Annotated in this window: 55 protein-coding genes (2 of these 55 cut by a window edge); 28 read left to right on the plus strand and 27 right to left on the minus strand. The window is 62.1% G+C overall.

Annotated elements, in window-relative coordinates:
• From flhA to AC07VS_RS20375, 9 genes are all read right to left on the minus strand, one after another.
• Positions 1–357: the 5' portion of a flagellar biosynthesis protein FlhA gene (flhA, locus tag AC07VS_RS20335; protein WP_492349217.1), read on the minus strand. 1,728 nt of this gene lie to the left of the window's left edge; only the first 357 of its 2,085 coding nucleotides appear in the window; the start codon lies at positions 355–357; its stop codon lies beyond the left edge, outside the window.
• A complete protein-coding gene (locus AC07VS_RS20340; RefSeq protein ID WP_492349216.1) occupies positions 354–1,502 on the minus strand; it encodes an EscU/YscU/HrcU family type III secretion system export apparatus switch protein in 1,149 nt (382 codons plus the stop codon). The genes flhA and AC07VS_RS20340 overlap by 4 nt, the downstream gene beginning before the upstream one ends.
• A 213-nt stretch (positions 1,503–1,715) precedes the next feature.
• Complete coding sequence (locus tag AC07VS_RS20345; RefSeq protein WP_492349215.1) at positions 1,716–2,351, minus strand: protein phosphatase CheZ; 636 nt, start codon at positions 2,349–2,351, stop codon at positions 1,716–1,718.
• Between the two features lie 7 nt (positions 2,352–2,358).
• Positions 2,359–2,745 carry a chemotaxis response regulator CheY gene (cheY, locus tag AC07VS_RS20350; protein ID WP_492349214.1) on the minus strand — a complete coding sequence of 129 codons (387 nt, stop codon included), beginning with the start codon at positions 2,743–2,745 and terminating at the stop codon, positions 2,359–2,361.
• A gap of 60 nt (positions 2,746–2,805) precedes the next feature.
• Entirely contained in the window at positions 2,806–3,753 is a 948-nt protein-coding gene (gene motB, locus AC07VS_RS20355; RefSeq protein ID WP_492349213.1) for a flagellar motor protein MotB, read from the minus strand.
• Positions 3,754–3,778: 25 nt separating this feature from the next.
• Positions 3,779–4,639: a flagellar motor stator protein MotA gene (gene motA / locus AC07VS_RS20360; protein ID WP_027476382.1), complete on the minus strand. Its 861-nt coding sequence runs from the start codon at positions 4,637–4,639 to the stop codon at positions 3,779–3,781.
• Between the two features lie 167 nt (positions 4,640–4,806).
• Positions 4,807–5,886: an FkbM family methyltransferase gene (locus tag AC07VS_RS20365; RefSeq protein WP_492349212.1), complete on the minus strand. Its 1,080-nt coding sequence runs from the start codon at positions 5,884–5,886 to the stop codon at positions 4,807–4,809.
• Positions 5,887–6,038: 152 nt separating this feature from the next.
• On the minus strand, positions 6,039–6,707 hold the full coding sequence (locus tag AC07VS_RS20370) for an acetyltransferase (RefSeq protein WP_494657764.1): 669 nt from the start codon (positions 6,705–6,707) through the stop codon (positions 6,039–6,041).
• 10 nt (positions 6,708–6,717) lie between these two features.
• Positions 6,718–8,391, minus strand: a complete 1,674-nt coding sequence (locus AC07VS_RS20375) for a B12-binding domain-containing radical SAM protein (RefSeq protein WP_492349210.1) — start codon at positions 8,389–8,391, stop codon at positions 6,718–6,720.
• Positions 8,392–9,091: 700 nt separating this feature from the next.
• Here AC07VS_RS20375 and AC07VS_RS20380 point away from each other — a divergent pair.
• Genes AC07VS_RS20380 through AC07VS_RS20425 form a run of 10 tightly spaced genes read left to right on the plus strand, consistent with a single transcriptional unit; the run spans position 9,092 to position 18,079 of the window.
• Complete coding sequence (locus AC07VS_RS20380) at positions 9,092–9,337, plus strand: acyl carrier protein (RefSeq protein ID WP_492349209.1); 246 nt, start codon at positions 9,092–9,094, stop codon at positions 9,335–9,337.
• The gene (locus tag AC07VS_RS20385) at positions 9,334–10,752 is read left to right on the plus strand and encodes an AMP-binding protein (RefSeq protein WP_494751817.1); all 1,419 of its coding nucleotides are present in this window, start codon (positions 9,334–9,336) and stop codon (positions 10,750–10,752) included. The genes AC07VS_RS20380 and AC07VS_RS20385 overlap by 4 nt, the downstream gene beginning before the upstream one ends.
• Entirely contained in the window at positions 10,752–11,813 is a 1,062-nt protein-coding gene (locus AC07VS_RS20390) for a LuxE/PaaK family acyltransferase (protein ID WP_494751818.1), read from the plus strand. Before AC07VS_RS20385 ends, AC07VS_RS20390 begins: the two co-directional genes overlap by 1 nt.
• Complete coding sequence (locus AC07VS_RS20395) at positions 11,794–13,008, plus strand: acyl-CoA reductase (protein ID WP_494657767.1); 1,215 nt, start codon at positions 11,794–11,796, stop codon at positions 13,006–13,008. Before AC07VS_RS20390 ends, AC07VS_RS20395 begins: the two co-directional genes overlap by 20 nt.
• A gap of 13 nt (positions 13,009–13,021) precedes the next feature.
• Positions 13,022–13,489, plus strand: a complete 468-nt coding sequence (gene fabZ, locus AC07VS_RS20400; protein ID WP_492349205.1) for a 3-hydroxyacyl-ACP dehydratase FabZ — start codon at positions 13,022–13,024, stop codon at positions 13,487–13,489.
• A 9-nt stretch (positions 13,490–13,498) separates the two neighbouring features.
• The gene (locus AC07VS_RS20405; RefSeq protein WP_492349204.1) at positions 13,499–15,109 is read left to right on the plus strand and encodes a GMC family oxidoreductase; all 1,611 of its coding nucleotides are present in this window, start codon (positions 13,499–13,501) and stop codon (positions 15,107–15,109) included.
• Positions 15,103–15,531: a gluconate 2-dehydrogenase subunit 3 family protein gene (locus tag AC07VS_RS20410; RefSeq protein ID WP_494657769.1), complete on the plus strand. Its 429-nt coding sequence runs from the start codon at positions 15,103–15,105 to the stop codon at positions 15,529–15,531. Before AC07VS_RS20405 ends, AC07VS_RS20410 begins: the two co-directional genes overlap by 7 nt.
• Positions 15,528–16,280 carry an SDR family NAD(P)-dependent oxidoreductase gene (locus tag AC07VS_RS20415; RefSeq protein ID WP_494751819.1) on the plus strand — a complete coding sequence of 251 codons (753 nt, stop codon included), beginning with the start codon at positions 15,528–15,530 and terminating at the stop codon, positions 16,278–16,280. Before AC07VS_RS20410 ends, AC07VS_RS20415 begins: the two co-directional genes overlap by 4 nt.
• Positions 16,281–16,293: 13 nt before the next feature.
• Positions 16,294–17,118 carry a transketolase gene (locus tag AC07VS_RS20420; protein WP_492349201.1) on the plus strand — a complete coding sequence of 275 codons (825 nt, stop codon included), beginning with the start codon at positions 16,294–16,296 and terminating at the stop codon, positions 17,116–17,118.
• Entirely contained in the window at positions 17,111–18,079 is a 969-nt protein-coding gene (locus AC07VS_RS20425) for a transketolase family protein (protein WP_494657771.1), read from the plus strand. Before AC07VS_RS20420 ends, AC07VS_RS20425 begins: the two co-directional genes overlap by 8 nt.
• Before the next feature lie 26 nt (positions 18,080–18,105).
• On the opposite strand, the gene AC07VS_RS20430 is transcribed toward AC07VS_RS20425, so the two are convergent.
• The 15 genes from AC07VS_RS20430 to AC07VS_RS20500 all read right to left on the minus strand — a co-directional run bounded on the left by AC07VS_RS20430 (position 18,106) and on the right by AC07VS_RS20500 (position 40,490).
• Entirely contained in the window at positions 18,106–19,215 is a 1,110-nt protein-coding gene (locus AC07VS_RS20430) for a DegT/DnrJ/EryC1/StrS family aminotransferase (RefSeq protein WP_494657772.1), read from the minus strand.
• A 60-nt stretch (positions 19,216–19,275) separates the two neighbouring features.
• The gene (locus AC07VS_RS20435; protein ID WP_492349198.1) at positions 19,276–20,292 is read right to left on the minus strand and encodes a glycosyltransferase family 2 protein; all 1,017 of its coding nucleotides are present in this window, start codon (positions 20,290–20,292) and stop codon (positions 19,276–19,278) included.
• A 37-nt stretch (positions 20,293–20,329) separates the two neighbouring features.
• Positions 20,330–23,392 carry a glycosyltransferase family 2 protein gene (locus AC07VS_RS20440; RefSeq protein WP_494751820.1) on the minus strand — a complete coding sequence of 1,021 codons (3,063 nt, stop codon included), beginning with the start codon at positions 23,390–23,392 and terminating at the stop codon, positions 20,330–20,332.
• 2 nt (positions 23,393–23,394) lie between these two features.
• Positions 23,395–24,447: an NAD-dependent epimerase/dehydratase family protein gene (locus tag AC07VS_RS20445; RefSeq protein WP_494751821.1), complete on the minus strand. Its 1,053-nt coding sequence runs from the start codon at positions 24,445–24,447 to the stop codon at positions 23,395–23,397.
• A gap of 20 nt (positions 24,448–24,467) precedes the next feature.
• Entirely contained in the window at positions 24,468–25,574 is a 1,107-nt protein-coding gene (locus AC07VS_RS20450; protein ID WP_494751822.1) for an N-acetylneuraminate synthase family protein, read from the minus strand.
• A complete protein-coding gene (locus AC07VS_RS20455) occupies positions 25,564–26,670 on the minus strand; it encodes an FkbM family methyltransferase (protein ID WP_494751823.1) in 1,107 nt (368 codons plus the stop codon). The genes AC07VS_RS20450 and AC07VS_RS20455 overlap by 11 nt, the downstream gene beginning before the upstream one ends.
• Positions 26,671–26,682: 12 nt before the next feature.
• The gene (locus AC07VS_RS20460; protein ID WP_494751824.1) at positions 26,683–28,464 is read right to left on the minus strand and encodes a thiamine pyrophosphate-binding protein; all 1,782 of its coding nucleotides are present in this window, start codon (positions 28,462–28,464) and stop codon (positions 26,683–26,685) included.
• Positions 28,461–29,720 (minus strand): methyltransferase domain-containing protein, encoded by a 1,260-nt coding sequence (locus tag AC07VS_RS20465; protein WP_494751825.1) that lies wholly within the window; start codon positions 29,718–29,720, stop codon positions 28,461–28,463. Before AC07VS_RS20465 ends, AC07VS_RS20460 begins: the two co-directional genes overlap by 4 nt.
• A 10-nt stretch (positions 29,721–29,730) precedes the next feature.
• Complete coding sequence (rfbH, locus tag AC07VS_RS20470; RefSeq protein WP_494751826.1) at positions 29,731–31,095, minus strand: lipopolysaccharide biosynthesis protein RfbH; 1,365 nt, start codon at positions 31,093–31,095, stop codon at positions 29,731–29,733.
• The gene (gene rfbG / locus AC07VS_RS20475) at positions 31,092–32,159 is read right to left on the minus strand and encodes a CDP-glucose 4,6-dehydratase (RefSeq protein ID WP_494751827.1); all 1,068 of its coding nucleotides are present in this window, start codon (positions 32,157–32,159) and stop codon (positions 31,092–31,094) included. The genes rfbH and rfbG overlap by 4 nt, the downstream gene beginning before the upstream one ends.
• Positions 32,144–32,914, minus strand: coding sequence for a glucose-1-phosphate cytidylyltransferase (gene rfbF / locus AC07VS_RS20480; protein ID WP_492349189.1), 771 nt, complete (start codon positions 32,912–32,914; stop codon positions 32,144–32,146). The genes rfbG and rfbF overlap by 16 nt, the downstream gene beginning before the upstream one ends.
• A 119-nt stretch (positions 32,915–33,033) precedes the next feature.
• A complete protein-coding gene (locus AC07VS_RS20485) occupies positions 33,034–36,669 on the minus strand; it encodes a glycosyltransferase (RefSeq protein ID WP_494751828.1) in 3,636 nt (1,211 codons plus the stop codon).
• A 249-nt stretch (positions 36,670–36,918) separates the two neighbouring features.
• Positions 36,919–37,770: a flagellin N-terminal helical domain-containing protein gene (locus AC07VS_RS20490; RefSeq protein WP_494657784.1), complete on the minus strand. Its 852-nt coding sequence runs from the start codon at positions 37,768–37,770 to the stop codon at positions 36,919–36,921.
• A gap of 292 nt (positions 37,771–38,062) precedes the next feature.
• A complete protein-coding gene (gene fliD, locus AC07VS_RS20495) occupies positions 38,063–39,502 on the minus strand; it encodes a flagellar filament capping protein FliD (RefSeq protein ID WP_494657785.1) in 1,440 nt (479 codons plus the stop codon).
• 139 nt (positions 39,503–39,641) lie between these two features.
• Complete coding sequence (locus AC07VS_RS20500; RefSeq protein ID WP_494657786.1) at positions 39,642–40,490, minus strand: flagellin N-terminal helical domain-containing protein; 849 nt, start codon at positions 40,488–40,490, stop codon at positions 39,642–39,644.
• A 375-nt stretch (positions 40,491–40,865) separates the two neighbouring features.
• Here AC07VS_RS20500 and fliS point away from each other — a divergent pair, with 375 nt between their 5' ends.
• Together fliS and AC07VS_RS20510 are read left to right on the plus strand one after the other, a co-directional pair.
• On the plus strand, positions 40,866–41,255 hold the full coding sequence (gene fliS / locus AC07VS_RS20505; protein WP_492349184.1) for a flagellar export chaperone FliS: 390 nt from the start codon (positions 40,866–40,868) through the stop codon (positions 41,253–41,255).
• An 18-nt stretch (positions 41,256–41,273) separates the two neighbouring features.
• The gene (locus AC07VS_RS20510) at positions 41,274–41,576 is read left to right on the plus strand and encodes a flagellar protein FliT (protein ID WP_492349183.1); all 303 of its coding nucleotides are present in this window, start codon (positions 41,274–41,276) and stop codon (positions 41,574–41,576) included.
• Between the two features lie 129 nt (positions 41,577–41,705).
• Here the strand turns inward: AC07VS_RS20510 and fliE are convergent, their stop codons facing one another.
• The gene (fliE, locus tag AC07VS_RS20515) at positions 41,706–42,038 is read right to left on the minus strand and encodes a flagellar hook-basal body complex protein FliE (protein WP_492349182.1); all 333 of its coding nucleotides are present in this window, start codon (positions 42,036–42,038) and stop codon (positions 41,706–41,708) included.
• 169 nt (positions 42,039–42,207) lie between these two features.
• On the opposite strand from fliE, the gene fliF reads away from it, so the two are divergent.
• From fliF to fliR, 13 genes are all read left to right on the plus strand, one after another.
• Positions 42,208–43,902, plus strand: coding sequence for a flagellar basal-body MS-ring/collar protein FliF (gene fliF / locus AC07VS_RS20520; protein ID WP_494657787.1), 1,695 nt, complete (start codon positions 42,208–42,210; stop codon positions 43,900–43,902).
• A 24-nt stretch (positions 43,903–43,926) separates the two neighbouring features.
• On the plus strand, positions 43,927–44,922 hold the full coding sequence (fliG, locus tag AC07VS_RS20525; RefSeq protein ID WP_492349180.1) for a flagellar motor switch protein FliG: 996 nt from the start codon (positions 43,927–43,929) through the stop codon (positions 44,920–44,922).
• On the plus strand, positions 44,903–45,625 hold the full coding sequence (locus tag AC07VS_RS20530) for a FliH/SctL family protein (RefSeq protein WP_494657788.1): 723 nt from the start codon (positions 44,903–44,905) through the stop codon (positions 45,623–45,625). Before fliG ends, AC07VS_RS20530 begins: the two co-directional genes overlap by 20 nt.
• Positions 45,626–45,656: 31 nt before the next feature.
• Entirely contained in the window at positions 45,657–47,033 is a 1,377-nt protein-coding gene (gene fliI / locus AC07VS_RS20535) for a flagellar protein export ATPase FliI (protein ID WP_494657797.1), read from the plus strand.
• Positions 47,034–47,048: 15 nt separating this feature from the next.
• Complete coding sequence (fliJ, locus tag AC07VS_RS20540) at positions 47,049–47,501, plus strand: flagellar export protein FliJ (RefSeq protein ID WP_492349178.1); 453 nt, start codon at positions 47,049–47,051, stop codon at positions 47,499–47,501.
• Between the two features lie 11 nt (positions 47,502–47,512).
• The gene (locus tag AC07VS_RS20545) at positions 47,513–48,928 is read left to right on the plus strand and encodes a flagellar hook-length control protein FliK (protein WP_494657789.1); all 1,416 of its coding nucleotides are present in this window, start codon (positions 47,513–47,515) and stop codon (positions 48,926–48,928) included.
• Positions 48,929–49,117: 189 nt separating this feature from the next.
• Positions 49,118–49,675, plus strand: coding sequence for a flagellar basal body-associated FliL family protein (locus tag AC07VS_RS20550; protein ID WP_494657790.1), 558 nt, complete (start codon positions 49,118–49,120; stop codon positions 49,673–49,675).
• 9 nt (positions 49,676–49,684) lie between these two features.
• Positions 49,685–50,689: a flagellar motor switch protein FliM gene (gene fliM, locus AC07VS_RS20555; RefSeq protein WP_027476357.1), complete on the plus strand. Its 1,005-nt coding sequence runs from the start codon at positions 49,685–49,687 to the stop codon at positions 50,687–50,689.
• Complete coding sequence (fliN, locus tag AC07VS_RS20560) at positions 50,679–51,119, plus strand: flagellar motor switch protein FliN (protein ID WP_492349175.1); 441 nt, start codon at positions 50,679–50,681, stop codon at positions 51,117–51,119. The genes fliM and fliN overlap by 11 nt, the downstream gene beginning before the upstream one ends.
• 4 nt (positions 51,120–51,123) lie before the next feature.
• On the plus strand, positions 51,124–51,474 hold the full coding sequence (locus tag AC07VS_RS20565) for a FliO/MopB family protein (RefSeq protein ID WP_494657791.1): 351 nt from the start codon (positions 51,124–51,126) through the stop codon (positions 51,472–51,474).
• A gap of 85 nt (positions 51,475–51,559) precedes the next feature.
• The gene (gene fliP, locus AC07VS_RS20570) at positions 51,560–52,270 is read left to right on the plus strand and encodes a flagellar type III secretion system pore protein FliP (protein WP_492349319.1); all 711 of its coding nucleotides are present in this window, start codon (positions 51,560–51,562) and stop codon (positions 52,268–52,270) included.
• Between the two features lie 23 nt (positions 52,271–52,293).
• On the plus strand, positions 52,294–52,563 hold the full coding sequence (fliQ, locus tag AC07VS_RS20575; RefSeq protein ID WP_492349173.1) for a flagellar biosynthesis protein FliQ: 270 nt from the start codon (positions 52,294–52,296) through the stop codon (positions 52,561–52,563).
• Positions 52,564–52,565: 2 nt separating this feature from the next.
• Entirely contained in the window at positions 52,566–53,333 is a 768-nt protein-coding gene (fliR, locus tag AC07VS_RS20580) for a flagellar biosynthetic protein FliR (protein ID WP_492349172.1), read from the plus strand.
• 37 nt (positions 53,334–53,370) lie between these two features.
• On the opposite strand, the gene AC07VS_RS20585 is transcribed toward fliR, so the two are convergent.
• On the minus strand, positions 53,371–54,000 hold the full coding sequence (locus AC07VS_RS20585) for a response regulator (RefSeq protein ID WP_492349171.1): 630 nt from the start codon (positions 53,998–54,000) through the stop codon (positions 53,371–53,373).
• A complete protein-coding gene (locus AC07VS_RS20590) occupies positions 53,997–55,124 on the minus strand; it encodes a hybrid sensor histidine kinase/response regulator (protein ID WP_492349170.1) in 1,128 nt (375 codons plus the stop codon). The genes AC07VS_RS20585 and AC07VS_RS20590 overlap by 4 nt, the downstream gene beginning before the upstream one ends.
• A gap of 204 nt (positions 55,125–55,328) precedes the next feature.
• Here AC07VS_RS20590 and AC07VS_RS20595 point away from each other — a divergent pair, with 204 nt between their 5' ends.
• The 3 genes in view from AC07VS_RS20595 to AC07VS_RS20605 are tightly spaced (at most 55 nt apart) and all read left to right on the plus strand, a layout consistent with a single transcriptional unit that may run on beyond the window.
• Positions 55,329–55,775 (plus strand): hypothetical protein, encoded by a 447-nt coding sequence (locus AC07VS_RS20595; protein ID WP_492349169.1) that lies wholly within the window; start codon positions 55,329–55,331, stop codon positions 55,773–55,775.
• Positions 55,776–55,830: 55 nt separating this feature from the next.
• A complete protein-coding gene (locus AC07VS_RS20600) occupies positions 55,831–56,193 on the plus strand; it encodes a response regulator (RefSeq protein WP_027476349.1) in 363 nt (120 codons plus the stop codon).
• A gap of 39 nt (positions 56,194–56,232) precedes the next feature.
• Positions 56,233–56,535, plus strand: the 5' portion of a protein-coding gene (locus AC07VS_RS20605; RefSeq protein WP_494657792.1) for a chemotaxis protein CheW. Its footprint extends 1,866 nt past the window's final position; 303 of the gene's 2,169 nt are visible here — the first part of the coding sequence; the start codon lies at positions 56,233–56,235; its stop codon lies off the right edge, out of view.

A 56,535-nucleotide genomic window follows, 5' to 3' on the forward strand; every position in this document is an offset into this window, starting at 1 on the left:
GATCAGGAAGTGGCCAAAGGCCTCGATCACGGCGCCCGCTGCGCCGGCGCCGGTGTGGCCTTCGAGCAGCACCACCCGGGTGGAGGCCACGTTGAGCGACAGGCGCATCAGCGTGGTGAGCAGCAGCACCGAGGGGAAGGCCATGAAGTCGAGTGGGCGCACCATGTAGGCCGCCACCATCATCACCATCAGCGCCACTGCGATGTTCAGGGTGAAGAAGGTGTCCAGCAGCCAGGCCGGCATGGGCAGCACCATCATGGACAGGATCATCACCACCAGCAGCGGCGCGGAGAGGCCCTGGATCAGGTGGGCGTGCGGGCCCAGGCGTTGTTGCAGTGTTTTGAGCAGATCGTTCATGCGTCAGCTCCGGCCCGGGTGGGCTTGTTGAGCGGATCGAGTTCAGGCGGCACGTGCGGATCGGGCTGCTGGGGCATCGGGCCCTGACCCCGCATGGCCGCCTTGAGGCGGTACACATAGGCCAGCACCTGGGCCACGGCGGCATACAGGCTGGAGGGGATGGTCTGGTCCAGCTCGGCGTGGGCATACAGGGCGCGGGCCAGCATGGGCGATTGCAGCACCGGCACCGAGTGGCTGTTGGCCACTTCGCGGATCTTGAAGGCCAGCAGGTCGGCGCCCTTGGCGATCACCTGTGGCGCGGCCATGGTGGCTTCGTCGTACTTCAGGGCGACGGCAAAGTGGGTTGGGTTCATCACCACAAAGTCGGCCTTGGGCACGTTGGCGATGCTTCGGCGCTGGGCCAGTTCGCGCTGCTTGGCGCGCAGCTTGCTCTTGACTTGCGGGTTGCCCTCGGCATCCTTGTTCTCACGCTTGACTTCGTCGTGCGACATCTTCAGCTTGTCCATGAAGAAGTGCTTTTGCAGCGGGACATCGATCACCGCAGCGGCAAACACGGTCAGCAGCAACAAGGACAGACCCTTGACGATCCAGTTGACCAGGTGCATCACGGCGGACGCGGAGGGTTGCATCAGCAAGGAAGCGATTTCTTGAAAGCTGCTCGACAGGTAGTGCCAGCCCGTCCAGCCCATGATGGTGGACAGCAGCATCAGCTTGAGGACGTTGACGGCCTGCTGCTTGGAGAAAAGATTGCCGATGCCCGAGATGGGGTTGAGCCGGTTCAGGTCGGGCATCATGGGCTTGAAGCTCATGACCCAGCCGCCCGAGGCCACCTCACTGGCGATGGCTGCGCAGGCGATGACGGCGGCGAACAGCAGCGACGCCCCGACAGCGATTGCTGTCATGTGCTGCAACTGGTTGATCATGTTGGCCGGCCGCAGCAGGGTCTCGGCATTGAAAGTCAGTTGTTGGACGAGCGCCTGCTTGAGGTGCTGCACCAGCGGTGGGGTCATGACCCACAGGGCAGCGGCACCGGCTCCCAGCACCACCATGTGAGACAAGTCCTTGGAGCGCGAGGCCTGGCCATCGCCGCGCGCTTGGCTGAGCTTGCGCTGTGAGGCTGGTAGGGGGCGGTCTTGGTTGTCCATGGTGACGGTACGAGGCTGTAACCGTCATTCTGAAAGGCCGGCGGGAAATCTAAAGTCTGAAAAGAGGGGCCATTCAGGCCTGTTCCCAGTGTGGCGAACGGATGTTCGCCCCGAGGCTTTTGAATGGCAGAAATGGTATTGCTGCCGTTTGGGCGTGCCATGGTGCTGGGCTGACCCGCCGCGGCCAGCCGTACCCCACCGGCCCAGAAGGGCTCAGAAGCCCAGGCTGGCCAGCAGATCGTCCACCTGCGATTGATCGGTGACGATGTCGGGTGTGTGTTCGGGGTCCACCACCGGCCCTGCCAGGTGTTCGCGTGGCGCCACGGCCGGTGTTTGCAGGGCCACCGGGTTGGGGGCGGTCTGAATCACCAGCTGAACCAGCTGTTCTTCGATGGTGGCGGCCAAGCTGACCACGCGGGCAATCACCTGACCGGTCAGATCGTGAAAGTCTTGCGCCATCATGATTTCGGTCAGGTGGCTGTCGGCTTCACGGGTGCGCTTTTCCACATCCGCCAGGTAGTTGAGCAGGCGCCCGCTGGCCACGGCGCGAACCGGGTCCTTGATCAGGGCGGCTTTCACGGCCTGGGTGTCGCTGGCGAGCTCGTCCTGTTCGCTCTTGGCCAGTTCCACGCGATTGAGCACCTTCTCGGCGGCTTCCCCGGTGAGCCTGGCGATGTAGGACAGGCGGCTTTTGGCATCCGGCAGCTCACCCATGGTGCCCCGCAGGCGCTCGGTGTAACCCAGCTCATTGAGTGCGTTGTGCAGCTGCCGGGTCAGGTGACCGATTTTTTGATGGACGTCGGTGGCGTCGCCATGGCTCGCAGACTGGGTGGAGTCGCTGGTATCCATGGTGATCTCACAGGCCCATTTTCTTGAGGATGTTGGCCACCTTCTCTTCGAGAGTGGCTTTCGTGAAAGGCTTCACGATGTATCCGGCCGCCCCGCCTTGGGCGGCTGCCACGATGTCTTCCTTGCGGGCTTCCGCCGTCACCATCAGCACTGGCAGGTGCTTGAGTTTTTCGTCCGACTTGATTTCGGTCAACAACTGGAAACCGTTCATGTTCGGCATGTTGATGTCCGTGACCACAAAGTCGAAGCGACTGTTGCGCAATTTATTCAATGCCGCGACGCCGTCTTCGGCCTCGTCAGCTTCGGTGTACCCGCTTTCTTTGAGCAGGTTCCGCACGATTCTTCGCATCGTCGAGAAGTCGTCGACGATGAGAAAGCGAAGGGTGTTTGCCACAGGTGACCCTTTCGATCTTGAAATTCTGTGTAAAAAGTCTTTAGGAGCGCTACCGGGATGTTAAGGTTTTTTTCCGCTCAAAACCTCAGTTTCTTTCCCGTTCTCGGTTTCTGTTGTGCTGGCAGGCATTTTTATTGAACTCAGCAGTCGTTCTTCAGCCTCCCGGGTCATCACCGTGATGCTGATGCGCCGGTTGACTGGGGCGCGGGGGTTGTTCCTGTCCATCAGATCGACCGCTGCCAGGCCCACCACCCGGGCCAGTTTGTCGTCAGGCATGCCTGCCGCCACCAATTCGCGGCGCGATGCGTTGGCCCGATCGGCTGAGAGTTCCCAGTTGCTGTAGCCCCGTTCGCCATTGCCATAGGGCGCGGCGTCCGTGTGGCCGGCCAGGCTGATGCGGTTCTCCACCCCGTTGAGGGCATTGCCGATCTCGCGCAGGATGTCGCGCATATAGGGTTTGACCAGTGCGCTGCCGCTGTCGAACATGGGGCGGTTTTGATCATCGACGATCTGGATCTGCAGACCGTCGGGTGTGATCTCCAGCTTGATCTGTGACTTGTACTCGTTGAGTTTGGTGCTGTCCGTGATCAAGGCCTCAATCTTGTTCTTGAGGTTGGCCATGCGCTTGGCATCTTGCTTGGCCAGTTCGGCGCGCACGGCCTCGGGGTGGTTTTTGGCGGCCGACTTGGCGTCGGCGGCCTGGTCGGCCTTCATCACCTGTCCCACTGACTTGCTCAGATCGGTGCCCCCGCCCGGGATGATGCTGGAACTGTTGCCGGCCCCTGAGCCGCCCGCCATGGCCACCTTCATGGGCGAGGCGAAGTACGAGGCAATGCCCTGCAGCTCGCCCTTGGCCGTGGAGCCCAGCAGCCACATCAGCAGGAAGAACGCCATCATGGCCGTCACGAAGTCGGCATAGGCGATCTTCCAGGCGCCCCCGTGCGCAGCGTGGCCGCCTTTCTTGACCCGCTTGATGATGATGGGCTGTAGCTTTTTGGCGTCTGCCATGGTGGTGCGCTTGTCTGCCTGCTATTTATTTCTTGCCGCGCACGTGCGATTCCAGTTCAGAGAAGCTGGGTCGGTCGGTCGAGAACAGCACCTTGCGCCCGAACTCGATCGCGGTGGTCGGGTTGTAGCCTTGCATGCTGGCCAGCAAGGTGGTCTTGATGCACTGCAGTTCCTTGGCGGCATCTTCCATCTTCTGCTCCAGCAGGCCACCCAGGGGCTCCATCACGCCGTAGGCCAGCAAGATGCCCAGGAAGGTCCCCACCAGCGCCGAGCCGATCATGCCCCCGAGCACCGCGGGCGGCTGGCCCACCGAACCCATGGTGTTCACCACCCCCAGCACGGCCGCCACAATCCCGAAGGCCGGCAGGGCGCCCGCCAGGCGGGCCAGTGCCGCCACCGGGGCGTGGGCTTCGGCATGGTGGGTGTCGATTTCGGAGTCCATCAGCGCTTCGATCTCGTGGGCATTGAGGTTGCCCGACACCATCATCCGCAAGTAGTCGGTGGTGAATTCGATCACATGGTGGTCATGGCCCACCACGGGGAATTTGCTGAAAATGGGCGAGTCGTGAGGCGACTCGACATCTTTTTCAATCGCCATCAAGCCCTCTTTGCGTGCCTTCTGAAGAATTTCATAGAGCATGGTCAGCAACTCCATGTAGCGCGCCTTGGTGTATTTCGAGCCCTTGAGGGCATCGGGCAGCGCCTTCATGGTGGCCTTGAGCACCTTGGGTTGGTTGTTCACCACAAAGGCGCCCAGAGCGCCTCCAAAGATGGTGATCATCTCGAAGGGCAGGGCATGCAAGATCACGCCGATATTGCCGCCGTGGGCAATGTAGACGCCGAAGATGCAGCCTAGACAGACGACGTAGCCGATGATGACGAACATGCGGGGTCAGGTGTTTGCGGCTAGACAGGGCCGGTTGATCGGGTTTTGCCCATCCACCGAACACAGCGGATGGGGCCATTGACAGCTCTAAATGTATCGGATTGCTGTGGCCATCAGGGTGGCAACAGAGGCCGAAACGGGGCCTTTCTCCCTTTCAGCCAGGCATTTCAGGCCTGCGACACGCGTTGCGGGGCCACGCAATACAGAACCGTTTCCTCTTGGTGGATGGTGTAGTGGTCCACGTAGAGTTGATAGAAGGGGTAGCTCTGCTGGAGGTAGAGAACGATCTCGAACAGATCGTTGGGCTTGTGATAGAGCGAAATCCCGAGCTTGGGCTGAAAGCGCATGATGCTTTCGTGGGCGCCACGCAAGGCATCCATTTCTGAGCCCTCGATGTCCATCTTGATGTAATCGACGCGAGCGATATCCCCCGACCTCACCAGGCTGTCGATGGTTCGCAGGGGCACTTTTTGCTGATCGATGCGAAAGCCCGGCGAGTACTTGTTCACCACAATGGGTGCGCAATCGACATCGATGTTGGACAAGCCGTAAGGCATCAATTCAACGTTGGCGAGCGGGAATTGCTGGCGATTGTGCGCCATCAGCTCCAGATGTTCGGCGACCGGGTCGAAGGCGAAAACCCGGCCGGTGGGGCCCACCGCATTCGAGAACACCAGGGCTGTGTCGCCCGTGCAGGCGCCACCGTCGATGACGTAGTCCCCGGTTTGGGGGGCAATCACAACGCCGTTTTTCTCGTAAAAATACTGGCGCCTGAACAAGTAATACTCGAGCCCCAGGCAGTCAATCTTGTATTGGTGCCCCTCAAACTGAAAGTCGAAATGCTTCAGTTTGCCAAACATGCCGGTCAAGGCGAGTTGGCTTTCCGTTCCTTGTTCAAGTGCTTGAAAGGCTGCATATTCCTGGGGCTTGAACAGAAAATCCACCGGTATTTTCACGCTGTGGTGACCCGCCAGGCGGTACCCGATCAAGAACAGATACAAGAGTTTGGAATCATCATTGCCCAAGGCTGAATAGGCTTGGTACAAGTCATTGTGGTGTCGGTAGAACCAATCAAAATAAAAGGTTCGCTGACCCACTTCAAAAACACCAGATCGATCAACGCCATCGGAGTTATAGCGTTGCTTGTCGAAATTATCGAAATAGGTGTTCATTTTCAAAGCCTGAATGGAGGCTGAGAGAATGGAAACGTAGAAATCCTGGCTGGTGGTCGGAAGAGCGTTGAACATGGGGGCGACTCCTGTAGTGGCCATTGCCATCGGAAAACGCCGAGGCTTGGCACTAATGTATCGGGAGCGCACGCCCCTTGATGTTCGCAACAGTGGGGCGAATCCCTGTCTTTACCGCCCTTGCTCAGATCGACGGTCAGGGCTTGACGACTTCACGCAACCGCGGGCGAGGGTTTGAAAACGCGGCCAGACTCATTTTTCCGCAGAACCCTGCATGGATTGCCCATGGCGATCACATCATCCGGTACATCATGGAACACGGCCGACTGCATTCCGATGACCACTCGGCTGCCAATCGACGTTCTCTCTTTGACAGCGCTGTTCAGCCCGATGAACGACTGTTCTCCAATCCTTGTGCCTCCGCCCAGAACTGAGCAACTCGACACCACCGAATGCATGCCGATCACAATATCGTGGCCCACGATGGTGTTGATTTCCAGCATCACATTTTCTTCGAGAACGGTGTTGCTGGAGACAAAGCAACCAGGGCCAACAAGGCACCCGGGTCCAATTTGGGCGGTGGGTGAAATGCGGGCGCTGGGATCGACGAGGGTTGCGAGCGAGAATTTTTTTTGCTTCAACCGTTGATGCATCTCCATGCGAAATTGTGGTTCGCCAATGGCAATGATGCATTCAAAGGGCGCAGGCCAAGTATCCAGATCCGCCATTTTTAGAATGCCCAGGCCATAATGTGCCTGGTCTTGGCGAAGGTCATCCAGAAAATGAATGGTGTCCCATCTGTTCTCTGCCCTGTTGATCAGTTGCGCGATGTCGGCAATCTCGCGCCCGGTACTGCCTGAACCATAAATCATCAAATGCATGTTGATGATTTTAATGGGTTTGCATCCAGGGAAATGCAATGCCTTTGACGTCCTTGAGTTCGCTTGCAGGTGGAAAGTGCTTGTCGCGCTCCAGCATCCGCTTGATCAGTTCAGCCAGGGTCAGTTCGCCTTCGCCAATGCAAACGGCCTGGATGTTGTTGTTCAGCAAGACGTCTTCCGCCGCGATGGTGGGGTGCGGGCCGCCAGCGATGATGGGAACTGCAGAGTCGAATTCGCGGACTGCCTTGACCACGGAAACGAAGAAATTCTTGTAGTACGACATGGTCCGGACGCAAATGAGGTCGGGCTTGAAGTCGGCAAGAATGGTCTTCAGGCCTTCATCGCTGTCAAAGTCGACATAGGATTTGATGATTTTGCCGTTGACTTTGTCGCCAAAATCCTTGTTGATGTATGACAAGAGCGCCAGCATGCCCAAAGGTGCTTCCACGATCTTCAGTTCGGCATTGTCGTCTTTTGAATAAAACTGCGTGGCATCGATGAACAGAACATTCAGTGCGTCGGGCTTTTTCTCGACGGGCTTGCCTTGCATCGTCTCGTAATCAATCCGAGAGGGATTCGGGCTGGGTTGAACTGAAAAATCAATTTCAGAACGATCGATTTTGGCCAGTCGCAGGATGTCGTCCATCGTATTGATCTGGCTTGGAAAATACGACTGGTACTTGAAGATCAGTTCGTCTTCGTTGAATGTCGACAATTGCTTCTGAATGATGTATTTCAGGCGATCCTTGTTGAGAACATAGTTTCTCACCAGATCCAAGCGCAATTTCATCGAGAATGCCGGGTCGAAATGCATCGTGGTCGGCATCAGATGGTAGGGGATGGTCAATGATTCATTGATCTGTTCCGGGGTCACGCCATTTTCAAGCGCAACTTTTTCCAGCAAAGAGCCAGGGAAGATTCTGACATTGTGGAAGCCGATGAAGTGCAGCCACTTGATGTCCTTGATGAAGTCGACGGTGGAGCGTGCTTCTTCCTCGGTTTCGGTCGGAAATCCGTGCATGGCGTTCAAACCCAGAACAACATGCGGGTACTGCGTGGCGATGTATTGAAGATTCTTGAGGAACTTGTCGATGTTCAGGAACTTCTTCATCATCTTCTGGAGACGCGGCGACGCACTTTCCAGGGAGATGTTCACGCTCTTGACGCCGCCTTCCACCATGGCGTCGGCCGCAGACGCATCCAGTGCATCGCCGCGCAATCCGCTTTGGAAGTAGAAGTTCATGTTCAAGCGGTTGTCTTTCACCATCTTGAAGAAATTGATGAATTCCTTCTTGTTGATGTTGAAGATGTCGTCAACAAATTCAATGTCGCGCACGCCAAGCGATGCCAGATGCTCTACTTCCGCATAGATGTTTTCGGAAGTTCGACGGTACAAATTGGGGGTCAGTTTCTGAACGTCGCAATAAAAGCAACGGTAGGGGCAACCACGCCCCCCTTGAATCGTCATGCAATTTCGAATGCCACTTTGCCCGATGTATTGATGGTACTTTTTGTAGTCAATCAGGGACCGATCGATCAATGGCAAGGTGTCCAGATCTTCAATCTGTTCGCGCAGATCCGTAAAGCATATTCCGCTGGCAGTCACCTTGTGCTTGACGTGCTGTTTGATGTGCTGCGTCGAAGGGTTGTGGAAGATGATCTGCGGGGAAATTTGTTGAAGCATGACGGGTCTCCGTGGCGGTGTGGTTGTTCGGGAGTGGGTTGGTTATTGTTTCAACGGCTGAGAAAACGAGGCCTGCCTTCAGATTCCAACGCCCTGGGGGCTGTCGGGCCCGTGCTGTCAGAGTCGCTGGATCGGGGGCCTCTGATCCGCCACCTCAGTGCAATTCGGGCCGCACGCCTCTTCCGGTCGTGAACGGCTGCCCCACCATCAGGGGCCTGGCCAGAGGGATGTGTCAGGTCAGGCATGTCAGCGTATCCAATCGGGCTCATTCGGCCAAGCCAGTATCGATGATGGATTTGATCTTAAAAGGGGCAAATTAGGGGGGGAACGGCAGGCTGTTCGCAGAAAAGGCCCTGTCAGTGGGCAAGATGCTACGCGCGGAAGCGCCGGTACAGGCATTCCAGGCGGAATGCCCCTGTGGCCAGAAGTCTTGACCGGGCTGCGTGGCTGACATGGCCTTTGGGCTGGCGTGCCCCGCGTCACTGCATGGGGTGACTTCCAGGCCGGTGACGGGTTCTCTTTCAAGGTCCCTGCGCCTCGATTTTGAAGCACGCCTTCTGGGTTCAAATTGCGAGGCAAATCGGTGTCATTACGTCTCTTACGGGCTGGGCCGCTCTGCTAGCATCCAGGCGATCAAGGCGGGATGAGCCCGGGCGCATGCGCATCGATCGCGTGGTTTTCAAATGAAATGAGGTGGACCATGTCCAACAAAGAACGGTACGACCAAGTGTTCGAGAAGTGTTTCTCCGTCCAGCCCAGTGTGCTGGATGAGAAATTTGTCTACAACTGCATTCCGGCCTGGGATTCGGTTGGGCACATGGGTTTGATCGCAGCCCTGGAAGAGGAATTCAACATCATGATGGACACGGAAGACATCATTGAGTTTGGCTCTTACACCGTGGGCATCGACAAGTTGAAGAAATACGGCGTCGACATCTCGGCATGAACCTGCTTTGCCCCCGCTTTCCGCAGCGGCCAGCGCTGGTGCTGGACGGGGGGGCGGTGCTGAGTTATTCGGAGTTGCAGGAGGCCGTGCAATCGTTCAAGTTGCACTGGCAAGCCCGTGAGTTGGTCTTTTTGTTGCTGGACAACGACCTGAGCTCCATGGTGGCTTATCTGGCTGCCTTGGACGCCGGTGCCGTCCCCTTGCTGCTGGGGGCAGGCCTGCCGGCGCATGCCTTGCGCAGCCTGCTCGATCGCTACCAGCCTGAGTGTGTCTGGTTACCCGCCTCGCGTCAGGCCGAGTTGCCAGACTTCGAGGCCGTGCAGTCGCTTGGCGCTTATGGTTTGTTGCGGCGTCGCCAGGCCATGGTGCCGACGCCGGTGCCGCTGCACCCTGATCTGGCGCTGCTGTTGGCCACGTCGGGGTCCACCGGGACGCCTAAATTGGTCCGCCTGTCCACCCGGAATCTGCTGTCGAACGCCGATGCGATTGCACAGTACCTTCAGCTCGATGAGCAGGACCGGGCGATCACCACGCTGCCGTTCAATTACTCCTACGGGCTGTCGGTGATCAACAGCCATCTCCGCGTGGGGGCCAGTGTGGTGTTGACGCGTCTGGGCCTGTTCGACGGGGCGTTCTGGCCCCTGCTGAAGCAGCAGCAGGTCACCCGCTTCCAAGGGGTGCCCTTCACGTATGAAATGCTGCTCAAGCTGAGGTTGGAACGGCTCGACTTGGGCGGCATGCGCTCCATGACCGTAGCCGGTGGCCGCCTGGCGCCCGAGCGTGTGTTGCAGGTTCATCAGCAATGTCTGGCCAAGGGGATCGACTTCTATGTGATGTATGGTCAGACCGAGGCCACGGCGCGCATGGCCTACCTGTCGCCGGCGCAGGTCGGGCTCAAGCCCGGCAGCATCGGACGGGCCATTCCCGGTGGTCACCTGGGTTTGATCGATGAGCAGGGACTGGCGGTTTTGGAGGCTGGCAAGACGGGCGAGTTGATTTACCAGGGCCCCAACGTCAGTCTGGGCTACGCCGAGTCCCGGGCCGATCTCCAATGCGGTGATCGCCACCACGGCGTTTTGCGAACGGGCGATCTGGCCCGCTTCGATGCCGACGGGTGCTTCTACATCGAAGGCCGTCTGCACCGCTTTCTGAAGATCCATGGCGTGCGTGTGTCGCTGGCCGCGGTGGAGCAGTTGCTGGAGCAGCGCGGCGTGGCCGCGGCTGCCTGGGGTGAGGATGATCGGCTCTGCATTTCGGTTCAAACCCAGGATGCCTCGGCCTTGCAGGCGCTGCGTGAGGAGTTGGCGGGGCTGCTGAATGTGAATCGTTCGACCTTGTCATTGCAGGCGCTTGCCGAGTTGCCTCGCCTGGACTCGGGGAAGATTGACTATCCACGCCTGATGGCGGTTGTTTGATGGACCTGTCGTCGATCCCCCCCTTTGGCCTGGCCTCGGCGGAAAAGCGCGAGTTCCTGGGCGAGCAACTGCAGCAGTTGCTTGATTGGCACCGTGCGCACTGTGAGCCTTATGCCAAAGTGCTCGATCGGTTGTGGTCCCCCATGGCGCCGGCTCCAGCGTTGGAGGATCTGCCTTTTCTGCCGGTTCGGCTGTTCAAGGACATGGAGCTTCTGAGCGTGCCCAGGAGTGACGTTGTCAAGACCATGACGTCGTCGGGCACGGGCGGGCGGGTGTCCCAGATCTTCCTGGACAAATCGACGGCGGCCTTGCAGATCAAGGTGCTGGCCAAGATCATGGCCGACTTCATCGGTCCCCAGCGTTTGCCCATGCTGGTGATTGACAGCCGTTCCACCGTGTCGGACCGGCTCAAGTTCTCGGCACGAACCGCGGGGATCTTGGGGTTTTCGATGTTTGGTCGCGAGGTCGAGTTTGCGCTGGACGACGACATGCAACTGAACCTGCCGCGGGTGACGCGCTTTCTCGACAAGTACCCGGAGGGTCCGATCCTGTTGTTCGGCTTCACTTTCATGATCTGGCAGCACCTGGTGCTGGCATTGGAGGGGGCAGCGCAGTGTCTGCCCCTGGAGCGTGGGGTGTTGATCCATGGCGGAGGGTGGAAGCAAATGCTTTCCCAGGCCGTTGATGCGTCGGTCTTCAAGTCCCGACTGGCCCGGGTGGCCGGGCTGAACCGGGTGCACAACTACTATGGCATGGTGGAGCAGACCGGCTCGATCTTCATGGAATGCGAGGCGGGCCACCTGCATGCTTCGTCGTTCTCCGAGGTCATCATCCGAGACCCTCATGATTTTTCGCCGCTCGGCCCGGGCCAACCGGGGTTGATTGAGTTGCTGTCGGTGATCCCCCGCAGCTATCCCGGGCATGCCTTGTTGAGCGAAGACCTGGGCGAGTGGTGCGGGGAGGACGACTGTCCCTGCGGTCGCATGGGGCGCTATTTCAAGGTACATGGCCGCATTCAGCAGGCCGAAGTCAGGGGCTGCAGTGACACCTATACCCGCTGAGTTGCGTGCCAGGATCGACTTCCTGATCGGGGAGCCTGACAGGCTGAGTGACCTGCCTGTGCCCGTGTTCGATCCAGCGCGCATGGCGTTTCTGGCCGATCTGTCGAGCCAATTGATGCAGGACGTGCGCCACCTGGATCTGCCGGACCTGGTCACATTTGCCTTCTGGTGTCGCAAGGCCAACCTGGCCCGCCTTGCCTTGGCCGCTCAGGATGAGCGTTTGCGCGTTGGCCTGGGCCTTGTTTTTCACATCTGCCCGTCCAATGTGCCGGTGAACGCGGCGTTTTCGCTGGCCTTCGGCCTGCTCAGCGGCAACAGTTGCGTGTTGCGCCTTCCGTCTTCCCCGACGCTGACGCAGGATATTTTGTTGGCGGCGATGGCGGCCACGCTGGCTCGCCCCGAGCACGAGGCGATGCGTTCGGCCGTGGCGCTGTTGCGCTATCCCCATGACGATGAAGTCAACGCCTGGTGGATGTCTCAGGCAGATGGTCGTGTGATCTGGGGCGGCGATGCCACGGTGGCCCACATGCGTGGCTTCGCCACCCCGGCGCGCTCACGCGAGGTGGCCTTTGCCGACCGATATTCATTCGGCGCTTTGGGGGCCTCAGCCTTGAACGCCTTGCCCGAGGCCGACCTGAAGGGGCTGTGCACCCGCTTGTTCAATGACCTGTACCTCATGGATCAAAATGCCTGCTCGTCACCGCATCTGCTGGTCTGGGTGGGGGCGGCCACCGAGATCGAGTCGGCCCAGGCACGTTTGTGGGCGGCTTTCGAGGTCGAGGTGCTGGCGCGCTACACCCTGGCGCCGATTGCCGCGATGGACAAGTTTGTCGAAGCATGCACCCGAAGCGTTAACGATGAGGCCGTGCAGCGCATCCATCGGCACGGCAATGGCCTGTATCGGTTGGCACTCAGCGGCCTGGACTCCTCGCCCACCACGCGCCGTGGACACCACGGCATGGTGTACGAGCTCGCAGTGGATTCGATCGATGCGGTGGCCCCGTGGGTGGATCCGCGCTTTCAGACACTCACCTACTTTGGTCTGGACGTGGCCCTGTTGAGGTCGTTCCTCGTGCGCCATCGGCTGCGAGGGATCGACCGGGTGGTTCCCGTCGGGCGCGCCTTGGACATGGGGATGCAATGGGATGGCTACGACCTGTTGTCATCCTTGTCCCGCTGGGTCGATATTCAATGAAATGAGGTTTTGCGTGGAAAAATTCAGTCTTGATTGCGTGCAGTTGCAGGCCTATCAGCCCAATCGTTATCCGTTCCTGATGATCGACCATGTCGACGAGGTGGTTCCAGGCCAATACGCCCGTGGCTACAAGAATCTGAGCCTCAACGAGTGGTATTTCCCGGTGCATTTCCCGGGCGCGCCCAACATGCCGGGGGCCCTGCAACTGGAGGCCTTGGCCCAGATGTTGACGGTGGCGATCACCACCTTGCCCGGCTTGCAGGGCAAGGTGACCCATGCCCTGTCCCACACGGTGCGCTATCGCAAAGAGGTTCTGCCCGGCAAGAAATTTGAGATCCACACGGAGGTCCTGTCCTGGAAGCGTGGCATCTGCAAGGGCAAGGGGGTGGCCTATGTTGATCAGGAGGTGGCCTGTGAAGCCGAGATGATGATCACCATCCCGGACATCCTGAAGCAATACCTGCCGGGTCGACCGGCCTGAGGCGGCGTGGTGCAAGAGGCTGACGTCCTGATCATCGGCTCTGGTGCCTGCGGAGCGGCGGCAGCGTGGCGCCTGAGTCAGGGGACGGCCTTGCGCATCGTCTGCCTGGAGCAGGGATCGGCGTCGGCCCCTGAAGACTACCCTTCGCACACGGCGAGCTGGGAGTTGAGCCGGCAAGGCGATTTCAGCCCCAATCCCAACGTGCGGCAGCGGCCAGGCGACTACCCTGTCGACGATTCGCAGTCGCCCATTTCGCTGGCCAATTTCAATGGCTTCGGCGGAAGCACGATCTTGTACTCCGGCCATTTTCCGCGCTTTCACCCCTCTGATTTCAAGGTGCGATCCCTCGATGGCGTCGCTGACGATTGGCCGCTGAGCTACGAGCAACTGCAGCCGTATTTTGCTGAGAACGAAAAGCAGATGGGGGTTGCCGGCCTGGTGGGCGATCCGGCCTATCCCGACTATGAGTCCCTGCTTCCGCCGGTGCCGCTGGGCGAGATGGGCAGGGCGCTGGCCCGGGGCTTCAACCAACTGGGTTGGCATTGGTGGCCGGCCTACAGCGCGATCAATACCCACCGGCATCTGAATCGGGCCTCTTGTGTCAATCTGGGACCTTGCAACACCGGCTGTGCCCAGGGCGCCAAATCCAGTGTGGATGTCACCTACTGGCCACAGGCCCTGCGTCAAGGGGTTGAGGTCCGAACTGGTTGCCGTGTCGTGGAGATTTCCCTGGACGGCGCCGGCGCCGCCAATGGGGCCCTCTATCTGGATGACAAGGGGGCGATGCACCGTTGCCGGGCCCGCGTGGTGGTCGTGGCAGCCAGCGGTCTGGGCACACCCCGCTTGCTGCTGAATTCGGTGTCCACAGCGTTCCCGGATGGCCTGCTCAACGAGCAAGGGCTGGTGGGCACGCATCTGATGCTGCACCCGCTGGCCTATGTCGAGGGGGTGTTCGAGCAGGATCTGCGCTCCAGCATCGGCCCGCACGGTTGCTGTTTGCTGAGTCAGCAGTTTTATGAAACCGATCCTCAGCGTGGCTTTGTGCGGGGTTACACCTTGCAGGCCCTGCGCGGCGCCCCGCCCGTGGAGACGGCCGTCAATGGGTACTTCATGCGCCGCATCCCGCTGGGACCGGACCATCACCGCGAATTCATGCGCACCTACAACCACACGGCCGGGCTGGCGGTGATCACCGAAGACCTGCCCGAGGTGCACAACCGCATCGTTCTGGACCCCGAGCACCGCGACAGCAGCGGCATGCCGGGGGTCAAGGTGCACTACGCTCTCAGCGACAACACCCGCAGCATGCTCAAGCACGGCGTGGAGGCCAGCAAGCAACTGCTGACAGCCGCAGGCGCCAGGATCAGTGCTTCTTTTGCACCCGTGCGACATGCCGGCTGGCACATCATGGGTACGGCCCGCATGGGGCAGGATCCCGCCACCTCGGTGGTCAACCCCTTTGGGCAGGCCCATGCGGTCAAGAACCTGTTCATCGTGGACAGCAGCATTTTCGTCACTGCTGCCGCGGTGAATCCGGTGGCCACTTCTCAGGCACTCACCTTGTACCTCTGCGACCACATCAAACAGCACCTCAATGGGTTGGGTGAAAAGCCATGTTGAATCTGGTGCTTGACACCCTGCTGCCTGGCGACGAGTCGCTTCAAGCCCCGCCTGGGTCCTCGATCGACTTCGAGGCCTATCAGACCCGCTTTGGCATCCAGCAGCAGGTTGCCGATTTTCTGCAGGCCTTGCGCGATCTGGCTGAACAGCGGCATGGGCAGGGTTTTGAGTCGTTGGACACCGAACAACGACTGAAACTGGTCGATGCACTGCGTCGGCAGGATCTGCGCCTGTTCACCGGCATGGTCACCCATTGTCTGCGCGCCTATTATTCGAGCGAGCGGGTGTTGCGCGGTCTTTCGTCTGGCGCTGTGCCACCGTTTCCGGCCGGCAATCCGATGCCGGCCGACGATTGGTCTTTGCTTGAACCCGTCTATGTACGAGGCCCCATCTACCGTTCTGTGGACCACTCTTTGAAATGAATACCCAGTTGCTGACAGGAAAGGTGGCCGTCGTGACAGGGGCCAATCGCGGCATTGGCCGAGCCATCGTGGCGTGTTTTCGCGCCCATGGATGCAGCGTCTATGCCTGCGCCCGAAAATTGGATGCGCGACCCGACTTGGCGGTCGATCCGTTGCCGGAGGCTGATGCCGGCTTCATTGAATGGGTGGAGCTTGACCTGTCCAATGAGACCTCCATTCGTGAGGCCTCCCGCCGCATCCTGGCTGACAAACGGAAAATCGATGTGCTGGTGAACAACGCCGGCACCGCCAGTGGTGCGCTGTTCCAGATGACCTCAATGGCCGACATGCGCCGCACTTTCGAGGTGAATCTGTTCGGTCCCTTGCAGTTCAGTCAGGGCCTGGCTCGCTGGATGATGCGCCAGGGCGGCGGCTCCATCATCAACCTGGCGTCGACGGCGGCCTTTGTGGCTGACGCGGGGACCCTGGCCTACGGCAGCAGCAAGGCCGCGCTGGCCCGGGCGACCCAGAGCATGGCCACCGAGTTGGGCGCTGCGGGCGTGCGTGTGAATGCCATCGCCCCAGGCCTCACAAAAACAGACATGTACGAGCAGATGGACCCCAACGCCCGCGAAGGGCTGCTGGCGGCCAGTGCCTTGAAGCGAGCTGCATCGCCCGACGAAATTGCCAATGTGGCCTTGTTTTTGGCCTCCGATCTGTCTTCGTACGTGACCGGTCAGGTCATCCGTGCAGACGGAGGCCTGGTTTGAACCTGGAAACCTTATGAGTACCGAGCACATCGAGCAGATGGCCCGCCTGATGCGGCGCAAGATCCTGGACATCAGCCACAGTTGCAACCTGAGCGCCCATCTGGGCGGTGGGCTGTCGATGGTGGACATCATGGCCACCCTGTATGGATCGGTGTTGCGTGTCGACCCGGCCCGTCCCAGATGGCCCGAGCGCGACCGTTTCATCCTGAGCAAGGGGCATGGGGTGCTGGGGTTCTTCAGCGCATTGCTGGCGGCTGGTTTCATCACCGAGACGCAGTTCCAGTCGTTTCAGACCAATGAGAGCGACCTCATTGCCCACCCTGTGATGAACCTGGACCTGGGGATCGAATCCTCCAACGGCAGCCTGGGACAGGGCCTGTCCATGGGCGTCGGCTTGGCTCTGGCGGGGCGCAAGAGGGGCTTGGCTTACAAGACCTACGTCATGCTGGGCGACGGCGAATGCAACGAAGGCTCGGTCTGGGAAGCGGTCATGTCGGCCGCCCAATTGCGTCTGGATTCGTTGGTGGCCATGGTCGACTACAACAAGCTGCAAAGCGATGGTGACAGCCGCGCCATCCTGGATCTGCAGGACCTGGCGGCCAAGTTCCGCAGTTTTGGCTGGCATGCCCTGGAGGTCGATGGCCATGATGTGCCTGCCTTGCAGGCAGCGTTTGCTGCACCTTCTCCGTCCGGGCTGCCCAAGGTCCTGGTTGCGCACACAGTGAAAGGCAAAGGGGTTTCCTTCATGGAAAACAACAATGAATGGCACCACAACCGCTTGACCAAGGCCAATTACGAGCGTGCATTGGCTGAACTGGGAGACGTTGGACATGCTTGAAATCACGCCCAGCAATGCACGGCAATGGTCTCGCCTCGGTTCCCGCGGCGTGTTTGGCCAAGCCATCCTGTCCTTGGGGGCAGATCACCCTGATTTGATGGTGATGTCGGCCGATCTCGGAAACTCCTCGGGTCTGGACCGGTTCAAGGCTTCTTTTCCGGATCAGTTTCTCAACATCGGGATTGCCGAGCAGAACCTGGTCGGGGTGGCCGGGGGGCTGGCCAAAGAGGGCTACAACGTTTTTGTGACCTCGTTTGCCCCCTTCATCTCGATGAGGGCCGCCGAGCAGGTGCGCATGAACCTGGGCTACATGGCACTCAATGTGAAGGCGGTCGCGATCGGCAGTGGTTTGGCCATGGCCTTTCTGGGCAACTCCCATTACGGCATTGAAGATGCGGCCGTCATGCGTGCCATTCCGAACCTGACGGTGGTGTGTCCCGCGGATTGCGCCGAGATCGTGAAAACGGTGCAGGCCGCCGCCCGCTTCCAGGGGCCGATGTACATCCGGCTCACGGGCGCGGTGAACAACCCGGTGGTCTACTCTGAAGACTATGAATTCACGATTGGCAAGGCCATCTGGTTGCGGGAGGGGAGCGATGTGACCTTGGTGGCCCACGGCACCATGGTCTACGAGTCGCTGGAGGCCGCCAAACTGTTGGAGGCCGAGGGGGTGTCGGCCGCGGTGCTCAATATGCACACCCTCAAGCCGCTGGACACCGACGCGCTGGACAAGGCCCTGGCAGGCTCGCGGGCCCTTGTCACGGTTGAAGAGCATTCGCTCATCGGGGGCCTGGGTGCCGCCGTGGCGCAGTACAAAGCCCCTCTGCGGCACAGCCCGCCGCAGCTTTCACTGGGGCTTCCGGATGAGTTCGTGGCCGCCGCCGACTATCGCTTCATGTTGGAAAGGCATGGCCTGGTCGCGGCCTCGATTGCGGCGCGGGTGCGCGATTTCCTGGCCTGAGCGCGTGTGGGAAGCAGGCCTGAGGTTCAGGCCTGTGTGATGAGCCCGGCGATGGTGTCCACCTCGTCATCGCTGAGATCCGGGTAGATCGGCAGGCACAGGATCTGGCTGGCCATTCTCCGGGCCACGGGCAGCAGATGGGGTTGTGCCGAGGCCAGACCTTTGTACATCGGGAAGTCGCTGATCAAGGGGTAGAAGTAACGCCTGGCGTGGATGCCATGGGCGGCCAGGCGCTCATACAGCGCATCGCGGCTGAGCGGGAATTCACTGCCAACCAGGATGGGGAAGTAGGCATAGTTGGCCGTCTCCAAGGCCACCCCGTCGACACACTGGATGCCCTGGCAGGGGCTCAGCAACTGACGGTATCGCTGATCAATGACCCGCCGGCGATCGATGGCCTGCTCGACATACTTCAGCTGCAAGAGACCCAGCGCGGCGTTGAACTCGCTCATCTTGCCGTTGATGCCCGTGGCCACCACGGTGGTTTCATTGGCAAAGCCAAAGTTTTTCAGGTGGTTGATGCGTTCTTTGGTTTTGGCATCCGGGCAGACGATGGCGCCGCCCTCAAAGGTATTGAAGACCTTGGTGGCATGAAAACTCAGGACAGACAGGTCGCCGTGGTTGAGCACGCTGCCCGTTCCGGTTTTCACGCCAAACGCATGGGCTGCGTCGTAAATGACCTTGAGGTTGTAGTCGTCAGCAATCTTCTGGATGCTTTCCACGTCGCAGGGGTGGCCGTAGCAGTGCACGGGCAAGATGGCCGTGGTCTGGGGGGTGATGGCGGCCTCGATTTTGCTCGGGTCGAGGTTCAGTGTTTTTTCGTCGATGTCCACGAACACGGGCTTGATCCCGTTCCAGAGCAGGGAATGGGCCGTGGCCACGAAGGAATAGGGGGTGGTGATCACTTCCCCGGTGATGCGCAGCGATTGAAGTGCCGTGACCAGCCCAATGGTGGCGTTGGCAAAGAGCGCCACATGGGGCACACCCAGGTAGCGGGCCAGCTCGGCCTCAAGCTGTTGATGATACGGGCCACCATTCGTGAGTTGGCCGCTGGTCCAGATTTCCTGCAGATGGGGAATCAATTCCTCCAGGGGGGGCAGGAAGGGGCGGGTGACGTAAATCTTCTTGTTGCTCATCGTCAAGCCTTGTCGGTGTCGCCTGCCTTCTGGCCTGCTTTGGTACTGCTGGTAACCAGCCTATAACTTTTGAATCAATCCTCGCAATTCTTCCAGATGCGCATGGGGTGTCACAAGAGGGCGACCCCGATCGGCCAGATCAAAGATCAAGGTGCTCAGGGCCTCGTAGGTGCATTGCAGCAACTCTTTGGCAATGGGGCGCAATTCCCGACCCAGCTCACTGGACTGGAGCATGGTCAGCACGGCCTGAATGACGCCCATGTCGCTGAGCAGGCGCCCCGTGCAGTTGGCTTTGCTGAGGTAGCGCTGAGGTTTCGTGAAAAAGGTGTGCTCGTCAAAGATGAAGTCGTAGGTGCGAACGGTCTCTTCGGCCCGTCTGGACAGACCCACGGTCTGTGCGGTGCTGCTCGAGTTGTGAATCCGGTAGACGCCCTGCGACTCGTTCAGCACATAGGCTGCCGAGCGAGCCGCGAGTCGGGCAAAGATATACAGATCCACGTAACCGTAGGCCGGTTCTCCGACAAGTTCATTGCGGGCGATGTGGCGCAACAGGCCGCCCACCTCGTCAAAGGTGGAGCGCCGGATCACGGCAAACGAGGTGATGATCCAGTTGGTGATGCACAGCGAGTTGATCAACTGATGCGGCCCGGTGGGCAAGTCAGGTCGATAAACCCCCATGTCGGGTGAGATCTGACCATTCTGGAACCGGTCATACAGGCTGTAGCCGAAGCCGCATTCGGGGTGCTGCATCATGCCGTTCAACACCAGTCGCTCCAGAAACCGAGGTTTGATCACGTCGTCGTGGTTCAGCCAGACCACGTACTCGGCTTGCGTCTGGGCGTAGATCTTTTGCAGGCTGCGCACGGCGCCGATGTTTTTCTCGTTTTGGGTGAAATCGATGGCAAGGCCCAGCCCTCGCCATTTGTCGATCACGGCTTGTACCGGGTTGCCCGGGCTGTCATCCACCACATGGACCCTGAAGTCCTGCCAGGTTTGCCGGGCAACCGATTCGAGGCATTCGTCCAGGAATTCCGGCTGGTAGTAGGAAGTGATGAGGATGTCGACGGCGTGTGTCATGGTGCAGCTCGTTCTTGAAATCAGGGTGCAGTGGGACTCAGTTCAGCCACCCGTCAGTTTGTAATTGACCAAAGCGGTTGGGATTGGCTTGAAGCAGGTGCAAACGGGGGTGCACGCCCTCCAGCGTGCTTGCGTCGCTGACCTGGTTCAGCAGCACGGTGTGGGCCGGGGCCAGCAGGGGGCGCAGGCGGCTGCGCAGCAGGGCCGGGTGGGGGGGGCACAGGAAGTTGTCGGGCTGCTTGAGCTTGTCGGGCTCGTCCAGCAACACCAGGCAGGGCCGTGTCGGTTGGTGCTCGGCGAGGGTGGCCAGCAAGGCCTGGACCAGCGGCAGGTGGATGCCATGAAACAGGATCCGGTCAGGGGCGGCGCGCAGCACGTCCATCAGCCACTCTGCAAGCGGTCCGGGCTGGGCGCCGATCTCGAAGCGGCTGAGTTGGGCATCGTCGGCCGCACGCAGGCTTTCCTGCACGCGCTGCCACGTCGACAAGGGGCTGGCAGCGGGGCCCACCAGCAGCCAGCGCAGACGGCGGGCGTGTGAACCCACCCAGTGCGCTTGTCGCGCGGTCTCTGGCAGGCCGGGCTGGCTCAGGCTGAGGTGACGGTTGTAATTCGGGTCTTCGGCCAAGGCCCGCAAGGGCAGGGCGGGCCAGACGGGCGGGGCTTGGTTCAGGGCGGGCCCCTCGGCAGCGGCGCGCGGGTGTTGCAGTACCACCGCGTGCGGTGTCCAGACCAGCAAGCGCTGCTGCGCGCGCAGGCGCAGGCCCAGTTCAGCCCAGGCAGCCCGCTCAGGCAGGTCTTCGCTCAACCACGGTAAGCCGACCAGTGCGGAGCGCTTGATCAGCAGCACCGAAGCATTCACGGCCAGAGCGCTCTGCTCGCACAGGGCGCGCTCGTGCTGGCCAGGCTCATCCAGCGCCAGGTCTTTGAAGACCGGGCCGGCCAAGCCCTGCAGCCCCCCCACCCAGTAGCTCTCGATGAGCAGTGAGTTGGCCGGGTTGACCAGGCGAGGGGCCACGGCACCCACTTCGGGGCGCTGGGCGATGCCCAGCAGACGCTCCAGCCAGTCGGCCTGGATCAGGTGGCTGCGCACATCCACGCACAGCAGGTGTTCGGCGCTGCTGTGGCGCAGGCCCAGGTTCAGCGCCTGGGCGGGGGTCAGACCCCGTGCGTCCAGCCGTTGCAGGCGCCCTTGCCAGAACGCATCGTGCGCCAGGCTGTCCAGGTAGGCCTTCTCGTCGGGGTCTTCGCAGCCCAGGTCCAGCAGCAGGATCGGGGTGCGGTCGCCTGGGCGCAGTTGTTGCCAACTGGCCAGCAAGGGCTGCAGGTATTGGCGGTCATGGCGCACCGCGATCAAGGCGGTGACATCGCTTTCCATGGGGGCTGCATAACGCACCTGATGGGTGTGTGGGCTCAAACCGGGCCAGACCTCGGCGGCCAGCCCTTGACGGACCAGATGCTCGCCCAGGGCGACGCGCTCGGCTGCGACCTCGCCATGCCGGCTGCTGGCGCTTGGCAGCAGCCACAGCAGTTCGCTCAAATGGCCGATGGCGGCGGCGCCGGCCTGGTCGTGTAGGCGCAAGGCCACGTCGTAGGCCGTGGCCCCGGTCTGTGTGCCCAGGCCCCCGCAACTCAGCAAGGCCTGCTTTTCGACGAACACCGCACGACCGATGTAGGCGCTGGAACGCAGCAGGTCCAGGTTGAAGTCGGGCTTGAAGTGCGGGTCGGGTGAGTGGCCTGCCTGCTGCACCGCGTCGTCGCCATAGACCAGGCGCCAGGCCGGCTGTGCATTGATCTGGTCGGCCAGCACCTGCAGTGATTGCGGCTCGGCCAGGACCACGCCCGCGGGCAACAGGCCCAGCCAGTCGGCCGGCGAGGCCTCGGCCAGGGCTTGCAGCACGATGGGGGCGGAACTGGCCTCGCGCAGGCACAGCCATTGGAGCCGCGGGTTGGTGGCGATGGCGCTGGGCGCATCGGCGGTGCTCAGGACCGTCAGAATCCACTCGGGGTAGAGCTGGGCGTCCAGGCTGCTCAGCAAGGCCTGCATCTGTTCCTGCTCGCCCGGCAGGCTGCTCACCAGCAGGTGAAAGCGGGGCTTGTGCTGCCAGTCCACCATCATGCGTTCGGCCAGGGCCTGGGCCGTGAACTCATTGAGCGATTGGCCCTGGCGCCACTGGACAAAGGCCAGGTCGGCGGCACTGGGCTGGTAGAGCGCGGGCTGGGGCGTGGGCTCGATCAAGGGCAGGGCCTGACTGTCGCGGATGAATTGCTGCAACTTGACCCAGAACTGCTCCTCCAGCCGCTGGTACGTGGCCTGCATCTGGCCCACGGTGCGGCGGGCATAGGCGACCTCATCGGGCGCATCGCTGAAGGCCAGGCCCTCGCGGCCCAGCTCTGCCGAACTGATGGCATTGCCGTCAAAAAGGGGCGAACGAAGCACCACCGCGGGGCACCCGCACAGCACGGCCTCCAGGGCGATGGCGGTGGATTCGAAGCAATACAGCGTCTCGCTGCGCCGCATCAGGGCCGCCAGCTCGGCGCGGCTGGCGGGCCAGGTCGAGGTGATCACCGTGCCGTGGGCCAGCTCGGGGTGCTCCTTGAGTGCGTTCAGGTGCCGACCGGGGTAGACCAGGATGCCCTGGCGTTGTGTGTCCAGCGGGTTGTCGCGGTTGTTGAACAGGCCGGTGTCCACCGAGGGGAAGAACAGCACATTGCCCGGCGGTGCGTTGGCGGGCAGCAGGCTCTGGCCATAGGCGTAGATCAGTTCGGTGTCGGCAAAGGTTTTGTCGCCCCCGATCAGGCCTGGCACATTGAGCACGTAACGCACCACTGACTTGGCCCGGCGCGGGTTGCCGCTGACGATTTCGGGGTAGACCACGATGGGTTCACGCCCGGCCTGCAGGTGGCGTCGCACCACGTCTTCCGTGACGGTGGGGGTGTTCAGCTCAGGGTTCACCTCGGAGGTGAAGACATAGGCCTCTTCGCCCAGGCGGTTGAGCACATGGCAGAGCATGTGCATCACCCGGATCCCGGCCGAGGAGCGGCGGTAGGGCGGCGTCTCGATGTAATAAGGGCGGCGCTGCGATTCGTACAGTTGAGGCATGGTCAATCCTGGGCAAGAGGCTGGCTGGGGTCGGCCGTGCCCGCAATGGCCTGGGCCAGCGGGGTCCAGACATCCAGCTTGAGCTCCTGACGGGCGCGTTCGATGGCGGGCACATAGCAGGAGCGAAGAGGGTTGTCGACAGCTTGGCGCGCCAGCGTGACGGATTGGCCGGGGCTGAGCTGGTGGTTGATCAGGCGGGCCAGTTGTTCAATGGTGATGGCCTGGTCTGATCCGACGTTGTAGGCGCGGCCGTGCTCACCGTGCAGCAACATCTGCAGCAACCACACGGCCAGGTCGGCCCCATAGAGGTAGCTGCGCACCGGCGTGCCGTCGCCCTGGACCTGCACGCCCCGGCCGGCCAGGCCATCTCGGATGAAGTTGCCGATCGCGAAATGCCCTTCGAGATCCAGGCCTGCGCCTACAAAGGCAAAACAGCGCGCCACCGGAATGCACAGGCCGTGGGCCTGGCCAAAGTGCTGGCACCACAACTCGGCCGTGGCCTTGGCTTCGCCATAGGGGTCGGGCTGGTCCAGGCTGCGCTGCAGCGGGGTCGCCTCAGCCGTGTGGCTGCTGGCACGCGCGGCCGGGCCATAGACCGCACCAGAGCTGACGAACAGCGCCCGTTTCACCCCCTGGGCCAGGGCCTGCTGCAAGGTGTTGCGCGTGCCGAGCAGCACATCGTCCATGATGGACAGCGGCCGGGTGTGGGCCTGGGCATGGGTGTCTGTGGCAGCATGGATCAACCAATCGGCGGGCCGCGTGTCCGTGAAGTGGCGCGCGTCACCGGTGATGGTCTCGATCCAGGCCTGGTCTGCAAAGAAGGGGGCCACCGTCTGGAAACGCTTCGGGTCGCGCGTAAGCAGTCGCACCTGAAACCGGTGCCCGCGCTGCTGCAGGAGATCCAGCAGGCTGAGCAGCCAATAGCCGAAAAAGCCGGTGCCCCCCGTGATGAACAGGGTCTTGCCGTCCAGTGCCGAGGCGTCCAGGTGCGGCAGCAATTGGGCCAGCCGCCCCTGGATGGCGGGCAGGCCGGGGGCGGGGTAGGGCTTGCTCACGGGACAGCCGTTGCCGGGGGTCAGAGGCCTCGGTCGTAAATGGCCTGGCGCAGGGACTCGTGCTGGGCGTAGGGGCTGTCCACGTCGTCGATGGTCAGGGCCGAGTCACGCGAGACAGGGCGGGTCAGCTTCAGGCCGTTCATGGTTTCGCGGCAGGAGAGCTGGCCTTTTTGCAGCGGGATGGCGAGGTAAAAGTCCTCTTCATTGCCCGGGTGCTTGAATTCGTAGCCGGCCGGCAGGTCACGTTTGACGTAGACCCCGCGCACCAGCCCATCCAGGTACTCGGTTTCCTTTTTCTTGGGCAGGCGCTTGGATTGGCCCGAGCCACCGCACATGGCCACAGCCTTGTGGTAGGCCTTGAACCAGGCGTCGATCTGGTGCGGCAGCGAGCAGTAGGGCGAGACCGGAATGCCCCCTTCCTCGATGTCGATGTGGCGTTCCCAGGTGCGCGCGCCCTTGGCATAGGACAGCAGCATGGACGAGGTCCAGTCGGTGTACTCGTGCGTAGAGAACCCGATCACGTTCTTGGGGTAGAGCTTTTTGAGGTAATCGATCTGGTTGATCTCCAGTTCGTCGTCCTCACTGGGGTAGAGCGACACGCAATGGTTGATGGCCAGCGGGATGTTGCGGTTGGCAAAGAAGGTCACCATGTCGTCGATGTCCTTCTGGCTGGAGCCGCCGGTGGAGACGATCACGGGTTTCTTGGTTTCGGCGATGCGCTCGATCAAAAACCAGTCGTTGATGTCCGAACTGGCGATCTTGATCAGGGGCAGGTCCAGTTCTTCGCACAGATCGACCGAGCGCTCGTCGAAGGCGGTGGCCATGGGGATGCAGCCACGCTCCTTGATGGTGCGGGTCAGGGTCTTGTATTCGGCCTTGCTGAGCTTGGTGACCTCGGTCTTCTTGATGTAGCGGATGTCTTCGCGACCGCGGAAGTCCTTGTGGATGAAATGGTCCACTTCGCGGAATTGCAGCTTGATGGCCGCACGCACATTGTTGAAGCGCACCACCTGGGCAAAGTCGTTCACGATGCGCAGGCCCCGGTCCAGCCGCCCCCAGTGGTTGTTGGCGAGTTCCAGAATGAAAAGGTCTTCGAAAATGCTGTTGGGATTGGTGTTAATAGGCATAAAAAACCCCGTCAAATGAGTTTCTGGAGTGGCTGCGGTACGCGAGCCTGTAGTTCAAGGCCAGTTCGGCGACAAAGGCCGGTATACGCCACAGATCATCCCAGCGATGGTAGGCCGCGATGGCCAAAATAGGCCGGCTTTTCAGGATCAAATCCCGGGCCCCCTGCAAGGTGGGGATTTCCTGTCCCTCGACATCCAGCTTCAGGTAGTCCACACGGGTGTTTTGCAGGCAGTCGTCCAGGCGAACCACCTGGATGATGCTGTCGCCGTCATCCTTGACCGCGCTGGCTTCACCCTGACCGGTGGCAAAGCGAAGTTGCTCGTTGCGCCCTGACAGACCACAAGGGTAGTTGACGGCCTGGAGACCGAGTTGCCGGGTGCGCTGGGTCAGGTGTTCATAGTTGCCCAGGTCGGGCTCGAATGCGTAGACCTGCTGGAAGGGCAGCTGATTCAGTGCGGACTCCAGCGTGTCGCCGTTGTAGGCGCCCCCGTCCAGAAAAACCTGCGCGCCTTGCTCGCGCGCCTGGCAGGCCGCCACGGCAAAGTCCGGAAAGTAGTGCGTTACCTCGGCGTCTGGCAAGGGCGCTGCCAAGGTCTGCCCCAGCCGAAAGGCCAAGGTTTGCGCCATGGCTTGTCGGCTCGGTTCGTCGTGCAATTGATCGAATGCGGTGCGCAATTCGTGGGCATGGGCCGCGTAATCTGCCCGGGGCGTGAGCCAGTAACGCCATCCCAGCGCGTCGGCGACCACCTCAAAATACTGCTGAGGAAATGATGCTGCAAACCCAGCAGCGCGACAGGTCTGGTCAATCAGCGCGTAGTCGGAATGGGCGAGGTGGTTGTACACCCCGACCCAAAGGGGTTTGTCCTTGTAGGCCTCGGGCAATTGACTGATCTGCCAGACCGGCAGGCCACTGCGCGCTGCAGGAGGCGAGCCTGAAACGACAAAGCCCAGCACCGGCAGGCCGCTTTTCTGTGCGGCCGCTGCCAGGTCATGGGCGAACGAGCCGTATCCGAAAATCAGAAGCCCCTGTTTTCGCACTGTCTCCAGGTCCACCTGACCCACAGCATCCAGGGACGGGAATGAGGTTGTTTGCATGGGTCAGAGCCCTCAATGAGAGACGAGGCGAGCGGCCTCGGCGCGAACCGCTGCCACTTCCTCGGCAGGCAGGAAGGGGAACATGTCATCCAGTTCGGGGGTTGCAAACCCCCCCTCGGGCAAGGCGCGCGACTTGATGCGGGGCTCGAACCCGGGCTCCGGGTCCACCGTCACGGCCAGCAATTGCGGGCCGTCTTGTTGCAAGGCTGCGTCCAGGGCGGGCAGGTCGCCACTGTTGCGCACGTCGACCGTGCGCAAGCCAAAGGCCGTGGCCAGTCGTGCGAAGTCTGGGAAGGCCACACCCGAGGCCGGCGTGGCCCCCACGATGCGACCGAAGAAGTTGTCGTGCGTGAGCCGGATCGACAGGTAGCCGCCGTTGTCGATCACCACCACCAGCACATTCAGACCCAGGCTCTTGAGGCTTTGCAGTTCTTGCAGGTTCATCTGCAGGCTGCCGTCGCCAGCAAAGCAGATCACTCGGCGCTGGGGGGCTGCGGTGGCGGCCCCCAGGGCTGCGGGCAGGTCGTAGCCCATGGAGGCCGAGCCTGAGTTGCTGAACAGGCGCTGGCCTTTTTTGAGCGGGGCGAGCTGGAAGGGCAGGATGCAGGCGGAGGCATTGCCACAGACCAGGATGTCGTCTTCGCGCAATTGGCCGCAGATCCGCTCGACCAGCGCATACGGGTGGATGGCGGGGCCTTGGGGCTCAGGTGCTGCGAGACCGTAACGCCGACGAATGTCCTGGCACCAGGCGACCCAGGCCGCATAGCTGGGCAAGCCGCCTTGGCAGCGCTCGCGCAGGGTTTGCAGAAAGGCGCGCGCGTCAGCCGTGATCTTCAGATCGGCCTGTACCAGGGGCTTGGTCAGCTCGGCAGGGTCCACGTCCACCTGCACCACGTGGGCGTTCTTGGCGAAGGTGTCCCAGTTGTAGCTGACCTGGCGGATGTTCAGGCGGGAGCCGATCACGATCACGAGGTCGGCCGCCTGCAGGCAGAAGTTGCCGGGCCGCGTGCCGATGGTGCCGGGGCGGCCGGCAAACAGGGGGTGGTCGCTGGCGATGAGGTCGTGCGTCCAGGCGGTGGCCACCGGAATACCGTGGGCTTCGGCAAAGGCCAGCAGGTCTTGCTCGGCCTGGGCCAGGCGCACGCCTGTGCCGGCCAGGATCAGCGGGCGCTGGGCTGTTGCGAGGCGCTGGGCGATTTGATCGCAGTCGGCCGACAAGCTCGCTGGCGCGAGTGGAGGCGTGAAGACAGGGGCTGGAATGGGGCCGCATTCAGCCGATTGCACATCGAGCGGAATGTCCAGCCAGACCGGGCCGGGGCGCCCGCCTACGGCGGTGGCCAGGGCTTGCGGCAGCAGGGTCATCAAGGCCTCAGGGCTGCCCACGCCTTCGGCCAGCTTGGTCACCGGCCGGGCCATCTGCAGCACGGGCCCCTCCTGGTCGCCAAGCTGGCGCAGACCGGGCACTGGGGTGTAATCCAGGCAGGTGGCGCGCTTGACCTGGCCGCTGATCACCAGCATGGGAATCGAGTCGGTGTAGGCACCAAAGACGCCGTTCAGCGCATTGATGCCGCCAGGCCCGGTGGTCACCATCACCACCGCCGGTTTGCCTGCAATGCGGGCATAGCCTTCGGCGGCCATGGCGCAGGCCTGTTCGTGGTGCAGGTAGGTGCATTGCAGACCGGGGTGCGCCCCCAGGGCCTGGTTCAGGTACATGGCGCCACCGCCCGTCACGGCAAAGACTTGGGTGATGTCTTGCTGGACCAGCCAGTCGGCGATGCGTTCGGAGAGGTTCATTGCGGTTCACTCAGAAAGTGGAGTCGTTGCCGGGCACCCGGGACCATGGCTTCCAGGGCGGCAACAACCTGCTGCGGGTCGATGGCCACGCAGACCAGAATGGCCGCCTCCGGGTGCTGTCGCAGCCCCAGCGCAGGCGCCAGGATGGGCAGGCCGTCGAGTTGCAGGCCTTGTTTGTTGGGGTCACTGTCGAGAAACGCCACCAGGCGGTCGCGCGGCAATTGCCCCTGACCCAGCAGGCGCTGGGCCCACGAGCCTGCGCCCCAGGCCAGCACCGGGCCTTGTGTGGGCAGGGGCGGCTGGGGCACACGGCTTGTGCCCTGGGCGCAGTCGGCCAGGTAGCGCTCAATCGCTTGCACTGTCGAGGGTTGGTGGGGCAGTGCGGGGGCGGCTCCCCGGCCGGCGACCACGGCCAGTGCCGGGTAGTGGCCGCCATCGGACAGGGTCAGGGTCACGGCCTCGGCACGGTGCAGTGGCAGCCCTGCCGGGGCCAACAGCCGGCCCAAGGCCTGGGCGCTGAAGTGGTTGATGTGTTCGCTGTCGAAATAGTAGTAAGGGGGGCGCTCGCCACAGGCGTAACCCGCCGGGTGGGGGACTTCGATGTAGAGCTTGCCTTCAGGCGTCAACAGCTCGGCCAAGGCCGGCAGGCCCTGGAGGTCGCGCAGGTGCTCGGCCACATGGGACAGCACGATCAGGTCGTAGCGCTCACCGGCACAAAGGGTTGCGGCATCCTGGATCAGGCCCTCGTGCAGGTGAAGGCCTCGGGCCCGGCCCGCTTGCACCGCGCCGGGATCCGGGTCCAGACCTTCGACCTGGGACAGCCCCCGTGCCCGCAGCACCGCCAACAGTCCGCCAGCACCACAACCCAGGTCCAGCACCCGGCCCTGGCCTTGCGGCAGGCAGTGCTGCAAGCGGTCTGCGAGTTGTTCCAGCCGGGCTTGGTCGGCACTGTGCAGCCCAGCACCGGTGCCGGTGGGGCCGCCATACTTGGCACAGCGTTGGTAATAGAGGTCGTAGGCCGACTGCGGGGCCGGTGTTTCGGCAAACACCAGATCGCAGTGGGCGCAGGCCATCAGCCGGTAGCCGCCGGGCAGGGGCGAGCCCGAAGGCTGGGGCAGGGAGAGTGTCTTGAGGGCACGCGCCTGAGGGCTGGCACAGACCGGGCAGGGCCGTGCGCAGGGAGTGACTTCACCGGGGGCTGCTGCTGCTGCTGCTGCTGCTGCTGGCGATGTCGGGGCGCGGTCGAGGGTGGGCATGGCCTGATGCTCAGAAGTTGAGGCCCAGCACCTGCCTGAGGTGGCCCACCATGTAGTCGAGCTGCGCGCGGCTCAAGCCTGGCCAGACGCCGATCCAGAAGGTGTCGTTCATGATCTGGTCAGCGTTGTTCAGCGAGCCCACGACGCGGTACTGGCGGTCTTGCATGTAAGGCTGGTGGATCAGGTTGCCGGCAAACAGCAGGCGGGTGCCGATGCGGTGCTCGTCCAGGTACTGCAGCAGGTACTGGCGATTCAGGCCGGCCTCGGGGCGCAGCGTGATCGGGAAGCCGAACCAGGAGGGGTCGCTGCCCGGGGTGGCCTCGGGCAGGATCAGCAGATCGGCGCAGTCCTGCAGTTGCCCGCTGAGGTAGGCGAAGTTGTCTTTGCGCGCCTGCACAAAGCCCTCCAGGCGATCCAGTTGGGCCAAGCCGCAGGCGGCCTGCATGTCGGTGATCTTGAGGTTGTAGCCCAGGTGGCTGTAGGTGTACTTGTGGTCGTAGCCGGCGGGCAGGCTGCCCAACTGCCAGTTGAAACGCTTGCCGCAGGTGTTGTCGCAGCCGGGCTTGCACCAGCAGTCGCGGCCCCAGTCGCGGAAGGATTCCGCAATCTGGCGCAGTTCGGGGTCGCTGGTCAGCACGGCACCGCCTTCGCCCATGGTGATGTGGTGCGCCGGGTAGAACGACAGCGTGGCCAGGTGCCCGAAGGTGCCTACCTTGCGGCCCTTCCAGGTCGAGCCCAGGGCATCGCAGCAGTCTTCCACCAGCCACAGGCCGTGGGCCTGGGCAAAGGCGCACACCGCGTCGAGATCGAAGGGGTTGCCCAGGGTGTGGGCAATCATGATGGCCTTGGTGCGGGGCGACAGGGCCGCCTCCAGCTGAGACACGTCGATGTTGTAGGTGGGCAGCACCGCATCGACAAACACCGGCACGGCCCCGTTCTGGATGATGGGGTTGACGGTGGTCGGAAACCCCGCCGCCACGGTGATGACTTCGTCACCCGGTCGGATGGCGCGGATGCCCAGCCGTGGCGAGGTCAGGGTGGAAAAGGCCACCAGATTGGCCGAGGAGCCCGAGTTGACGGTCAGGGCGTGCTTGACGCCCACAAAATCGGCCAGGCGTTTCTCGAAAGCATCGTTGAAGCGGCCCGTGGTCAGCCACGCGTCGAGCGCGGCATCGATCATGGCGTTCTTTTCAGGATCGCCGACCACTTTGCCCGAGGGCGGGATGGCATCGATGCCAGGGCGCCAGGGCTGGGCCGTGGGGGCTGGGCGTGCCGGGCGCACGATGATCTCAAGCGCCTGGCCGGCCAATTCGGGCAGGTTGAGTTGGACCTGGCCATCGGCGGCGGCAGTCAGTTGATGTCGGGTCAGGCTCATGCGGCGCTTTCGAATTCGGTGATTTGGTCCAGGGTCAGCTGACGCATGTCCGCCCCGGTCTGCCAGGCGCGGTGCCAGTCCAGGGTGTATTGCAAGGCGGTGTCGGCCCGCCAGCGGGGCTGCCAGCCCAGGCGGCTGTGGGCCTTGCTGCAGTCCAGCTTCAACGTGTGGGCTTCATGGGGCTGGGCCTGGGTCTCGGTTTGCCAGCGTGCGTCCGGGCCCCAGCGGCGCGCCAGTTCTTGCACCACCCAGCCCACGGTGCGGGCGTCTGATTCGTGGGGGCCGAAGTTCCAGCCCTCGGCCCAGGGCAGGCCTTGCTCGTGCAGGCGCTGGGCCAGGGCCAGGTAGCCGCTCAGGGGCTCCAGCACGTGTTGCCAGGGCCGGATCGCACCAGGCTGACGCAAGGTGACCGCCTGTTGTGCCGTGAAAGCCGCGAGCACATCGGGGACCAGCCGTGTCGGGGTCCAGTCACCGCCGCCGATCACGTTGCCGGCCCGGGCACTGGCCACGGGCACCTGGGCCGCGTTCAGGAAAGATCGGCGGTAAGAGGCCACCACCAGTTCGGTGCAACCTTTGCTGGCGGAATAGGGGTCGTATCCGCCCATGGGGTCGGTTTCACGGTAGCCCCAGACCCATTCCTGGTTCTCGTAGCACTTGTCGCTGCTGATGGCCACCACCGCCCGCACGCCCGGCGTGCGGCGCACGGCCTCCAGCACGTTGGCCGTGCCCATCACGTTGGTGGAGAAGGTGTCCAGCGGCTGCTCGTAGGACAGGGGCACCAGCGCCTGCGCGGCCAGATGCAGCACCACTTCAGGTTGTGCCTGGGCCATGGCCTGGCTCAGTGCGTCGAGGTGGCGGATGTCCCCGAAGGTGGAATGCATGCCTTGGGCCACCGAGCCCACTTCAAACAGGTTGACCGAGGTCGCTGGGGGGAGGGAAAAGCCCCAGACCTCGGCACCCATGGCCTGAAGCCACAGGCTGAGCCAACCGCCCTTGAAACCGGTGTGGCCAGTCAGAAAGACGCGTTTGCCAGCCCAAAAGCCGGGGTTCACCACTTCTTCCACGGCGCGGCTCCACTGGCCCACAGTTCTTCGAGGTAGGTCTTGTCGCGCAGCGTGTCCATGGGGCGCCAGAAGCCGGTGTGTTGGTAGGCGGCCAGTTGCTGCTGGCGCACCAGGGCGTTCACAGGCTTGTCTTCCCAGATGGATTCATCGCCGTCGATCAGGTCCAGCACCTGGGGGGAGAGCACAAAAAAGCCCCCGTTGATCAGGTTGCCATCACCCAGGGGCTTTTCGGTGAACGCCTGCACCTGGCCATCGGTGATCTCCAGGGTGCCGAAGCGGCCCGGCGGGGCCACGGCGGCCACGGTGGCCAGCTTGCCATGGCTGCGGTGAAAGGCGATCTCGGCGCTGATGTCGATGTCGGACACGCCATCGCCGTAGGTCATGCAGAAGAAGGGCTCGTTTTCGACATAGCGGCGGATGCGCCGGATGCGCCCCCCGGTCTGGGTGGTATCGCCCGTGTCCACCAGCGTCACGCGCCAGGGCTCGGCATGGTGTTCGTGGATTTCCATCTGGTTGGTCGTCATGTCAAAGGTGACGTCTGAGGTGTGCAGGAAGTAGTTGGCGAAGTACTCCTTGATCACATAACCCATGTAGCCGCAGCAGATCACAAAATCATGGATGCCGTGGCTGGAGTACATCTTCATGATGTGCCAGAGGATGGGCTTGCCGCCTATGCCGATCATCGGTTTGGGGCGGGTCAGCGTCTCTTCGCTGATGCGGGTGCCCAGCCCTCCGGCCAGGATGACGGCTTTCATGTCAAATTCTCCAGACGAGTGGGTGTCCAAGCGCACCCGATGGTTGGCGCCCTGGAGATTCTAGAGGCTGGGCTTGCTCTTGGCGCCCTGGGGTGAGCATGATTTGCCCCTCAAATGCCTCAATCGAAAATGGCTGAGAACCACCTCTCGGTATTTTTGGAAAGGTAGAAGTTTTCGCGCACCCACTGATTCAATTGCTGGCCCATCTGATGGCGCAGCGTGCTGTCGTCGATCAGACGCCGCACGGATTCGATCCAGGCCTCTTTCTCGTTGGGCACGTGCAGCACAGGCGGATTGGCGGTGCGGAAGGGGTAGACGTCCGAGCACACCACTGGCCAGCCCATGGCGCCGTACTCCAACAGGCGCAGGTTGCTCTTGCAGCGGTTGAACGGGTTGTCCTCCAGCGGGGCGATCGCGATGTCGAGGTCCAGCGAGGCCAGCTTGGCGGGGTAGTCCACGTACGACACGAAGGGGTGGTACTCCTTGATGTACGGGCGCAGGCTGTCGGGGCACATGCCCATGAAGATCCAGTCGACCTCGTCCTTGAACCGGGCCACGACCTCGCCGATCATTTCCAGATCGCCCAGATGCTGCGCTGCGCCGGCCCAGCCCACGCGCAGGCGTGAACGTGGCGTGGGCGTCTTGTAGAACTCACCCCACACGCGGTCATCAAGGCAGTTGGGCATCACGCGCACGTCGCGGCAATAGTCCCCGTAGACGTCGACCAGGGGCTGGGTGGAGACGATCACGCGGTCGCACAGGCTCATGGCCTCGCGCATGCGCACATAGCCTTCACGCTGGTGGTAATTGTGCAGGTGGTGCTTTTGCGGCAGGTCGTGGAACAGGTCGTCCACCGTCTGGATGGTGAACAGGTCCGGGTTGGTCTTGCGGTAGTCGCGCAGCAGTTGCAGATGGGCGTCACCGATCGAGTGCTGAACAATCATGCGGTCCGGGTTCACTCGCGTGATCTCAAGCGCCGTCGGGGTGCGGTACAGGCTGTGGGTGACCGGAAACACGATGCACGACTGCGCCAGGCCCGCGTGCTGCAGTGCGTTCAGGGGCTCGACCACCCGGTACTGGCCTGAGCCGCTTGAGATGGGGAAGGCCATGGCCCGTGGCCTGTCCTTGCGCGAACTCATCCAGTCGACCACCAGATCCGCTTCGACGTCGTAAGGGGTCTGCAATGACAGGTGCCGGTTGTAGCCTTTGTCCTGGGCGATGTGCTTGACCCAACGGGTCAGGAAAGACTGCTTTTCGCGCAGCGCCGCTGACTTGATCTCGTAAGCGCGGCCGGCTTCACGACCCAGTGCCTCCACCGTCTTGCCGCCCTGGTGCAGCACGCTGCTGACCGGGGTCCAGATGTGCCGATACCCAGCCTGGCTGGCACGGATGCAGAAATCATGCACCGTGGTGAAGGTGTGGCAGTCGTCGGTGTTGAAGCCGCCGAGCGTCTGCCACAGAGTGCGCTGCAGCAGGAAGAAGTGCCCCGCCACGGTGGACACGTCCTGCGATGTCTGCAGGCGAGAGAAGACGCCTTGCTCGTCCAGCAAGCGACGCTCGCCGTTGTAGCAAGCGGCCCAATCGCCGATACCCAGGGTCATCGGGCCGCTCTGCAAGGTGGGTTTGTCCCCTATTTGCAATACCAGGCGTGGGGCCACGCACCCGACATCGGCTTGGTCCAGGTAGGCCGTCAGGCTGCTCAGCCAGGGGCGCTGGATGGCCTCGGTGTCATCATCGGCGAACAGCAGCACGTTGCCGGTGGCCATCGCGGCCCCGGTGTTCAGGGCCACGCCGTGTTGGTAAGGGCCCGCCGGGGTGGACACCACGTGCAGCGGGACTGGCAAAGTGACCGATGTCGCCGCGTTGTGTGCCGCCGCCTCGTGTTCAGGCTGGGTGACCAGAATGATCTCGTGCAGTTCCGGCTCGGCATAGAGCTGCAATGAACTCAGCAGACAGCGCAGGTAGCCGAGTTGGTACCCGGTCGGAATGATCACCGAGACGCGTCGTGGCTGTTGGCCCTGGTAGTCGAGTTGCCGGCATCCGGCAATCTTCTGGGCCTGCACGCGCGCGGGCAATGCCTGGTTGTTCAGGTGGGCTTGCAGTTGCTGCAGTTCGGCCAGTTCACGGGCTGGCGACACATGACCATCGCTCTTGAGCAGCACGGTATCGACGTGGCGGATGCTGACTTTGCTGGACGACAGGTTCAGCGCCAGGCCGTAGATGTGATCGAAATCCAGCATTTGCCCATGCTGGCGCCAATCAGCCGAGCGCACGGCCACGGCAGAACCCAGGTAATTGGTGCTGCGAAGCCACTCGATGTTCAGGTCGGGTTTGAAATGAGGTGTTTCAAGCCCATTGGAAGCGATGAAGGCCTCGTCGGCATAGACCAGCCGGGCCTCTGGCGCTTTGGCCGCCAGTGCAAACTCGACCAGTGCGTGGGGCGCCAGTGTGGTGCCGGATTCCATCAGCAACAGCCATTGCGGCAATGCGTGCCCGAAAGGGTCGTGTTTGGCCGGCAACTGGTGCCAAACGCACTGAGGGCCCAGGTCGGCAGGACTGATCGGGCATTCAAAGTCAGCCAGGATGTGCAACTGGCTGGCCTGATAGAAGTTCTGCTCCAGGCTGTCCAGGGTTTGGGCCAGGCCGTCCAGGTCGCCTTTTCGAACATAGACGTAGACGGCCAAGGCGGGCAGATCGCCACGGGTCACGTGTTCGGCATAAATCTCGCCGTCGATCTCCCGCAGGGTGCTGCGTTTGCTCCAGCTTTGAAATTGACGCTGCAAGCGGATGTATTTGGACTGGTCGGCATGTTTGGCCAGGTCCTTGCCATCGATCACGAGTTCACCCATCAGGGTGACAGACTCTTCTGACCAAGCGGCCTCGAATGGCATGTCTCTCAGTGCACGCTGGGTGTCTTCGATGAAGCGATCGAGTTCGACTGCGCTGTCGCGGAAATTGGCGAGGTGTTGTTGTTGGTAGCCCGCAAGCTCGTGTTGTGCTTTGGCCATTTCGGCCGCGTTGTCACCCCAGGCCGTGGCCAGGCTCAACCAGGGAGAGGCGGCCGGCAGGGCCAAGGTGCGGTCATTCTGGATGTAGACGACGGGACAACCGCACAGCAGGGCCTCCGCGGTGATGACCCCGGCCTCATAACAGTAGATCCGGCTGGCTGAGCGCAGGATTTCGGCACGATCTTCAGCTTTTGCGTACCCGCTGGAGGGGGCGCCCAGGTTTTCCAGATGGGCATGGCTGTCCTGCAGACTGCCACCGGCTTTCAGGTACTTGTCGGCATAGACCAGGGCAGGACCGTCGGGCCGCATCGCCGCGGGGGCGAACACCGTGCTGTCCACCCAGGGCAGCGCCAGGGGCAGGTTGATGCTGGCGGCTTTGTCGCCTTGGGCGAACTCGATGCGACCCTTGCCGAGCTGTGTCTTTTCGCTGGCATGGATTTCGGGGGTGTAGGCCAGCGTCCAGTGTGATTGCTGGCGCAGTATCTTGTCGAAAGCGAGATGGATCCAGACGGGCTTTTTGCCCGCCTTGTAGTGCGCCGCCCGTTGTTCCAGCGACAGTTGGGGGGTCCATAAATGACCATTGAGGGTCTTGGCGCCCCAGACAAAGGCCTCGAAACCTCGGGTGTTCAGCTCATGGCACAACTGATGCAGTTGCCGGATGTGGATCTGGCTGCTGTCGTAATCAGCGGTGGCAATGTAATAGGGGTGCTTTTCGGCGGCGGGGCGTGAGGTTCCGTGCGCATGCATGGTGGGTGAACACTTTCTGCTTGAGCCCATGGGCAGCCTGGGCAAGGCGTTCGTCAAGGCAACTGGCTGGCATCCATGAGGCGGTGAGCCGGCCTGCGGGTGGCCAGGCAATTCTCGCAGCCTTGGCTGGTGAGTTTAAGCTTGCCTTGGTGCACCGGCAGTCAGGGGCGTGGCGCATGGTGTTCTGGAAGGGGCAGGGGGGGATCTGGTGAGGATCCAGGTCTCAATCACCCGGAGGGTGATCGAGACTCAGCCCTTCAGCAGGGACAGAACCTGTTGCGGCAACTGGTTGGCCTGGGCAATCATGGCGGTGCCTGCCTGCTGCAGGATCTGGGCACGGCTCAGATTCGAGGTTTCCGTGGCGAAGTCGGCATCCATGATCCGGCCCTTGGCAGCGGTCTGGTTTTCCACGGCGCTTTGCAAGAATGTGATGGTGTTCTGGAAGCGGCTCTGGGCGGCACCGAGTTGGGCGCGGCTGTCGTTGATGGTCTGCAGCGCCTTGTCGATGGCATCGATGTTCGCCGCGTTGGAGCTGTTGCTGCCGGCCGCTGTGGTCAGCGCGCTGGTGGTGCCGCCGAAGACGGCAGACACGTTGCCGGCCTGGTCAAGGTTGAGCGTACCCGACGCAACGGTGATGGTCTGGCCCGAGTTGGCACCCACCTGGAAGTCATAGCTGCCGGTGGTGGTCAGGATCGAGGTGCCGTTGAACTGGACGGCGCTGATGGTCCGGCCGATTTCCGAAGCCAGCTGAGTGTATTCCTGGTTCAGCGAGGCCACGTCGGACGATGTGTTGGTCGAGTTGGTGGCCTGCACAGCCAGCTCACGCATGCGCTGCAGCATGTCGGACACGGTCTGCATGCCGCTTTCAGCGGTCTGCAGCATCGAGATGCCGTCGTTGGCATTGCGGATGGCCACGCTCATGCCGCGAGCCTGGGCGTCCATTCGGGTGGCGATGGCCAGGCCGGCAGCGTCGTCCTTGGCGCTGTTGACGCGCAGACCTGAGGACAGGCGCTGGATCGAGGTGGACAGGCTCATCTGGGTGGCCGAAGCATTGCGCTGGGCGTTCAGTGAGTTGATGTTGGTGTTGATGGTCATTGCCATGGGACGGCTCCTTCAATGAATGCAAGATGAACGATCCACACGGTGCGATGTCTGTACGAAATACAGCGACCGATCCCAGCCGAGTGTTAGGAAAATTATTCGGCTTGGGCGAAAAACAGAAGGCTGAATAAGCGGGCTTCTGGCCGCTCAGTTCAGGACTTTTACCGGATGTCGGCGTCTGCTGAGGGCATGGCCCACACGTCGCCTGGGGCAGATCGGGCGATGGGGCTGAAGAAGCGAAGCGCAGGCGGGCTGTTGCCGCCGTGGCTGGAGAAGGGGGGTGGAGCCGGGGTCAGGCGGACGATTTGTTCCAGGTGGTGATCTGCTGGTTCACCAGGCTGCTGAGGCTGTTGAGGCTGGTCAGGTTGGTGTCCAGGGCGTTGTATTGCTTGTACAGGCGGGCCTGGATTACGGCGATCCGGTCCTGCGCCTTGGTCACGTCGTCACTGTTGCGGCTCAAGGCGGTCTGCAGTGCCGTGGTGCGATTGTTGACGGTGCCGCCCACGTTGTTGGCCGCCATGGCGAAGTCTCGGATGCGGCGGGCAATGCCGTTGGTGGTGGTGCTGCCGCCGTTGGCGTCAAACAGGGACTCCAGGCTGCTGGGGTTGGTCGTGATGGCGGTACTCAGTTTGGAGCTGTTGACCGACAGTGTGCCGTCTTGCTGCATGGAGATGCCCACGGCGCTGAGGCTGCTGTAGCTGCTGCTGGCCGGGCCGTTGCCCACCACCATCTGGCGCAAGGCATTTTGCAGGCCGATGGCCGTGCTGTCGCCCTGCAGGGGGGAGGCCGTCTTGGTGCCGGGGTCGTACTTAGTGAGGTTGCGCATGGCCGCGATCGCCTGGTTGTAGGCGGTCACGAAGGCATTGACCTTGTTGGTGGTGGTCGTGGTGTCTGCCGCCACGCTCATGGTGACGGGCGAGGTGGTGACCTGTTGCAGATTGAGGGTCAACCCGGTGACTGCGCCGGTGATCTGGTTGTTGGCCGAACTCACGGCCACGCCGTCCACAGTGGCGGCTGAATTCTTGGCCGCCTGTGACAAGCCCATGCCAACGATGGCGCTACCGGTGCTGGCATAGGCCAGCTTGCCCGTGCCTGTGCTGCCATCGGTGATGGCCGTGCCGGTGCTGTCAAAGGCCTGGATTTGAAAACCATTGCTCTCGCCGGTGTTCGCACCGCGCACGACCAGCTTGTCCTGGCCGCCCGAGGTGACGACCGAGGCACTGACGCCAGAGTTGGAACCATTGATGCGGGTCGCAATGTCGCTCAGGGTGTCGGTGGCGTTCACTGTGACGCTCACGGTGGAGCCGCTGCCCTGGGTGAAGGTGTTGCCGTTCCAGGTTCCGACCTGGATGTCCAGTCGTCCGTCCGAGCCGAAGGCACTGCCGGAGGTGATGCCGCTGGACAAGGTGGTTTGCGATTGCGCCAACTGGGTGACCGACACGCTGTAGTTGCCGGCCAGTGCGCCTGTGGTCACGGACCCGGTCACGGCGCTGCTGTTGCTGGAGCTGACGGTGCGTGAGGCCCAGGTGGTCTTGTCCAGCAAGGCCGAAGCAGCGTCCTGGATGGCCGACAGCTGTGACTTGACCGAGCCCCAAGACGAGATGGTGCTCTGGATTTTGCTGCCCTTTTGCTGCAGCAGGGTGACGGGTTGGCTCTCGACGGCGACCAGCTTGGTCACGATCCCGTTGACATCCAAGCCATTGCTGCCAATGCCGGGTGAAGAAATGGTCATTTTGGTATCCCCTGGTGCAGACAGAGAGGCTGCGCTCTTCTACTCTAGCAAGCGAATCTCCAATTGAAAAGCCACAACTCCAGTAGAAAACCCCGGCTTATGCCGGGGTTCGAAGGTTCAACTTGAAGCGGGAGGAGGCTTAACGGAGCAGAGACAACACACCCTGCGGCAACTGGTTGGCTTGGGCGATCATCGCGGTGCCGGCCTGTTGCAGGATCTGGGCGCGGCTCAGGTTGGCCGTTTCAGAGGCGAAGTCGGCATCCATGATGCGGCCCTTGGCAGCAGTCTGGTTTTCCACGGCGCTTTGCAGGAAGTTGACCGTGTTCTGGAAGCGGCTTTGGGCGGCGCCCAAGGAAGCGCGGCTGTCGTTGATGGTTTGCAGAGCCTTGTCAATCGCATCAATGTTCGCTGCGTTGGAGCTGTTGCTGCCAGCGGCTGTGGTCAGCGCACTGGTGGAGCCGCCCACGATGGCCGACACGTTGGTGCTTTGGTCCAGGTTCAGGGTGCCCGAGGCGATCGTGATGGTTTGACCCGAGTTGGCGCCGACCTGGAAGTCGAAACCGGCCGTGGTGGTCAACACCGAAGTGCCGTTGAACTGGACAGCGCTGATGGTCCGGCCGATTTCCGAAGCCAGCTGGGTGTATTCCTGGTTCAGCGAGGCCACGTCGGACGAGGTGTTGGTCGAGTTGGTGGCCTGCACAGCCAGCTCACGCATGCGCTGCAGCATGTCGGACACGGTCTGCATGCCGCTTTCAGCGGTCTGCAGCATCGAGATGCCGTCGTTGGCATTGCGGATGGCCACGCTCATGCCGCGGGCCTGGGCGTCCATTCGGGTGGCGATGGCCAGGCCGGCAGCGTCGTCCTTGGCGCTGTTGACGCGCAGACCCGAAGACAGGCGTGCAATGGAGGTGGACAGGCTCGACTGATTGGTGGCTGCGTTGCGTTGCGCCGTCAGCGAGTTGACGTTGGTGTTGATGGTCATTGCCATTTTGAAGCTCCTTCAAGTTAAAAATCAGCCTATCGCTGATGTCAAACCTGCGGTGTCGCAGGCTTGGCAACGAACCCTTCTTGAAGCCCGTTGCATTGTTTTTCGGGTCGGGCCGGGAAAACTTTAGGTCTACTTGTGGGTGGAGATGCAAACAAGTTGGCATCTTGCGTGCGGAGGGCATCGCCCCGGGGTCTCCGGTCGGGCGTTTGATCGTTCTATATAGAGTGGGAATCCGGCTTGTTCCGGGGTTTGCGGGCCCCTCTGGGAATAGCCTGCCAAATGTCTTGCTATTGAGGCCTTCAGAACCGGGCTGCGCTGCCGATACACCATTTGTACCGTGCGACAATTTGCGAGGCCAAAAGAATGTTTACACCCGTGAGTACCCGAGCTGCATCTGCCTATCAACGTGTTGGCGTCGAAACCAGTATCACTGGAGCGGACCCCCATCAGCTGGTGGTTCTGTTGTTTGACGGCTTGCTGGACAGCCTCTCGAAGGTTTCGGGTGCCATGAGCCGCGGCGATATCCAGGAGAAATCCCGGTATCTCAACAAGGCCATCCAGATTCTTCAGGATGGCCTCCGAGGTGTTCTCAACGAAAAGGAAGGGGGCGATGTGGCCAAGAACCTGGATTCGCTCTACAGCTACGCGGTGTTTGAACTGACCAAGGCCAATTTGAGCAACAGTCCCGAGGCTGTCCAATCCGTGATCGAACTGATCCGACCCGTCGCTGAGGCCTGGAAGGCCATCAGACCTCAAACACGTTGAATAGCAAGGGGGCATAACGTGCAGCAACAATCTCTGCTTGATTACTACAAGGCCATCGAAGGCGCTAGCCAGCGCATGTTGATGGCTGCACAGCGTGAAGACTGGGAGCAAGTCATGCAACTCGAGGGCGCCTGCGCGGTGCTGATCGAGCAATTGCACCATCAGTCCCAGGTGGAGCCTCTGGCCTGCGAAGATCGCAGTGAGAAGGGGAAGATCATGTTGCGCATCCTGCGCAATGACGCCCTGATCCGCAATCTGGCCGAGCCTCGGCTGTCGGACATCCAGCGCCTGCTGGATGGGGGCTCGCGACTGCTCCACTGATGCGGGAGGCCTGCCGTGGCGGGCCTCTTCCTCGACTGGGGGCCCTGGAACGTGGGGCCTCGTGGCAAAAAGCCCGCTTCGATCACCGAAGCGGGCTTTTTGCTTTGGGGGCGTGTGTAGACGGGGTGCTCAGACCTGCATGTTCATGATGTCGGTGTAGGCCTGAACCATGCGGTTGCGCACATGCATGGTGGCCTGAAAGCCGATCTGGGCCTTCTGGATGGCGATCATGGTGTCTTCCAGGCTGACACTGGGGTTCTCCATCTGCACTTCCTGCTGCATCTGGGTGGCCTTGTTCTGGGCGGCGCTCACGGATTTGAGGGCGTTGCTCAGCTCACCCGAAAAGCCGGCGCTGCCGGTGGACGAGGTCTGGCCTGCCGCACCGGTGGCTGCCTTGCCGATTTGCGGGGTGCGGGTGCTGAGTGGGCTGAGGGTGGCGGTTGAGGGGAATCGCAGATCCATGGCGCTTCTCCGGTGAGATCATTGGCGCCGATGTTAGGGGCTTGGCCGTGAGGCAGACCCTTGAATTGAGGTCCAAAGAGCTGGTTTATCCCGGCGATGGCATGGCGGTCTGGCTGAATAATCGGCTCCAACCTGAGGTGTATTGCCACCCCTTTGACCTGGAAACAAGATGTCTGCCGTCGCTGAAATTAACGCTACCCCAGTGGCCCCATCGTGGACACAGAAGCTCGCCGAGCTGGATCGGTCGCAGAAGATCAAGCTCGCGCTGGGCATTGCCTTGCTGGTGGTCGTGGCCTTGGCCGGTACCTTCATGACGCGTCAGGCCGATTGGAAGGTGCTCTACGCCAACCTCAGCGACAAGGATGGTGGTGCCGTGGTGGCGCAACTGGCCCAGATGAATGTGCCCTACAAGTACTCCGAGGGGGGCGGGGCCATCATGGTGCCTTCGGACCGAGTGCACGACCTGCGTCTGCGACTGGCCTCGCAGGGCCTGCCCAAAGGGTCCGTGACCGGCTTTGAGTTGATGGAGGGCAACCGCTTCGGCGTGACCCAGTTCCAGGAGCGGCTGAACTTCCAGCGTGGTCTGGAAGGGGAGCTGACCCGCTCGATCCAGGCTGTAGCCGCCATCCAGAGTGCCCGGGTGCACCTGGCGTTGCCCAATCAGAACGGATTCTTCCGCGAGCAGCTCAAGCCTTCGGCCTCGGTGCTGGTCACCCTCTACCCGGGCCGCATTCTGGACCGTGCACAACTGGCCGGCATTGTTCACCTGGTGGCTTCCAGCGTGCCGGACATGAACCCGACTGCCGTGAGCGTGATCGATGACAACGGCAAGCTGCTGTCGGCCACCCCCGAGGCGGCCGGTGCAGGTGGCGATGTTCAACAGCTGCAGTATGTGCAGCAGATCGAGCAGCTTTACAGCAAGCGCATCATCGACATCCTGGAGCCTGTGGTGGGCCGGCAGAACGTCAAGGCCCAGGTGACGGCTGAAATTGATTTTTCGCAGACCGAATCGACCTCGGAGTTGCACAAACCCAACCAGACCCCCGATTCGGCCGCCGTGCGCAGCCAGCAGGTGGTGGAAAGCGGTAGTGGTGCCGCCGCCACCCCACCCACCGGTGTGCCGGGTGCCACCAGCAATCAGCCTGCCGCCCAGGCCAATGCCCCCATCAACGGCGCTGCGCCGACCCTTTCGGCGGGCGCCTCGGGCCCTGGCAGCAGCACCCCCACCAAGAAGGAGTCTGTCACCAACTACGAGGTGGACAAGACCGTCAAGGTGGTCAAGGGCGGCACGGGCGCCGTCAAGCGCCTGAGCGCCGCGGTGGTGGTCAACTACCAGAGTGGCCCAGAGGAAAAGGGCAAGCCCGTGAACAAGCCACTGACGCCTGAGCAGTTGGAGCAGATGACGGCGCTGGTGCGCGACACGATCGGCTACAGCAAGGAGCGTGGCGATTCCGTCAACCTGATGAACACGCCGTTCATGGCGATCGCTTCGGACAATACGCCGGTGCCGTTGTGGAAGCAGCCTGAGATGCTGGAGTTGGCCAAGAGCTTTGCCTGGCCGGTGGGCATGGTGCTGTTTGGCCTGGTGGTGTTGCTGGGCATGGTGCGCCCGGCCGTGAAGGCCATGAATGCGCCCAAAGTGGCGCCGGTGGTGCCCACCGTGGCAGGGACCCAACTGGATGCCATCGAGTCCGAGACGCCCAACCGGCCTGAATTGCTGGCCGCCCCGGTCGTGGACAACTCGCCGGTCCCGCCGACCAAGGAGCAGTTGCGCCTGGAAGATGCCCGCCAATTGGCCAAGCAGAACCCGATTGCGGTGGCTAATATCATCAAGACCTGGGTCAACGGCGAAGCGCCGGCATGATCAGGCACTCTTCGGAGAGATGATATGGACGAACAAGGTCTGAACGACGCGGCGATTTTTCTGATGTCGCTGGGTGAGGAAGAGGCGGCCGAGGTGTTCAAGCACCTGTCGCCCAAAGAGGTGCAAAAACTGGGCGAGACCATCGCCCGCACCCGGTCTGTCTCGCGCGACCGGGTGGACGACGTGGTCAACAAGTTCACCGAGGCCGCTGCGCAGCAAAGCCTGCTGGTGTCCGACACGGGTGACTATGTGAAGGCCGTGCTGCGTCGTGCCCTGGGCGACGACAAGGCTTCGTTGCTGATCGATCGCATCTTGCAGGGGGGCGATGTCTCTGGCATCGAAAGCCTGAAGTGGATGGATCCCTTGTCGGTGGCCGAGCTGCTGCGCAACGAACACCCGCAGATCGTGGCAGCCATTCTGGTGCACCTGGATTACGACCAGGCGGCATCCGTTCTGTCCCAATTGACCGAGCGCCAGCGCGGCGAGGTGGTGCTGCGCATCGCCACCCTGGAGGGTATTCAGCCGACGGCCCTGAAAGACCTCAACGAGGTGTTGTTCAAGGTGCTGGCTGGCGGCGACAAGATTCGCAAGACCTCGCTGGGTGGCATCAAGACGGCGGCCGAAATCATCAACCTGATGGGCAGCAATGTCGAGGGCACGGTGCTCGAGTCGATCCGGGGCTATGACCCCGACCTGGCCCAGAAGATCATGGACAAGATGTTCGTGTTCGACGATGTCATGAAGCTCGACGACAAGGCCATCCAGATGGTGCTCAAGGAAGTGGCGTCGGAGACCCTCATCGTGGCTCTCAAGGGGGCCGCGCCCGAACTCAAGGAGCGTTTCCTGTCAAACATGTCTTCGCGGGCTGCCGAAACGCTGCGCGAAGACCTCGAATCCCGTGGCCCGATGCGGTTGTCCGAGGTCGAGGCCCAGCAGAAGGAGATTCTCAAGACCGTGCGGCGTCTGGCCGACGAAGGCCAGATCGTGATCGGAGGCGGCGGTGACGACCAACTCGTCTAATCGCTCCCGCCAGTACGCCCGCTTCATCCCAAGCGAGGAGATTGGCGACGTCGCCCAGTGGCAGTTCACCGAGGTGGATGAAAGCCGGCGCGTGGCGGCCATGCTGGCCGCCCAGACCCCCGCCGAGCCCGTGATCAGCCCTGCCATGCTGGACGACTCGCACCAGCAAGGCTTTCAGCAGGGCCTGGAGCAAGGGCGATTGGAGGCCTCGCTTGAGGGCCAGCGCCGCCTTGATGAATACATTGCCCAGCAGGGGGCCGAGGCGCGTCAGCGCATAGACGCTTTGTTGGCCTCGCTGGAGCAGCGCTTCGCCGATGCTGAGCAGGTGGTGGCGCAGGGCGTGCTGGACGTGGCCTGTGAGCTGGCCCGCCAGGTGGTGCGCCGGGAACTGGCTCAGGACCCGGGCGCACTGCGCCCCGTGATTCGGGAGGCCCTGGGTTTGTTGTCGGCAGACGCCCGCACCGCCGTGGTCCGGCTGAACCCGCTCGACCATGAGGTGCTGGCCAACGCCCCGGCCGGTGAATTCGGCAGCGTGGAGATCAAATGGGTGGCGGATCCCGCCGTGCAGCCCGGCGACTGCCTGCTGGAGGCAGCGGGTGCTCAGGTGGATGGCAGCCTGGCGCGCCGCTGGGCGCGCGCGGTGGCCAACCTGGGCCTGGACCGCCCCTGGGCCGATGATGCGGAGGTGGCCGATGTCGACTGAGCACGACAGCCCGCCGCGCTGGGACGTTTTCATGCAGGACCTGCGTCAGCGGGTCTCGCGGGGCATGGCCCTGGAGAGCCGTGGCACCCTGACACGGCTGACCGGTCTGGTGCTGGAGGCCACAGGCATCCGCGTGCCGGTGGGCTCGCAGTGCTGGATCACCCAGAAGGATTCCGAGCCGGTGTTGGCCGAGGTGGTGGGCTTCTCGGGCGAGCGCGCGTTTCTGATGCCTGCCGGTGACATCCATGGGTTGTCGAGTGGTGCGGTGGTCACGCCGGCCTTGCCTTTTGTGCCTGTGCCTCGCTTGGGTGACGAGCCCTTGCCGGCCTCGGCCTTGTCCTTGGGCGTGCTGCGCCTGCCATTGGGCGACGGCTTGCTGGGGCGGGTGGTGGATGCATCAGGCCAGCCCCTGGATCACCAGGGTCCGGTGCTCGATGTGGTGGCCGAACCCCCGGGCCGGCGTCAGATCAATGCCATGGACCGCGACCCCGTGCGGGAGCCGTTGGACACGGGCGTGCGCGCCATCAATGCCTTGCTGACCGTGGGGCGTGGCCAGCGGCTGGGCTTGTTTGCGGGTTCGGGCGTGGGCAAGAGTGTGCTGCTGGGCATGATGGCCCGCTACACCCAGGCTGACGTCATCGTGGTTGGGTTGATCGGCGAGCGTGGGCGCGAAGTGAAGGAGTTCATCGAGGACATCCTGGGCGACGATGGCCGTGCTCGCTCGGTGGTGGTGGCGGCGCCCGCGGACGCGCCGCCGCTGCTGCGCATGCAAGGGGCCGCGTACGCCACCGCGGTGGCTGAGCACTTCCGCGACAAGGGCAAGCACGTTCTGTTGTTGATGGATTCCCTCACCCGGTATGCGATGGCGCAGCGCGAGATTGCGCTCGCCATCGGCGAACCGCCGGCTACCAAGGGCTACCCCCCTTCGTGTTTCGCCAAGCTGCCCCAGTTGGTGGAGCGCAGTGGCAATGGTCTCAATGGTGTGGGGTCGATCACGGCTTTCTACACGGTGCTGTCCGAAGGGGACGATCAGCAGGACCCGATCGCCGATGCAGCCCGGGCCATTCTGGATGGTCACATTGTGTTGTCCCGCACCCTGGCCGAGGCCGGCCACTACCCTGCCATCGACATCGAGCAATCGGCATCGCGGGTGATGCACAACGTGGTCAGCCCGATCCACATCGAGGTGGCCCGGCGCTTCAAGGCGATGTATTCGCGCTATCAGAAGAGCCGCGATCTGATCCAGGTCGGTGCCTATGTGCAAGGCAGTGATCCCGATCTGGACGAAGCCATTCAGTTGCAGCGGGGCATGGCCAGCTTTTTGCAGCAGGACATGCACGAGGCCGTCAATTTGCAGCAGGCGCTGGACCAAATGGCCGCCAGCCTGGGCCTGCAGATCAACCCCTGACCCAGGAGCAACACGATGGCAGCGTCTCACGGATTGCAGGTGGCCATGGAACAGGCGACGCGTTTGCGTGATGCCGCCGTCCAGCGCCTGGCCCAGGCTCGCCAGGCCCGACTGCGGGCACAGCAGCAAATGGACCAACTGACCGGCTACTCGGGTGAGACCGAGCAGCGGTGGTTGATCCGGGGCCAACTGGGCATCGCGCCGGAGGTGATGTTTCATCACCGGCAGTTCATGGCCCGGCTCGACCAGACCATTGAATTGCAGAAAAGCCAGATGGCGCGCCATGACCAGATGGTGCAGGACGCCGAGCGCGAGCTGACCCAGGCCGAATTGCGCCTCGTGAGCCTGCGCCAGGTGGTGCAGCGCCGTCAGCACGATGCGGCGCTGCTTTTGCAGCGCCGTGAACAGAAAGAGGTGGATGAGTTGGCTGCATCACGCCACCGCCTGAAGATTCAGCCCACAGCCTGACGAGGTAGACCATGAGCGTAGAACAAGTCAAATCCAGCAGCACGTCGGCCAATGCACCGGCTAACGCATCGGCCAGTGCCAGCCACGCCAGAGGGCATGGCAAGTTGGCAGCAGGCGCTGGTGCCGGATTCACCGGACTGCTCGATGATTTTTCGACGGCCTTGACCGATGGCACAGATGCGTCGGCGGCCTCGGGGATGGATGGGGCCGGTGATCTTGGGGCGCTGCTGGCGGGTGGGCCAGGCCAGGCCCGGCGCAAGCCCGGAGTGAAAGGGGTGGATGACGGCACCGACGCCTTGACCCCAACGGATGGGGCTTTGCCCACGGATCTGGTTTCTCAAATGGCTTTGTTGGCCGAATCTGCTCGCCAGGCTGCGACAGGCGCCACAGCGGATGCCAAGACCGTGGCGAACGGGACGGGTGCCGGCGCGGGGCTGCCTGGGGGCATGGCGGCTGGGGCCGATGTGACCAAGGCCACGACCGACCCGGCCGTGTTGGCGCAAATGGCTGCGGCGGCGCAAAAGGACGCTGGCGTGGCGGGGGCTTCCGCCACCGGAGGCAGTGCGGTGGGTGACGCGGGGCGGGTTTCGCTGGAGTCGGGTGCTCTGGCGCGCAAGGGGCATCGCGACATGCTGGCTCAATTGCAGGCGCAGGCCGGTGGCGGTACGGAGGTCGGCAAGGCTGCCTTGACCACGGATGCCGGCAGCGCTGGCAACCTGGTGCCCTTGGCCAAAGCCGATGTTGATTTCAAAGACATGGCCACCCGCCTGATGGACAACACCCCCTTGACGGCTGCCGCCGAGGAGGCTGGCAAACTGCTGGGCCGCCTGACCGGGGCGGATCAGAGTTCATCCAGCGAGCACAAATCGGTGCAGGCGCAGGATGACCGGCAAAGTGCCAGTCTGCAGCCTTTTTCTGATGGGCAGGACCGAAGCCAGAACCTGGGGGTGAGTGCTGCCACGGCCGGTGCGGCGGGGGGGGGCCTGAACGACTCCAATGCGCGCAGCTCGGAGGAGGTGGTTGCTGAGCAGGTCAGCTACTGGATCCACCAGAAGCGCCAGTCTGCCGAGTTGACCCTGGATGGTGGAAACGGACAGCCCGTGGCCGTGAGCATTTCCATGAATGGCAATGAGGCCAGCGTGGCCTTCCGTTCCGACCAGGCCGCCACGCGCGACATGCTCAATGGGGCCTTGCCAGAGCTGAAAACCCTGCTGCAGGGCGAGGGCCTGGTCTTGGCCGGCGCGTCCGTGGGCGCGGGCAGTGCCCAGTCGGACAGCTCTCCGTCGTCGCCCCGTCAAGACGGGAGCGCCACCTCGGGCATCCGTCGAGTGGGCGCGCGAGGCGCGGCCTCGCCGGCTGATGACGGCCCGGCCACCGTGGTGCGGCGATCCGTCAGTACCAACCGCACGCTCGATCTGTTTGTTTGAGTCTGGTGCCAGGTTTGGCCTGCCGCAGGTCGAATCAGGTGCCCTGACACCGTGGCTTGAACCTGTTTAACCCCATTTTTGGGCTTCTATTCTGGCTATTATTGGGCTCGATTGACCCAATAATCCCCAACATGCATCTACTGTGAGCCGTCCCGGCGTGCAGTGGGGTGATCGCCGGAAGGAAACAACGTGTCTGATGCTCCCGCAGCCGATGCCAAGGAAAAGCCCAAAAGCAAAAAGATGATCATCATCATCGCCGCGGCCGTGCTGTTGCTGGGCGGTGGTGGTGCCGGTTACTTTTTGCTCATGAAAAAGAACGTGGACGAGGACGGCGACGAAAAGCCAGCCGCGTCGGCTTCGCACGACTCCAAGAAGGTGGCGCCCACCTATCTGCCGCTCGAGAACATGGTGGTCAACCTGGCCGACCCGGGGGGCGACAGGTTTGCCCAGATCGGTGTCACTTTCGAGATCGAGGACGCTCACGCGGCTGATCAGGTCAAGGCCTATCTGCCCAAGATCCGCGACATGATTTTGCGCCAGACCTCCCAGCGCACGTCGGAAGAGTTGCTGACCACCGATGGCAAGGAAAAATTGGCCGGCGAAGTCCTCAAGGAGTCCTCGCGCATCCTGGGTTTCGAGCCTGAGGACGAAGAGGAGGAGTCTCCCAAGGCCAAGAAAAAGAAGAAGGCTAAACGACCTGAGAGCCCGCTCACAGCCGTGCTGTTTTCCAACTTCATCGTCCAGTAAGGAGCCTTCATGAGCGAATCCTTTCTCTCCCAGGAAGAAGTCGATGCGCTTCTGGAAGGTGTCACGGGCGAGAGCCAGAAGATTGTCGAGGACATCCCCGAAGCGGGGGCGGTTCGCAGCTACGACATCTCCAGCCAGGAGCGGATTGTTCGTGGGCGCATGCCGACGATGGAAATCGTCAACGAGCGCTTTGCCCGCAACTTCCGGATCGGCCTGTTCAACTTCATCCGCCGCAGCCCCGAGATTTCGGTGGGCACCGTGGCCGTGCAACGCTACAGCGCCTTCCTGCGCGAGCTGGCTGTGCCCACCAATTTCAACATTGTGGCCATCCGCCCCTTGCGTGGCAGCGGCTTGATCGTGTGCGAGCCGGCGTTGGTGTTTGGCATCATCGACACCCTGTATGGCGGGGTCGGCAAGTTCCAGACCCGCATCGAAGGGCGGGATTTCTCCCCGACCGAGCAGCGCGTGATCAATCGGCTGGTGGATGTGATCTGCACGGAATACAAGAAAGCCTGGCAGGGCATCTACCCGCTGGAGCTGGAGTATCAGCGTTCGGAAATGCAGCCCCAGTTTGCCAACATCGCCACGCCCAGTGAGATCGTGGTGTCCACCGCGTTCCAACTGGAAATCGGCGAGCTGTCGGGGGCCATCCACCTGTGCATGCCCTATGCGACCCTGGAGCCGATTCGTGACGTGCTGTATTCCTCGACCCAGGGCGACTCGATTGAAGTGGACCGCCGATGGGTGAAGGTGCTGACACGAGAAATCCAGGCGGCCGAAGTGACTCTGGTGGCCGAGCTGGCGCGGGCCGACGCTACCGTGGAACAATTGTTGGCCATGAAGCCGGGTGATTTCATCGAGCTGGACCGCCAGCCGCGCATCCGCGCCTCGATTGGCGGTGTGCCGATTTTCGAGTGTCAATACGGCACTCACAACTCAAAGTATGCGATCCGGATCGAGGAATGCCTGCGCAGCCACGATCTGAACTGGATTGGAGATAAGAATGTCGTCTGAAGAAAACCAGGATCCAGCCGACGATCCCATGGCCGGCTGGGCCGAGGCGCTGGAAGAGCAGAAGCGTGCCGATGACGGCCCGGTGCATGAGCCCGGCGGTCCCTTGTCGGGTGGCGAGCCCATGCGTTCGTCCTACGGCGGCTCGACAGGTGGCGATGGCTCGCTCAACGACATCAACATGGTGCTGGACATCCCTGTGCAGTTGTCGGTGGAGTTGGGCCGCACCAAGGTGCCCATCAAGTACATCCTGCAGTTGGCCCAGGGGTCGGTTGTTGAACTTGATGCTTTGGCGGGTGAGCCCATGGACGTGTTGGTGAACGGCTACCTGATTGCGCAGGGCGAGGTGGTGGTGGTGAACGACAAGTTCGGTATCCGCCTGACCGACGTGGTCACGCCGTCCGAGCGCCTGCGTCGCGTGAGCAAGGGATAGAGACATGTGGCAATCAATCGGGCCTTTGGCCTTGCTGGTGGGCTTGCTGGCTTTGCTCCCCTGGGGGCTGCGCTGGTTGCAGCGCCTGCAACGTGGCAAGGCTGGTGGGGCTTGGCTGTCCTCGGACCTGATCTCCAGCGTGGCCGTGGGGCCTCAGCAGCGGGTGGTGACGGTTGAGGTCGGTCCAAGCCACGCGCGGACCTGGCTTGTGCTGGGCGTGACCGCCCAGCAAGTCACCTGTCTGCAAAGCTTTCCGGTGCTTGCGTCAGGAACTGCATCCAATGCGGCTGCGCCTGCCAATTTTGCCGCGGCACTCGCCGCTTCACCTGCTGGATCGGCGAACGATGGGCATTGATTGGAAGGGCTTGATCCGCGCCCAGCGCCTGCGGGCTTCATGTCTGGGCCGGGTGGGGGTGTTGGCGAGCGTGGCGCTGGCGTTGATGGGTTTGTTGCCCTGGTGCGCGCAGGCGCAGCCCGCCGGGCAGTTACCGCTGTTGGTGGGGTCCGGCAGTGGCGGCACCAGTTTTTCGGTGCCCATCCAGACCTTGCTGTTTTTCACGGCGCTCTCGTTCCTGCCAGCCATTCTGCTGATGATGACGGGCTTCACGCGCATTGTGATTGTGCTGTCCTTGCTGCGGCAGGCGATGGGAACGCAATCCGCTCCACCGAACCAGGTGGTGGTGGGTTTGTCGCTGTTCCTGACCTTTTTTGTGATGGGGCCTACCTTCGATCGCATTTACGAAGAGGCCTACCAGCCCTACAGCACCAATGCCATCAGTTTTGAGCAAGCCATGGCCAAGGCTGACCCGCCCATCCGGCAGTTCATGTTGAAGCAGACTCGACAGTCTGATTTTGCGCTGTTCGCCCGTCTGGCCAAGCTGGACCCCAGCGTCACGGCCGAGACGGCGCCCTTGCGCATTCTGGTGCCCGCCTTTGCCACCAGTGAGCTCAAGACCGCGTTCCAGATCGGGTTCATGATCTTCATCCCCTTCCTGGTGATCGACATGGTGGTCTCCAGCATCCTGATGTCGCTGGGCATGATGATGCTGTCCCCCGTGCTGGTGGCCTTGCCGTTCAAACTGATGCTGTTCGTGTTGGCCGACGGCTGGAACCTCATGATTGGCTCGCTTGCGGCCAGTTTTGCGAACTGACGCGCCAACAGAGAGGGACGTTTGTGAATTCTCAAATGGTGCTGACCATCGGGCGCGAAGCGATGGAGTTGATGTTGCTGGTGTCGCTGCCTATCTTGTTGGTGGTGATGGTGGTGGGCCTGGTGGTGAGTGTGTTTCAGGCCATCACGCAAATCCATGAGACCACGCTCACCTTTGTCCCCAAGTTGTTGGCAGCGGTGGCGGTGTTTCTGGTGGGCGGGCCCTGGATGCTGACCACGCTGGTGGACTATCTGCGACGCATGATCGAGTCGATCCCGACCATGGCGGGCTAGGCGTGATCTCGTTTTCCGAGGCGCAGATCGTCGCCTGGATATCCCCGATCCTGTGGCCTTTTCTGCGCGTCCTGGCCATGTTCTCGGTGGCGCCGGTCTATTCGGTGCGCTCGATCCCCATGCGGGCCAAGATCGGGCTGGCTTTTTTGGTGGCTTTGTCAGCCCAGGCCGTGTTGGTGGATCAACCCATGATCTCGGTCAACAGCTCCCAGGCACTGGGCGCGGTGCTGCAGCAGGTGGGGGTGGGCCTGGCGATTGGTTTTGCGGCGCGCCTGGTGTTTGGCTGTGTCGAGTTGGCCGGTGAACTGATTGGCCTGCAGATGGGCCTGAGCTTCGCGTCTTTCTTTGACCCCATGACCAGTCGGCAATCCAGCGCGGTGTCGTCTTTCATGGGCAACATCGCCACTTTGCTGTTTGTGGTGATCAACGGGCACTTGATGCTGTTGATGGCGGTGATCAAAAGCTTTGAGGCGTTCCCGGCCGATGGCAACTTCCTGGAGGCCCTGGCGCAATTGAAGCTGTATCAACTCGGGGCGGATCTGTTTGCGAGCGCTCTGTGGATTGCCTTGCCGGTGATCGGGTTGCTGTTGTTCGTCAACCTGATGCTGGGGGTGATCTCGCGCGTGGCGCCCCAGATGAACATCTTCTCGGTGGGGTTTCCGGTCACGCTCAGCATCGGTTTGCTGGGCGTATCGCTGATCACCCCGATGCTGGATCAACCGGTGCTGGCCTTGCTGGAGCGCGTCATGGACCTGTTCGGGGTGCATTAGGGCGCTTGCGGATCCACCGCCGAGCCTGCGGGGTGGGTCAGACCAGGTTGTTGCGTATCGCGTAGACCGTCAGTTCCGCATTGTTGCTGAGGCTCAGCTTTTCCAGCACCCGGGTTCTGTACACGCTGACGGTCTTGGGGCTGAGCATCAGCTCTTCGGCAATGTCAGACAGGCGCTTGCCCGAGGCAATCTTCAACAGGGTTTGCAGCTCGCGCTCGGACAAGGTGGCGTGGGGCGCCTCATGGGCGGGGCGCGACAGGCTGTCGGCCAGCAACTGGGCCACTTCGGGCGTGAGGTGCTTGCGACCCTCCATCACGGTGCGCACCGCCTTGATCAGGTCTTCAGGGTCGCCCGCCTTGTTCAGGTAGCCCTGGGCCCCGGCCTTGAGGCATCGCAGCGCGTACTGATCCTCCGGGTACATCGAGACAATCAGCACCTTGATCTCAGGGTGGGTTTCCTTCAGGCTGGCGAGCACCTCCAGGCCCCCTCGGCCCGGCATGTTCAGGTCCAGCAGCAGCACGTCGCAAGGGGAGTTGCGCAGGGCTTCGCGCAATTCAGGGTAGCTTCCGGCCTCGGCCGTGACCTGGATGTCCACGGCCTCTGCCAGTGTGTCGCGGATGCCGCGGCGCAGCATGGCATGGTCGTCGCAAAGCATCACGCGGATCATGGGTTGTCCTCTTCGTTGGGGGGCTGGTCGGGCGCATCGTCCATGGGCACCGTGAGCGTGATCGCGGTGCCACGCCCGGGCTGGCTGCTGATGTCCAGCCAGCCACCGGCCATTCTGGCGCGCTCCTGCAAACCTTTGAGGCCGAACGACTTGGGCTTTTCGAGTTCGTCGCCCTGAATGCCCCGGCCATTGTCCGAGACTTCCAGGGTCAAGGCAGCCCGGTCTTCGGCAATATCGATGTCGACCCGGCTGCATTGAGCGTATTTCGTGATGTTGGTCAGGGATTCCTGGGCGGTTCGGTAGGCCACCAACTGGACGTCGCGCGATGCCCGGCTGCTGGTGCCTCCCTCAAGGCGTGCCTGCAGGCGTGCCGGAATGCCGGTGCGGCGGGAGAAACTGTCTGCCAGCCATTGCAGGGCAGGCACCAAACCTTGATCCAGGATGGGTGGGCGCAGGTTCAGCATGATGCGCTGGCTGGCGCCCAGGGCGTGCTGGAGCATGTCCGAGGCCGCTCGGATATGGGCGTCCATGGGTTCGCTGGTGCTGTGTCGGCTCAGCCAGGCCAAGTCGAACTTCACGGCGGTGAGGGCGCCGCCGATGTCGTCGTGGATCTCGCGCGCGATCGCGCTGCGCTCTTGTTCGATCGAGCTTTGCAAGTGTTCCGCCAACTCGGCCAGCCTTTGCTGCGAGGCCGCCAATTCGCGTGCCGCATGTTCTCGTTCGCGATGGGCCTGGTGGATTTCAAGTGCCCGGGTGATGGTGTGCGCCAGCTTGCCGATGCTGTCCTTGAGCAGGTAGTCGCTGATGCCTTGTTGAATGGCTTGCACGGCGGCTGTCTCACCGATGGCGCCTGAAAGCAGGATCACCGGCATCTGACTGGCCAGGCCTGCTTTTTGCACATGCTGCCAGGCATCCAGTGCGTTGAAGCCAGGCAATTGGTAGTCAGCCAGAACGATGTCGGGGCGGGAGGCCAGGGCCCGGTCAAAGTCTTCCAGGGTGTCGACGCGCTCAATGGAAAACTGCAGGCCGGCGCGCTGCAGGGCCAGTCGAGCCAGGTCATGGTCGACTGGGGAGTCTTCCAGATGAAGGATGCGCAGCGATGGGCCGGTCGATTCGTGAGGCATAGCTCAATATGATAGAGCACGCATGATCATCTTCATGGGTGTATGTCCGGGGTGCAGTTTGCGCAGCTTTTTCGCAAAATCAGGGCTGCCGCCTGGCTTTTTTGTGGTCTTGATCGGGCGCAGGTCATGCGCCTATTGCAAAATGCTTTGGCAGTAACGGTGAATTGCAAACGCTAGAAAGTGTGTCGTGGCGACGGAGAAAAAATGCAACCAGCGCTAGAAAATTCCAACGAACCGGCTGTTCACCTCCCCGTCATGGCGGTGGCCGAGATACAAGATTCATTGTTGGTGGTGATGCATGACCTACACCGCCTTGAAGGCTTGCTCAACCATGCGGCTGACAATCTGTTGGATCGCTTTGGTGTGGCCAATCAGAGTCTGTCCGAGTTGGATGTGGCGAGTTCGGAATCGATAGGTCGGGTGCGAGATGCACTGAAAAGTGCGGTCACGGAACTGCAGTTCCATGACATGGCGACCCAGTTGATCACGCACACCACCAAGATCCTGCAAGGATGCGCATTCCGACTGGCCTCCGAATCCATGGGCAATGACGAGGGCGAAGAAGCTGCGCCTTATGCCGATCAGATGCCGGAGCGGCCAAATCCCGTCACTCAGAGCGAAATGGACGCAGGGTCGATCGACCTTTTCTGACGCCCGCGCCTGTTCCCCCTAACCAAGCTGATAAATATAGTTGCTGGAGCCTTAAATGCAATCGATTCTCGCCGTTGATGACTCTCCGTCCATGCGCAAGATGGTGTCCTTCACCTTGACGGGTGCTGGGTACAACGTGGTGGAGGCCGTGGATGGTCAAGACGCTTTTGAAAAGGCTCAAACCCACCACATCGACCTGGTTCTGGCCGACCAGAACATGCCCCGGTTGGATGGCATCGGCCTGACGCGTAAGTTGCGTGAGCATCCCAAATTCAAGACCATTCCTATCTTGATTCTGACCACCGAGTCGAGTGACCAGATGAAACAGGCGGGGCGCAGTGCAGGCGCGACCGGCTGGTTGGTCAAACCATTTGACCCCAATCGCTTGATCGAAGTCATCCAGAAGGTCATTCGATGACCGGACACTTTCTTCAGTTGACGTTTTCAGGAGCAAGGCATGGCTGAAGTGCATGACGGTGGAAGTTCTGGTGCGGACTTTGATCTTAGTCAGTTTTATCAAATTTTCTTTGAGGAAGCTGGTGAGAATCTTGACTTGATGGAGCAGATGCTTCTGGAGTTGGATCTGGCCAGTGCCGATGACGAAGAGCTCAACGGCATCTTCCGTTGCGCCCATTCGATCAAGGGGGGGGCTGCGACGTTCGGTTTCTCCGATGTGGCCGAGTTGACCCATCACATGGAATCTCTGCTGGACAAGTTGCGCCGGCGTGAGTTGAAGCCGATTCCCCAGATGGTGGACGTT

Source organism: Curvibacter sp. GW821-FHT01G03, assembly GCF_059422285.1.

Excerpts from the sequence above, each read along its gene's own strand:
- fliF (WP_494657787.1), top strand. The coding sequence starts at position 42,208 with ATGTCTGCCGTCGCTGAAATTAACGCTACCCCAGTGGCCCCATCGTGG.
- AC07VS_RS20455 (WP_494751823.1), bottom strand. The coding sequence starts at position 26,670 with ATGCAAACAACCTCATTCCCGTCCCTGGATGCTGTGGGTCAGGTGGAC.
- AC07VS_RS20370 (WP_494657764.1), bottom strand. The coding sequence starts at position 6,707 with ATGCATTTGATGATTTATGGTTCAGGCAGTACCGGGCGCGAGATTGCC.
- fliE (WP_492349182.1), bottom strand. The coding sequence starts at position 42,038 with ATGGATCTGCGATTCCCCTCAACCGCCACCCTCAGCCCACTCAGCACC.
- AC07VS_RS20385 (WP_494751817.1), top strand. The coding sequence starts at position 9,334 with ATGAACCTGCTTTGCCCCCGCTTTCCGCAGCGGCCAGCGCTGGTGCTG.
- AC07VS_RS20565 (WP_494657791.1), top strand. The coding sequence starts at position 51,124 with ATGTGGCAATCAATCGGGCCTTTGGCCTTGCTGGTGGGCTTGCTGGCT.
- fliD (WP_494657785.1), bottom strand. The coding sequence starts at position 39,502 with ATGACCATTTCTTCACCCGGCATTGGCAGCAATGGCTTGGATGTCAAC.
- fliI (WP_494657797.1), top strand. The coding sequence starts at position 45,657 with ATGCAGGACCTGCGTCAGCGGGTCTCGCGGGGCATGGCCCTGGAGAGC.
- AC07VS_RS20345 (WP_492349215.1), bottom strand. The coding sequence starts at position 2,351 with ATGGATACCAGCGACTCCACCCAGTCTGCGAGCCATGGCGACGCCACC.
- AC07VS_RS20595 (WP_492349169.1), top strand. The coding sequence starts at position 55,329 with ATGCAACCAGCGCTAGAAAATTCCAACGAACCGGCTGTTCACCTCCCC.
- AC07VS_RS20420 (WP_492349201.1), top strand. The coding sequence starts at position 16,294 with ATGAGTACCGAGCACATCGAGCAGATGGCCCGCCTGATGCGGCGCAAG.
- AC07VS_RS20430 (WP_494657772.1), bottom strand. The coding sequence starts at position 19,215 with ATGAGCAACAAGAAGATTTACGTCACCCGCCCCTTCCTGCCCCCCCTG.
- fliJ (WP_492349178.1), top strand. The coding sequence starts at position 47,049 with ATGGCAGCGTCTCACGGATTGCAGGTGGCCATGGAACAGGCGACGCGT.
- AC07VS_RS20435 (WP_492349198.1), bottom strand. The coding sequence starts at position 20,292 with ATGACACACGCCGTCGACATCCTCATCACTTCCTACTACCAGCCGGAA.
- AC07VS_RS20450 (WP_494751822.1), bottom strand. The coding sequence starts at position 25,574 with ATGCCTATTAACACCAATCCCAACAGCATTTTCGAAGACCTTTTCATT.
- motB (WP_492349213.1), bottom strand. The coding sequence starts at position 3,753 with ATGGCAGACGCCAAAAAGCTACAGCCCATCATCATCAAGCGGGTCAAG.
- AC07VS_RS20365 (WP_492349212.1), bottom strand. The coding sequence starts at position 5,886 with ATGTTCAACGCTCTTCCGACCACCAGCCAGGATTTCTACGTTTCCATT.
- AC07VS_RS20410 (WP_494657769.1), top strand. The coding sequence starts at position 15,103 with ATGTTGAATCTGGTGCTTGACACCCTGCTGCCTGGCGACGAGTCGCTT.
- AC07VS_RS20600 (WP_027476349.1), top strand. The coding sequence starts at position 55,831 with ATGCAATCGATTCTCGCCGTTGATGACTCTCCGTCCATGCGCAAGATG.
- AC07VS_RS20490 (WP_494657784.1), bottom strand. The coding sequence starts at position 37,770 with ATGGCAATGACCATCAACACCAACATCAACTCACTGAACGCCCAGCGC.
- AC07VS_RS20590 (WP_492349170.1), bottom strand. The coding sequence starts at position 55,124 with ATGCCTCACGAATCGACCGGCCCATCGCTGCGCATCCTTCATCTGGAA.
- fliM (WP_027476357.1), top strand. The coding sequence starts at position 49,685 with ATGAGCGAATCCTTTCTCTCCCAGGAAGAAGTCGATGCGCTTCTGGAA.
- AC07VS_RS20380 (WP_492349209.1), top strand. The coding sequence starts at position 9,092 with ATGTCCAACAAAGAACGGTACGACCAAGTGTTCGAGAAGTGTTTCTCC.
- fliP (WP_492349319.1), top strand. The coding sequence starts at position 51,560 with ATGGGTTTGTTGCCCTGGTGCGCGCAGGCGCAGCCCGCCGGGCAGTTA.
- fliN (WP_492349175.1), top strand. The coding sequence starts at position 50,679 with ATGTCGTCTGAAGAAAACCAGGATCCAGCCGACGATCCCATGGCCGGC.
- AC07VS_RS20465 (WP_494751825.1), bottom strand. The coding sequence starts at position 29,720 with ATGCCCACCCTCGACCGCGCCCCGACATCGCCAGCAGCAGCAGCAGCA.
- motA (WP_027476382.1), bottom strand. The coding sequence starts at position 4,639 with ATGTTCGTCATCATCGGCTACGTCGTCTGTCTAGGCTGCATCTTCGGC.
- AC07VS_RS20340 (WP_492349216.1), bottom strand. The coding sequence starts at position 1,502 with ATGGACAACCAAGACCGCCCCCTACCAGCCTCACAGCGCAAGCTCAGC.
- AC07VS_RS20425 (WP_494657771.1), top strand. The coding sequence starts at position 17,111 with ATGCTTGAAATCACGCCCAGCAATGCACGGCAATGGTCTCGCCTCGGT.
- AC07VS_RS20440 (WP_494751820.1), bottom strand. The coding sequence starts at position 23,392 with ATGCCTCAACTGTACGAATCGCAGCGCCGCCCTTATTACATCGAGACG.
- rfbF (WP_492349189.1), bottom strand. The coding sequence starts at position 32,914 with ATGAAAGCCGTCATCCTGGCCGGAGGGCTGGGCACCCGCATCAGCGAA.
- AC07VS_RS20375 (WP_492349210.1), bottom strand. The coding sequence starts at position 8,391 with ATGCTTCAACAAATTTCCCCGCAGATCATCTTCCACAACCCTTCGACG.
- AC07VS_RS20585 (WP_492349171.1), bottom strand. The coding sequence starts at position 54,000 with ATGATCCGCGTGATGCTTTGCGACGACCATGCCATGCTGCGCCGCGGC.
- AC07VS_RS20485 (WP_494751828.1), bottom strand. The coding sequence starts at position 36,669 with ATGCATGCGCACGGAACCTCACGCCCCGCCGCCGAAAAGCACCCCTAT.
- fliG (WP_492349180.1), top strand. The coding sequence starts at position 43,927 with ATGGACGAACAAGGTCTGAACGACGCGGCGATTTTTCTGATGTCGCTG.
- AC07VS_RS20460 (WP_494751824.1), bottom strand. The coding sequence starts at position 28,464 with ATGAACCTCTCCGAACGCATCGCCGACTGGCTGGTCCAGCAAGACATC.
- AC07VS_RS20415 (WP_494751819.1), top strand. The coding sequence starts at position 15,528 with ATGAATACCCAGTTGCTGACAGGAAAGGTGGCCGTCGTGACAGGGGCC.
- rfbH (WP_494751826.1), bottom strand. The coding sequence starts at position 31,095 with ATGAGCCTGACCCGACATCAACTGACTGCCGCCGCCGATGGCCAGGTC.
- AC07VS_RS20500 (WP_494657786.1), bottom strand. The coding sequence starts at position 40,490 with ATGGCAATGACCATCAACACCAACGTCAACTCGCTGACGGCGCAACGC.
- AC07VS_RS20545 (WP_494657789.1), top strand. The coding sequence starts at position 47,513 with ATGAGCGTAGAACAAGTCAAATCCAGCAGCACGTCGGCCAATGCACCG.
- AC07VS_RS20390 (WP_494751818.1), top strand. The coding sequence starts at position 10,752 with ATGGACCTGTCGTCGATCCCCCCCTTTGGCCTGGCCTCGGCGGAAAAG.